Annotated in this window: 55 protein-coding genes and 2 pseudogenes (2 of these 57 only partly in view); 24 read left to right on the top strand and 33 right to left on the bottom strand. The window is 72.8% G+C overall.

The features are described from left to right. The 3 genes from IE316_RS20600 to IE316_RS20610 form a co-directional block, all read right to left on the bottom strand. A protein-coding gene (locus IE316_RS20600) for an ABC transporter permease (protein WP_190205905.1) crosses the window boundary here: on the bottom strand, window positions 1-832 show its 5' portion. It extends 626 nt beyond the left edge of the window; 832 of the gene's 1,458 nt are visible here — the first part of the coding sequence; its start codon is at window positions 830-832; the stop codon falls past the left edge of the window. A gap of 133 nt (window positions 833-965) precedes the next feature. Further along, a complete protein-coding gene (locus IE316_RS20605; RefSeq protein ID WP_190205906.1) occupies window positions 966-2,213 on the bottom strand; it encodes a L,D-transpeptidase in 1,248 nt (415 codons plus the stop codon). A 220-nt stretch (window positions 2,214-2,433) separates the two neighbouring features. Next, entirely contained in the window at window positions 2,434-2,739 is a 306-nt protein-coding gene (locus tag IE316_RS20610) for a hypothetical protein (protein ID WP_229910493.1), read from the bottom strand. 157 nt (window positions 2,740-2,896) lie between these two features. Between IE316_RS20610 and IE316_RS20615 the strand changes: the two genes are divergently transcribed. Beyond that, on the top strand, window positions 2,897-3,211 hold the full coding sequence (locus tag IE316_RS20615; RefSeq protein ID WP_190205908.1) for a hypothetical protein: 315 nt from the start codon (window positions 2,897-2,899) through the stop codon (window positions 3,209-3,211). 55 nt (window positions 3,212-3,266) lie between these two features. Here the strand turns inward: IE316_RS20615 and hutH are convergent, their stop codons facing one another. The 5 genes from hutH to IE316_RS20640 form a co-directional block, all read right to left on the bottom strand. After that, entirely contained in the window at window positions 3,267-4,805 is a 1,539-nt protein-coding gene (hutH, locus tag IE316_RS20620; protein ID WP_190206169.1) for a histidine ammonia-lyase, read from the bottom strand. Between the two features lie 64 nt (window positions 4,806-4,869). Beyond that, complete coding sequence (locus IE316_RS20625) at window positions 4,870-6,021, bottom strand: GGDEF domain-containing protein (RefSeq protein WP_190205909.1); 1,152 nt, start codon at window positions 6,019-6,021, stop codon at window positions 4,870-4,872. A gap of 89 nt (window positions 6,022-6,110) precedes the next feature. Further along, on the bottom strand, window positions 6,111-6,911 hold the full coding sequence (locus IE316_RS20630; protein ID WP_190205910.1) for an enoyl-CoA hydratase/isomerase family protein: 801 nt from the start codon (window positions 6,909-6,911) through the stop codon (window positions 6,111-6,113). An 89-nt stretch (window positions 6,912-7,000) separates the two neighbouring features. After that, window positions 7,001-8,122 (bottom strand): adenylate/guanylate cyclase domain-containing protein, encoded by a 1,122-nt coding sequence (locus IE316_RS20635; RefSeq protein WP_190205911.1) that lies wholly within the window; start codon window positions 8,120-8,122, stop codon window positions 7,001-7,003. A 144-nt stretch (window positions 8,123-8,266) separates the two neighbouring features. Then, window positions 8,267-9,133 (bottom strand): biotin--[acetyl-CoA-carboxylase] ligase, encoded by an 867-nt coding sequence (locus tag IE316_RS20640; RefSeq protein WP_190205912.1) that lies wholly within the window; start codon window positions 9,131-9,133, stop codon window positions 8,267-8,269. A 110-nt stretch (window positions 9,134-9,243) separates the two neighbouring features. Between IE316_RS20640 and IE316_RS20645 the strand changes: the two genes are divergently transcribed. The 4 genes from IE316_RS20645 (at window position 9,244) to IE316_RS20655 (ending at window position 11,948) form a co-directional block, all read left to right on the top strand. Continuing rightward, window positions 9,244-10,833: an acyl-CoA carboxylase subunit beta gene (locus tag IE316_RS20645; protein WP_190205913.1), complete on the top strand. Its 1,590-nt coding sequence runs from the start codon at window positions 9,244-9,246 to the stop codon at window positions 10,831-10,833. Window positions 10,834-10,842: 9 nt separating this feature from the next. Next, window positions 10,843-11,052, top strand: coding sequence for an acyl-CoA carboxylase subunit epsilon (locus IE316_RS20650; RefSeq protein ID WP_190205914.1), 210 nt, complete (start codon window positions 10,843-10,845; stop codon window positions 11,050-11,052). A gap of 113 nt (window positions 11,053-11,165) precedes the next feature. Beyond that, complete coding sequence (gene mmpB / locus IE316_RS35980; protein WP_268257648.1) at window positions 11,166-11,294, top strand: morphogenic membrane protein MmpB; 129 nt, start codon at window positions 11,166-11,168, stop codon at window positions 11,292-11,294. Between the two features lie 33 nt (window positions 11,295-11,327). Then, a complete protein-coding gene (locus IE316_RS20655; RefSeq protein WP_190205915.1) occupies window positions 11,328-11,948 on the top strand; it encodes a nucleoside triphosphate pyrophosphatase in 621 nt (206 codons plus the stop codon). Here the strand turns inward: IE316_RS20655 and IE316_RS20660 are convergent. Beyond that, on the bottom strand, window positions 11,917-12,378 hold the full coding sequence (locus IE316_RS20660) for a hypothetical protein (RefSeq protein ID WP_190206170.1): 462 nt from the start codon (window positions 12,376-12,378) through the stop codon (window positions 11,917-11,919). The two genes, IE316_RS20655 and IE316_RS20660, sit on opposite strands and share 32 nt — an antisense overlap. A gap of 364 nt (window positions 12,379-12,742) precedes the next feature. Between IE316_RS20660 and IE316_RS20665 the strand changes: the two genes are divergently transcribed. Continuing rightward, complete coding sequence (locus tag IE316_RS20665; RefSeq protein ID WP_190205916.1) at window positions 12,743-14,515, top strand: acetyl/propionyl/methylcrotonyl-CoA carboxylase subunit alpha; 1,773 nt, start codon at window positions 12,743-12,745, stop codon at window positions 14,513-14,515. Window positions 14,516-14,597: 82 nt separating this feature from the next. Here the strand turns inward: IE316_RS20665 and IE316_RS20670 are convergent, their stop codons facing one another. Both IE316_RS20670 and IE316_RS20675 read right to left on the bottom strand, forming a co-directional pair. Continuing rightward, window positions 14,598-15,575 carry a DeoR/GlpR family DNA-binding transcription regulator gene (locus IE316_RS20670; protein WP_190205917.1) on the bottom strand — a complete coding sequence of 326 codons (978 nt, stop codon included), beginning with the start codon at window positions 15,573-15,575 and terminating at the stop codon, window positions 14,598-14,600. 193 nt (window positions 15,576-15,768) lie between these two features. After that, window positions 15,769-17,217, bottom strand: coding sequence for an NAD(P)H-quinone dehydrogenase (locus IE316_RS20675; RefSeq protein ID WP_190205918.1), 1,449 nt, complete (start codon window positions 17,215-17,217; stop codon window positions 15,769-15,771). Between the two features lie 84 nt (window positions 17,218-17,301). Here IE316_RS20675 and IE316_RS20680 point away from each other — a divergent pair, with 84 nt between their 5' ends. Both IE316_RS20680 and IE316_RS20685 read left to right on the top strand, forming a co-directional pair. Continuing rightward, window positions 17,302-17,739: a gamma-glutamylcyclotransferase family protein gene (locus IE316_RS20680; protein ID WP_190205919.1), complete on the top strand. Its 438-nt coding sequence runs from the start codon at window positions 17,302-17,304 to the stop codon at window positions 17,737-17,739. 111 nt (window positions 17,740-17,850) lie between these two features. Further along, a complete protein-coding gene (locus tag IE316_RS20685; RefSeq protein ID WP_190205920.1) occupies window positions 17,851-18,675 on the top strand; it encodes a purine-nucleoside phosphorylase in 825 nt (274 codons plus the stop codon). Between the two features lie 78 nt (window positions 18,676-18,753). Here the strand turns inward: IE316_RS20685 and IE316_RS20690 are convergent, their stop codons facing one another. Next, entirely contained in the window at window positions 18,754-19,152 is a 399-nt protein-coding gene (locus tag IE316_RS20690) for a DUF6281 family protein (protein ID WP_190205921.1), read from the bottom strand. 253 nt (window positions 19,153-19,405) lie between these two features. Between IE316_RS20690 and IE316_RS20695 the strand changes: the two genes are divergently transcribed. Then, window positions 19,406-21,037 (top strand): phospho-sugar mutase, encoded by a 1,632-nt coding sequence (locus IE316_RS20695; RefSeq protein WP_190205922.1) that lies wholly within the window; start codon window positions 19,406-19,408, stop codon window positions 21,035-21,037. A 361-nt stretch (window positions 21,038-21,398) separates the two neighbouring features. On the opposite strand, the gene IE316_RS20700 is transcribed toward IE316_RS20695, so the two are convergent. Beyond that, window positions 21,399-22,103 carry a PH domain-containing protein gene (locus IE316_RS20700; protein ID WP_190205923.1) on the bottom strand — a complete coding sequence of 235 codons (705 nt, stop codon included), beginning with the start codon at window positions 22,101-22,103 and terminating at the stop codon, window positions 21,399-21,401. Window positions 22,104-22,194: 91 nt separating this feature from the next. Here IE316_RS20700 and deoC point away from each other — a divergent pair, with 91 nt between their 5' ends. From deoC to IE316_RS20715, 3 genes are read left to right on the top strand one after another with little or no spacing between them, the layout of a single operon-like run. Beyond that, on the top strand, window positions 22,195-23,154 hold the full coding sequence (gene deoC / locus IE316_RS20705; protein WP_190206171.1) for a deoxyribose-phosphate aldolase: 960 nt from the start codon (window positions 22,195-22,197) through the stop codon (window positions 23,152-23,154). Window positions 23,155-23,159: 5 nt separating this feature from the next. Beyond that, complete coding sequence (locus IE316_RS20710) at window positions 23,160-24,596, top strand: aldehyde dehydrogenase family protein (RefSeq protein WP_190205924.1); 1,437 nt, start codon at window positions 23,160-23,162, stop codon at window positions 24,594-24,596. Further along, window positions 24,589-25,479, top strand: a complete 891-nt coding sequence (locus IE316_RS20715; RefSeq protein ID WP_190205925.1) for an aldehyde dehydrogenase family protein — start codon at window positions 24,589-24,591, stop codon at window positions 25,477-25,479. The genes IE316_RS20710 and IE316_RS20715 overlap by 8 nt, the downstream gene beginning before the upstream one ends. Before the next feature lie 73 nt (window positions 25,480-25,552). On the opposite strand, the gene IE316_RS20720 is transcribed toward IE316_RS20715, so the two are convergent. Further along, window positions 25,553-25,993: a hypothetical protein gene (locus tag IE316_RS20720; RefSeq protein WP_190205926.1), complete on the bottom strand. Its 441-nt coding sequence runs from the start codon at window positions 25,991-25,993 to the stop codon at window positions 25,553-25,555. A gap of 179 nt (window positions 25,994-26,172) precedes the next feature. Here IE316_RS20720 and IE316_RS20725 point away from each other — a divergent pair, with 179 nt between their 5' ends. Next, window positions 26,173-26,775, top strand: coding sequence for a uridine kinase (locus IE316_RS20725; RefSeq protein ID WP_373311258.1), 603 nt, complete (start codon window positions 26,173-26,175; stop codon window positions 26,773-26,775). Between the two features lie 226 nt (window positions 26,776-27,001). Here the strand turns inward: IE316_RS20725 and IE316_RS20730 are convergent, their stop codons facing one another. Next, the gene (locus IE316_RS20730; RefSeq protein ID WP_190205928.1) at window positions 27,002-27,778 is read right to left on the bottom strand and encodes a SigE family RNA polymerase sigma factor; all 777 of its coding nucleotides are present in this window, start codon (window positions 27,776-27,778) and stop codon (window positions 27,002-27,004) included. Window positions 27,779-28,010: 232 nt separating this feature from the next. Here IE316_RS20730 and afsQ1 point away from each other — a divergent pair, with 232 nt between their 5' ends. From afsQ1 to IE316_RS20755, 5 genes are all read left to right on the top strand, one after another. Next, a complete protein-coding gene (afsQ1, locus tag IE316_RS20735) occupies window positions 28,011-28,688 on the top strand; it encodes a two-component system response regulator AfsQ1 (RefSeq protein WP_033272295.1) in 678 nt (225 codons plus the stop codon). Continuing rightward, window positions 28,685-30,292 (top strand): ATP-binding protein, encoded by a 1,608-nt coding sequence (locus IE316_RS20740; RefSeq protein ID WP_190205929.1) that lies wholly within the window; start codon window positions 28,685-28,687, stop codon window positions 30,290-30,292. Before afsQ1 ends, IE316_RS20740 begins: the two co-directional genes overlap by 4 nt. Next, entirely contained in the window at window positions 30,292-30,894 is a 603-nt protein-coding gene (locus tag IE316_RS20745) for a hypothetical protein (protein ID WP_190205930.1), read from the top strand. Before IE316_RS20740 ends, IE316_RS20745 begins: the two co-directional genes overlap by 1 nt. A 92-nt stretch (window positions 30,895-30,986) precedes the next feature. Continuing rightward, window positions 30,987-31,538, top strand: coding sequence for a VanZ family protein (locus tag IE316_RS20750; RefSeq protein WP_190205931.1), 552 nt, complete (start codon window positions 30,987-30,989; stop codon window positions 31,536-31,538). Window positions 31,539-31,629: 91 nt separating this feature from the next. Further along, entirely contained in the window at window positions 31,630-31,833 is a 204-nt protein-coding gene (locus IE316_RS20755; protein ID WP_190205932.1) for a PspC domain-containing protein, read from the top strand. Between the two features lie 89 nt (window positions 31,834-31,922). On the opposite strand, the gene IE316_RS20760 is transcribed toward IE316_RS20755, so the two are convergent. Beyond that, window positions 31,923-32,261, bottom strand: a complete 339-nt coding sequence (locus tag IE316_RS20760) for an ATP-binding protein (protein ID WP_190205933.1) — start codon at window positions 32,259-32,261, stop codon at window positions 31,923-31,925. Window positions 32,262-32,404: 143 nt separating this feature from the next. Further along, the gene (locus tag IE316_RS20765; RefSeq protein WP_190205934.1) at window positions 32,405-33,562 is read right to left on the bottom strand and encodes an adenosine deaminase; all 1,158 of its coding nucleotides are present in this window, start codon (window positions 33,560-33,562) and stop codon (window positions 32,405-32,407) included. A gap of 102 nt (window positions 33,563-33,664) precedes the next feature. Between IE316_RS20765 and IE316_RS20770 the strand changes: the two genes are divergently transcribed. After that, window positions 33,665-34,426 carry an alpha/beta fold hydrolase gene (locus tag IE316_RS20770; protein ID WP_190205935.1) on the top strand — a complete coding sequence of 254 codons (762 nt, stop codon included), beginning with the start codon at window positions 33,665-33,667 and terminating at the stop codon, window positions 34,424-34,426. Between the two features lie 21 nt (window positions 34,427-34,447). Here the strand turns inward: IE316_RS20770 and IE316_RS20775 are convergent, their stop codons facing one another. Beyond that, window positions 34,448-35,398 (bottom strand): LysR family transcriptional regulator, encoded by a 951-nt coding sequence (locus IE316_RS20775; protein WP_190205936.1) that lies wholly within the window; start codon window positions 35,396-35,398, stop codon window positions 34,448-34,450. A gap of 63 nt (window positions 35,399-35,461) precedes the next feature. Between IE316_RS20775 and IE316_RS20780 the strand changes: the two genes are divergently transcribed. Then, window positions 35,462-36,751, top strand: coding sequence for an MFS transporter (locus tag IE316_RS20780; RefSeq protein ID WP_190205937.1), 1,290 nt, complete (start codon window positions 35,462-35,464; stop codon window positions 36,749-36,751). Between the two features lie 120 nt (window positions 36,752-36,871). Beyond that, window positions 36,872-37,885: a sigma-70 family RNA polymerase sigma factor gene (locus tag IE316_RS20785; protein WP_190205938.1), complete on the top strand. Its 1,014-nt coding sequence runs from the start codon at window positions 36,872-36,874 to the stop codon at window positions 37,883-37,885. On the opposite strand, the gene IE316_RS20790 is transcribed toward IE316_RS20785, so the two are convergent. Beyond that, window positions 37,769-38,161, bottom strand: a complete 393-nt coding sequence (locus IE316_RS20790) for an STAS domain-containing protein (RefSeq protein ID WP_190205939.1) — start codon at window positions 38,159-38,161, stop codon at window positions 37,769-37,771. The two genes, IE316_RS20785 and IE316_RS20790, sit on opposite strands and share 117 nt — an antisense overlap. Before the next feature lie 113 nt (window positions 38,162-38,274). Between IE316_RS20790 and IE316_RS20795 the strand changes: the two are divergent. Next, window positions 38,275-38,604: pseudogene (locus tag IE316_RS20795) on the top strand (AEC family transporter); the annotation flags it as partial. A gap of 81 nt (window positions 38,605-38,685) precedes the next feature. Here the strand turns inward: IE316_RS20795 and IE316_RS20800 are convergent. From IE316_RS20800 to IE316_RS20840, 9 genes are all read right to left on the bottom strand, one after another. Continuing rightward, a complete protein-coding gene (locus tag IE316_RS20800; RefSeq protein ID WP_190205940.1) occupies window positions 38,686-39,249 on the bottom strand; it encodes a Uma2 family endonuclease in 564 nt (187 codons plus the stop codon). A 149-nt stretch (window positions 39,250-39,398) separates the two neighbouring features. Continuing rightward, window positions 39,399-40,682: a thymidine phosphorylase gene (locus IE316_RS20805; RefSeq protein WP_190205941.1), complete on the bottom strand. Its 1,284-nt coding sequence runs from the start codon at window positions 40,680-40,682 to the stop codon at window positions 39,399-39,401. Between the two features lie 12 nt (window positions 40,683-40,694). Continuing rightward, window positions 40,695-41,087: a cytidine deaminase gene (locus IE316_RS20810; protein ID WP_190205942.1), complete on the bottom strand. Its 393-nt coding sequence runs from the start codon at window positions 41,085-41,087 to the stop codon at window positions 40,695-40,697. After that, window positions 41,084-42,349 (bottom strand): ABC transporter permease, encoded by a 1,266-nt coding sequence (locus tag IE316_RS20815; RefSeq protein ID WP_190205943.1) that lies wholly within the window; start codon window positions 42,347-42,349, stop codon window positions 41,084-41,086. The genes IE316_RS20810 and IE316_RS20815 overlap by 4 nt, the downstream gene beginning before the upstream one ends. Beyond that, a complete protein-coding gene (locus IE316_RS20820) occupies window positions 42,346-43,470 on the bottom strand; it encodes an ABC transporter permease (protein ID WP_190205944.1) in 1,125 nt (374 codons plus the stop codon). The genes IE316_RS20815 and IE316_RS20820 overlap by 4 nt, the downstream gene beginning before the upstream one ends. After that, entirely contained in the window at window positions 43,470-45,017 is a 1,548-nt protein-coding gene (locus IE316_RS20825) for an ABC transporter ATP-binding protein (RefSeq protein WP_190206172.1), read from the bottom strand. The genes IE316_RS20820 and IE316_RS20825 overlap by 1 nt, the downstream gene beginning before the upstream one ends. Window positions 45,018-45,226: 209 nt before the next feature. Further along, a complete protein-coding gene (locus IE316_RS20830; RefSeq protein ID WP_190205945.1) occupies window positions 45,227-46,276 on the bottom strand; it encodes a BMP family lipoprotein in 1,050 nt (349 codons plus the stop codon). 257 nt (window positions 46,277-46,533) lie between these two features. Next, the gene (locus tag IE316_RS20835) at window positions 46,534-47,580 is read right to left on the bottom strand and encodes a BMP family lipoprotein (RefSeq protein ID WP_190205946.1); all 1,047 of its coding nucleotides are present in this window, start codon (window positions 47,578-47,580) and stop codon (window positions 46,534-46,536) included. A 187-nt stretch (window positions 47,581-47,767) separates the two neighbouring features. Then, window positions 47,768-49,000 carry a M20 family metallopeptidase gene (locus IE316_RS20840; protein WP_190205947.1) on the bottom strand — a complete coding sequence of 411 codons (1,233 nt, stop codon included), beginning with the start codon at window positions 48,998-49,000 and terminating at the stop codon, window positions 47,768-47,770. A gap of 317 nt (window positions 49,001-49,317) precedes the next feature. On the opposite strand from IE316_RS20840, the gene IE316_RS35985 reads away from it, so the two are divergent. Beyond that, window positions 49,318-52,050 (top strand): P-loop NTPase fold protein, encoded by a 2,733-nt coding sequence (locus IE316_RS35985; RefSeq protein WP_190205948.1) that lies wholly within the window; start codon window positions 49,318-49,320, stop codon window positions 52,048-52,050. 4 nt (window positions 52,051-52,054) lie between these two features. Here IE316_RS35985 and IE316_RS36405 read toward each other — a convergent pair whose 3' ends face one another. From IE316_RS36405 to IE316_RS20860, 3 genes are read right to left on the bottom strand one after another with little or no spacing between them, the layout of a single operon-like run. Beyond that, window positions 52,055-52,264: a DUF397 domain-containing protein gene (locus IE316_RS36405; RefSeq protein ID WP_190205949.1), complete on the bottom strand. Its 210-nt coding sequence runs from the start codon at window positions 52,262-52,264 to the stop codon at window positions 52,055-52,057. Between the two features lie 4 nt (window positions 52,265-52,268). Continuing rightward, the gene (locus IE316_RS20855) at window positions 52,269-52,484 is read right to left on the bottom strand and encodes a DUF397 domain-containing protein (protein WP_190205950.1); all 216 of its coding nucleotides are present in this window, start codon (window positions 52,482-52,484) and stop codon (window positions 52,269-52,271) included. After that, the gene (locus IE316_RS20860) at window positions 52,459-53,292 is read right to left on the bottom strand and encodes a helix-turn-helix domain-containing protein (RefSeq protein ID WP_190205951.1); all 834 of its coding nucleotides are present in this window, start codon (window positions 53,290-53,292) and stop codon (window positions 52,459-52,461) included. Before IE316_RS20860 ends, IE316_RS20855 begins: the two co-directional genes overlap by 26 nt. Window positions 53,293-53,383: 91 nt before the next feature. Here IE316_RS20860 and IE316_RS35610 point away from each other — a divergent pair. Further along, a pseudogene (locus IE316_RS35610) lies at window positions 53,384-53,710 on the top strand (ATP-binding protein); the annotation flags it as partial. An 87-nt stretch (window positions 53,711-53,797) separates the two neighbouring features. On the opposite strand, the gene IE316_RS35615 reads toward IE316_RS35610, so the two are convergent. Both IE316_RS35615 and IE316_RS20870 read right to left on the bottom strand, forming a co-directional pair. Continuing rightward, the gene (locus tag IE316_RS35615) at window positions 53,798-54,871 is read right to left on the bottom strand and encodes a hypothetical protein (RefSeq protein ID WP_229910496.1); all 1,074 of its coding nucleotides are present in this window, start codon (window positions 54,869-54,871) and stop codon (window positions 53,798-53,800) included. 44 nt (window positions 54,872-54,915) lie between these two features. Continuing rightward, on the bottom strand, window positions 54,916-54,932 hold the final stretch of the coding sequence (locus IE316_RS20870; RefSeq protein WP_190205952.1) for an N-acetylneuraminate synthase family protein. The gene runs 922 nt beyond the window's last position; the window shows 17 of its 939 coding nt (coding positions 923-939); its start codon lies beyond the right edge, outside the window — the gene reads right to left on this strand; it ends in the stop codon at window positions 54,916-54,918.

Below are 54,932 nucleotides of genomic sequence, written 5' to 3' on the forward strand. Positions count from 1 at the left end.
TGGCCTTGACGTAGATCGTGGTGACCTTGTTCTTGACGTCACCGAGGGTCTGGGCCTGCTTCAGCGGGAGGTAGAGGTCGGCGGCGGCGTCCCCGCTGTCGGCGGTGGCGATGCCGATGACCTTGTACTTGGTGCCCTTCACGGTGACCGTGGAGCCGGTCTTGAGCTTCTTCTCCTTGGCGTACGAGGAGTCGGCGACGGCGACCTTCGCGTCGGTCTCGGACGCCTTGAAGGCACGGCCACTGGTGATCTTGGAGGAGGTCAGCGGGCCGAGGTCGGGTTCGGTGACGTCGGTGCCGTAGACGGAGTAGCTGTTGACGTCGAAGCTGGCGCCGCCGCCCTGCACCTCGCCCTGCGGGGCGCCCTGGCCGCCGGGGCCGCCCTGGCCGCCCTCGCCGCCGCCCTGCTGGAGCCGGCCGCGGGTGAACTCGCCGCTGACCTTGAGGACTTGCAGGCTGAGACCGCCGACCGCGTCGGCCACGCCGTCCTGGTCGGAGACCTTGCCGACGGTCGAGGCGGCCAGCGTCTGGAAGCCCTGGACCATGACGCGGTCGCTGCTCTGCTCCTCGTCGGAGTCGCTGTCCTTGGCGTCGAACTGGAAGCGCGGGCGCTCGCCCTGGCCGGTGCCGCCGGCCGGCGCGGCCTTGGTGACCGTCATGTCGGTGCCGAGGCCGTACAGCGACTGCAGGACCTTGTCCTGGGCCTTGCCCATCCCGGAGGACACGGAGTCGACCACGATGACCAGCGCGATGCCCAGCGCGAGGCCGGAGGCGACGACGAGCGCCGCCTTTCTGCGGCGGCGCAGCTCGCGCCTCAGGTAGGTGAAGAACATGGCCGAAAACTAGGGACGCACCCTGATGACGCCATAAGCCCTGGATAAGAGCACGATGAGAAGATCGACAAGCGGAGAAGCCGCCCCCGCCCCGGGGGCGGACGACGGCTTCCGGACAGCGCGGGGGCCGGCGTCAGACGGCCGAACCCGCCTTCCACTGCGCCCAGTCCATGTTCCAGCCGTTGAGGCCGTTGTCCGGGGCGATGGTCTTGTCGCCGGTGTTCTTGACCACCACGACGTCACCGATGAGCGAGTGCTCGTAGAACCAGGCGGCCGGGGTGCTGGGGTCGTTGGCGCCCTTGGTGTCGGACAGGCCGACGCAGCCGTGGCTGGTGTTGACGCTGCCGAAGACGGACTTGGCGCCCCAGTAGTTGCCGTGGATGAAGGTGCCGGAGGTGCTCAGCCGCATGGCGTGCGGTACGTCCTTGATGTCGTACTCGCCTTCGCCGTCGTCGTCGGTGAAGCCGACCGTCGCGCCGTTCATCCGGGTCTCCTTGAACTTCTCGGAGATCACCATCTGGCCCTCGTAGGTCTTGTTCTCCGGGGAGCCGGCCGAGATCGGGATGGTCTTGACGGTCTTGCCGTCCTGCGTGACCTTCATCTGCTTGGTCTGCGCGTCGACGTAGCTGACCTGGTTGCGGCCGATCTTGAAGGTGACCGTCTTCTGCTGGACGCCGTAGACGCCCTTGGCTCCCTCGACCCCGTCGAGCGCGAGCTTGAGGGTGACGGTCGAGCCTTCCTTCCAGTAGTCCTCGGGGCGGCAGTCCATGCGGTTGGCGTTGAACCAGTGGCAGGCGACCTCCTGGCCGCTGCTGGAGCTGACCGTGATGCCCTTCTGGACGGCGGCCTTCTCGGTGATCGCCTTGTCGAAGTTGATCGAGACCGGCATGCCGACGCCGACCGTGGCACCGTCGTCCGGGGTGAAGGTGCCGATGAAGCTGTTGTCCGGGGAGACGGTGGTGAACGACGCGTTCTCGTGGGCGGCGCGGCCCTCGGAGTCCTTCGCGGTCGCCGCCAGCTTGTAGGTGGTGGCCCGCTCCAGTTGGACGCTGGGCTGCCAGCTCGTGCGGTCGGCGGATATCTCGCCCTTGACCTCGGTGCCGTCCGAGGTGGTCATCCTGACCTCGGTCAGTGTGCCCTTGGTGACCTTCACGGTGGCTGAGTTGTTGATGGAGGCGTTGGACGAGCCGTCCCCGGGAGTGATCTTGATCTGGGCCTCGGAGCTCTTCTCGGCCGCCGCCTTGTCGACCTGGGCCTGGGAGGACTCGCCACCGCCCCCGGCGCCGTCGTCGTCGCCGCCCGAACAGGCCGAGAGCACCAGCACCCCGCCGAGCAGTGCGGACGCGGCCACCAGGCCCTTGCGCCGCTTACTGTTCGTCATCACACGCTTCTCCATCGCTACTGATTCCCGAACCCGAGATTCCCCGTCAAGACGTTCAACGCTACGACCGGTTCGTCCCGTTCCACCTGGCCCTCAGGTGTGGGGCACACCACGTCCGCCACGGCTGGGCCGGCGGCACGGGTGTCGGTCAGTGCGCGGGGTGAGACGACGGAACCCCGGGTGGCGGTTGCCGCCCGGGTCACGATTTCCCCAAAGCGCGTCAACCCACCGTCGTTTCCTCGCCGTCTTCCCCGGCCACCGCGTCATCATCCTCGTCCAGGTCCCAGTCGGGCGAATCGGGGTCCAGGTCGACGCGTTCGGCGCTCCACGACGCCTGGCGCAGCTCCACCCCCGGCACCTCGCTGACCAGGTCGAACGGGTCGACGAGATGGGCGAGGGCCTCCGCGGTGTCCGCCGTGACGGCGCCTTCGGCGTGGGCCCGCTCGGCGTCCGGGAGGCCGCCCTCGGCGGCGATCCGGGCCAGCGCCGCGGCGGTGACCTCCTCCTCGTTCCCGACTTCCAGCACCAGGTCCACCCGAACCCGAACAAAGTGTGATGTCTCCGGAGTACTCATGACGGGAGCGTACGGCGGTCCGCTCCCGTGACTTTCCCGTGACCCGCGCCTTTCACTAACATCGCCCCACACGGCCAATTCGCCAGCGCCACAAGGGGATCGATATTCCGTGTCATCCGCTCGCCGTCCGTTGCTGACCGCCGCCGCAGCGGGCTCCCTGCTGTGTGCCCTGTGGTTCGTCCCGTCCGCCAACGCGACCTCCGAGACCCCGGCGAGAGACACCCCCTCCGCGGCCCCGTCTCCCCAGGTCACCGAGCAGGCCAGGCCCGCCGCCGCGGACCCGGCGGCGGCGGGCGGGGGCACCCGGCTGGCCGACACCGGCAGCTTCGACAGCACGCCGTACGTGGTCGGCGGCACGGTCTTCCTCTCCCTGGGGGCGGGCTTCGTGGCGTATTCGGTCCGCCGTGAACGGCTCGGTTTCTGACGGTTTTTCGAGGACTTTGCTCTTCTTGACGTTCTTTTGACCCGGCCGTCCGGCGTTACCGCAGCGGACCGGTGACCGTCTCCGCCGCCGCGACCAGCCGCCCGTCCCGGACGAACGCCTCCGCGGCGGCCAGGTCGGGTGCCAGGAACCGGTCCGGACCGGGGCCCTGGACCCCCGCCTTGCGCAGCGCCTCGACGACGGCCCGTGAGGCGGGCGCCGGGGTGAGGCCCTCGCGCAGCTCCAGGGCGCGGGTGGCGGCGTACAGCTCGACGGCGAGGACCCGGGTGAGGTTGTCGACCGCGGTGCGCAGCTTGCGCGCCGCCGACCAGCCCATGGAGACGTGGTCCTCCTGCATCGCCGAGGACGGGATGGAGTCCGCCGAGGCCGGTACGGCCAGCCGCTTCAGCTCACTGACCAGGGCCGCCTGGGTGTACTGGGCGATCATCAGGCCGGAGTCCACGCCGGCGTCGTCGGCGAGGAACGGCGGCAGGCCATGGCTGCGGTTCTTGTCCAGCAGCCGGTCGGTGCGGCGCTCGGCGATGGAGCCGAGGTCGGCGACGGCCACGGCGAGGAAGTCCAGCACGTAGGCGACCGGGGCGCCGTGGAAGTTCCCGTTGGACTCCACCCGCCCGTCGGGCAGCACCACCGGGTTGTCGACGGCCGCGGCGAGTTCCCGCTCGGCGACCAGCCGGGCGTGCGCGAGGGTGTCCCGGCCGGCGCCCGCGACCTGCGGGGCGCACCGCACCGAGTAGGCGTCCTGCACCCGGGGGGCGTCGTCCTGGTGGTGGCCGGTGAGCCCGGAGCCCGCCAGCACGGCGGCCATGTTGGCGGCGGACGCGGCCTGCCCGGGGTGCGGGCGGATGGCGTGCAGCTCGGGGGCGAGCACCTTGTCGGTGCCGAGCAGCGCCTCCAGGGTCAGGGCGGCGGTGATGTCGGCCGACGTGTAGAGGGCGTCGAGGTCGGCGAGGGCCATGAGCAGCATGCCCAGCATCCCGTCGGTGCCGTTGAGCAGGGCGAGGCCCTCCTTCTCGCGCAGCTCGACGGGGGCGATCCCGTGCTCGGCGAGCAGCTCGCGGGCGGGCCGCACGGTCCCGTCGGGGCCCTCGGCCTCGCCCTCGCCCATCAGCGTGAGGGCGCAGTGCGAGAGCGGCGCGAGGTCGCCGGAGCAGCCGAGCGAGCCGTACTCGTGCACGACCGGGGTGATCCCGGCGTTGAGCACCTCGGCCATGGTCCGCGCCACCTCCGGGCGGACGCCGGTGCGGCCGGAGCAGACGGTCTTCAGCCGCAGGAACATCAGCGCCCGCACGACCTCCCGCTCGACCCGGGGGCCCATCCCGGCGGCGTGCGAGCGGACGATGTTGCGCTGGAGCTGCGCGCGCAGCTCGGGGCTGATGTGCCGGGTCGCCAGGGCGCCGAAGCCGGTGCTCACGCCGTAGACCGGGTCGGGCTTGGCGGCCAGCGCGTCCACGATCTCGCGGGCCGCGGCCAGGGCCGTCAGCGCTTCCTCGGACAGCTCGACCCGGGCGCCGCCGCGCGCCACGGCGAGGACGTCGGACGCGGTGACCCCGGCCGTCCCCACCACCACAGTGTGCATATTCATATTCAGGAGCGTACGCAGTGAAATCACCGGTGTCACCCCCGGGTCCGGGCGGCGCCCCTTACGGCGCGTGCCGCCCCCGGAACCGCCGGCGCTCCCCGTCGCCGCCCTCTCCCGGCGGCTGGTCGGCCAGGCGTACGACGGGATCGTCGGGGCCCGCGCGGCCGGCCACCACCGGGCGGTCGGTGCCCTCGGCCTTGGCGCGGTACTGGGCGGCGTCCGCCAGCCGGAACAGCCGGCGCGCGGAGCGGACCGGCCCGATCGGGTCGGCGGTGGACGCCACCCCGCAGGCCACCCCGTCGCCCAGTTCCAGCTCCCCGGCCCGGCGGCACAGCTCCCGGGCGGCGCCGACCACGGCGTCGGCGGGCGGGCCCACCGCGAGCAGGCAGAACTCGTCGCCGCCGAGCCGCGCCGCGAGCGCGCCCGGCAGCATCGCGCCGCACAGCGAGAGCACCGAGCCGAATCGTTCCAGCAGGCGGTCGCCGGCGGCGTGCCCGTGGGTGTCGTTGACCCGCTTGAGGCCGTTGAGGTCGCAGACGACGAGGCTGACCGTCGCCCCCTCCCGGCGGTGCCGCTCCACGGCCTCGTCCAGCCGGGCGTCGACGGCACGGCGGTTGGCCAGGCCGGTCAGCGCGTCGGTGAAGGCCAGCCGCCGCACCTCCTCCAGTTGCTCGGTCTGGGCCAGCCCGGCGGCGACCACGGCGGCCAGGACGGTGGCGAAGTCGGCGTCGCCCCGGCCGAAGACGGGCTCGCCGGCCGGCCGGGCCACGTACAGCTCGCCCCAGGCGCGGCCGTGCAGCACGACCGGGGCGACGACACAGCAGCCGCGGCCCCGGCGGCGCAGCGCGGCGACGCGCTGGTGGACGTAGCCGGGCCGCCCGGCCGCGGGGCCCTCGGCGGTCTCGACCCAGGCGTCGGGCTCGCCGCCGCCGGCCCAGCGTTCGTGCAGGAACTCGGTGATCTCGGCGAACTGGTGCACCGGGTAGGACTCGTCGTCCGGGAACTCCTCCTCGCCCTCGGCCCGCTCCCCGACGTTCACCAGGACCCGCAGGCGGCCCAGCTCCCGCTCCCACACCGACAGGGCGGCGAAGCTGCCGCCCAGCGCGCGGCACGCGCCGAGCGCCGCCGCGCGCCACGCCTCGCGCGAACCGTGCGCCGCCGCCATGCCCTGCGCCAGCGCGACGACGGCCGCGAGGCGTGCATCCTCACCCATCACCCCAGGCTAGGGAGATTTCCCCCGAAAGCGGACATCGAGCGGGCGAACGGGGGCGGGGCGGGCGGACGTACCCAGAACCCCGGGACTCACTCCCCCGGCCACCGCGGCGCGCGCTTCTCGTTGAAGGCCGCGACGCCCTCCGCGCGGTCCCCGGAGAACGCCACCGCGCGCCAGGCCGCGTCCTCGACCTCCAGGCCGGCCCGCAGGTCCAGCCCCTGCCCGAGCCGCAGCGCCCGCTTGGCGGCGCGCAGGCCGACCGGGGAGTTGGCGGCGATCCGGTCGGCCAGGGCCAGCGCCTCGTCCCGGTCCCGGCCCTCGTCCACCAGGTGGTCGACCAGGCCCAGCTCGCGCGCCTCCCCGGCCGCCACCCGGCGGGCCGTGAACACCAGCTCGGCGGCGCGCGCGGCCCCCACCCGGCGGGGCAGCAACTGGGTACCGCCGCCCCCGGGGATCACCCCGACGGACACCTCGGGCAGCCCCACCACCGCGGTGCGGTCGGCCACGATCAGGTCGCAGGACAGGGCCAGCTCGAAGCCGCCGCCGAGGGCGAAGCCGTGCACCGCCGCGATCGCCGGCACCGGCAGCTCCAGTACGCCCGTGTACGCGGCCCGGGTCACCGGCCGCTGCCGCAGCAGCTCGGCGTCGCTGAGGGAGTTGCGTTCCTTCAGGTCCGCGCCGACGCAGAAGGCCCGCTCATGGGTGGAGGTCAGCACCACCGCGCGGACGGACGGGTCGGTGCCGAGCGCCGCGCAGGCCGCGGTGACGGACCGGGCCATCGCGGTCGAGACGGCGTTCATGGCCTTGGGCCGGTCCAGGACGAGTTCCGCCACGTGTCCCGCCCCGTGCCGCCGCACCAGCACGAACTCCCCGTACCGCTCCTCGCTCATGACACCCTCCCGGTTAACGCGGGTTAACGGCCAGTTCCGCCCCGATCATCGCAGCCCGGGACGGCCGGGAAAAGGCCGGGTGAGCGTGGTCAGGCGTCGGTGCCGCGCCGGGTGAGCAGCCAGGGTTCGACCACGCCGAGGCCGCGCACCGGGCGCTGCCACATCGGCTGGAGCGCGAAGCGGTACGCGGGCGGCTCCTCGCCCTCCTTCTCCGCGGCGGCGGCCTCCTCGGCGGCCGCGGCCTCGGAGGCGGGGGCGTCACCGGTGCGGATCAGCTCCTCCGCGAAGGCGGTGTCCACCAGCACGGCGTCCCGGGGCGCTATCGAGGTGAGCCGGGAGGCCAGGTTCACGGTGGTGCCGAAGACATCGCCCATCCGGGTGGTGACCGTGCCGAAGGCCATGCCGACCCGCAGTTCCGGCATGGTCTCGTCGCCCGCCATGGTCTCGATCAGCCGCAGGGCGATCTCGGCGGCCGTCCCGGCGTCGTCGGCGGCGTACAGCACCTCGTCGCCGAGGGTCTTGACCAGGCGCCCGCCGCGGGCGGCGATCAGGTCGGCGGCGGTGGTCTCGAAGGCTTCGACCAGCTCGCCCAGCTCCTCCTCCTCCATGCGGCGGGTCAGCCGGGTGAAGCCGACCAGGTCCGCGAAGCCGACCGCGAGCCGCCGGTCGACCATCTCCTCGTCGTCGGTGGCCTGCACCACCCGCCCGGCCGAGGCGGCGAGCTGGCGCCGCCAGACGTAGACGAGGAACTCCTCCAGCTCCGGCAGGAGCAGCTCGACGATCGGATACGTGACCTCGGTGCGGGTCATGCCGGGCTCGGGGGGCTCGGTCAGGCCCTCCAGGAAGGAGTCCATCTGCCACTCGGCCAGCCGGGCGGTGGTCTGCCCGGTGGACCGGGCCACCTGCACCGCCATGGCCTCGCTGAGCAGCCCCGCCTCCACCAGACCGGCCAGCCGCCGCAGCGCCAGTACGTCGGCCTCGGTGAGCGCCTTGGCCTGCCCGATGTCGGCGAAGCCCATGGCCCGCCAGAAGCGGGAGGCCAGCTCCATGGAGACCCCCGCGCTGCGGGCCGCCTGGAAGGGGGTGTAGCGGCGCTCGGCCCCGAGGATCAGCCCTTCGAGGCGCAGCGCGAGCGGGTCGTCGGCGGGGTCGGCGGGCTCGTCCACCCGGCCGTCCCCGTCCGCGCCGGAGCCCGTGTCGTCGACGGTCACGCCTGCTGCCCTTCCGATCTGCCGCGGTCAGGTATCGACCGGCCCCAACTTTACGTTAGCTGTGGGCCAGCTCACTTCCCCGAGCACCGTGCCGACCCCCTGACCGGACGCGGCGGACGATGCGCTGCCGCCCCCTGCCGCCCCCTAGGCCGGCCGCAGGTGGACGATGTCCCCGGCGCCGATCGGCTGCCGCACGCCCTCGGCGGTGGCCAGGACCAGGCGGCCGTCGCCGTCGACGGCCACCGCCTCGCCGGTCACGGCGCGGTCGCCCGGCAGTTCCGCCCGTACCGTCCGGCCCAGCGTCGCGCAGCCCGCCGCGTACGTCTCCTGCAGCCCGGACGGGCCCGGGTCGCCGTCCGCCGCGCGCCAGCGGCCGTACCACTGCTCCAGCGCGCGCAGCACCCCGCGCAGCAGCGTGTCCCGGTCGGTGCTGACCGCGCCGGCCAGCGCGAGGGAGCCGGCCGTCGGGACGGGCAGCTCGTCGGCGCGCAGGGTGACGTTGATGCCGACGCCGATCACCACGCCCGCGTCGCCGGCCCGCTCGGCGAGGATGCCGCCGGCCTTGCGCTCCGCGCCGCCCACGGTGACCAGCAGGTCGTTGGGCCACTTCAGGGCGGTGTCGACGCCGGCCGCGCGGGACAGGCCGGTGGCCACCGCGACCCCGGTGAGCAGCGGCAGCCAGCCCCAGCGGGCGACCGGGACCTCGCCGGGGGCGAGCAGCACGGAGAAGAACAGGCCCGAGCGGGGCGGCGCGGTCCACCGCCGGTCCAGGCGGCCCCGGGCGGCGGTCTGCTCCTCGGCGACGAGGACGACGCCCTCCCCGGCCCGGCCCTCGGCGGCCCGGCTCACCAGGTCGGAGTTGGTGGAGCCGGTCCGCTGCACCACCTCCACGTCCGTCCACAGCCCGCCCTGACGGACCAGGCCGCGCCTGAGCGCGGTGCCGTCGAGGGGCGGGCGGTCGAGGTCGGACCACCGGCTGCGGTCGCGGGCTGCGTCATCTCGGTCAGTCATGCAAGCCACCCTAGGTGTGGTAAACGCCGCACTGCCGATCGGTGAGGGCCCCACTACGCTGCGGATGAGTAACCGTCCCCCCTTCTGAGCAGGCAGGGAGCCGCATCCCGATGTCCGAACCGGAACAGCAGCAGCCTGACATCCACACGACCGCGGGCAAACTCGCGGACCTGCGGCGCCGTATCGAGGAAGCGACGCACGCCGGTTCGGATCGCGCCGTGGAGAAGCAGCACGCCAAGGGCAAGCTGACGGCCCGTGAGCGCATCGACCTCCTCCTGGACGAGGGGTCGTTCGTCGAGCTCGACGAGTTCGCCCGGCACCGCTCCACCCACTTCGGCCTGGACGCCAACCGCCCGTACGGCGACGGTGTGGTCACCGGTTACGGCACCGTCGACGGCCGTCCGGTCGCCGTGTTCTCCCAGGACTTCACCGTCTTCGGCGGCGCCCTCGGCGAGGTCTACGGCCACAAGATCGTCAAGGTGATGGACTTCGCGCTGAAGACCGGCTGCCCGGTCATCGGCATCAACGACTCCGGCGGCGCCCGCATCCAGGAGGGCGTCGCCTCGCTCGGCGCGTACGGCGAGATCTTCCGCCGCAACACCCACGCCTCCGGTGTGATTCCCCAGATCAGCCTGATCGTCGGCCCCTGCGCGGGCGGCGCGGTCTACTCCCCCGCGATCACCGACTTCACCGTGATGGTCGACCAGACCTCGCACATGTTCATCACCGGCCCCGATGTGATCCGGACGGTCACCGGCGAGGACGTCGGCTTCGAGGAACTGGGCGGCGCCCGCACCCACAACGCCGTCTCGGGCGTCGCCCACCACATGGCCGGCGACGAGAAGGACGCCTTCGAGTACGTCAAGCAGTTGCTGTCGTACCTGCCGTCCAACAACCTCTCCGAGCCGCCCGCCTTCCCCGAGGAGGCCGACCTCACCGTCACCGACGAGGACCGCGAGCTGGACACGGTCGTCCCGGACTCGGCCAACCAGCCCTACGACATGCACACGGTCGTGGAACACGTCCTGGACGACGGCGAGTTCTTCGAGACCCAGCCGCTGTACGCGCCGAACATCCTCACCGGCTTCGGCCGGGTGGAGGGCCGCCCGGTCGGGGTGGTCGCCAACCAGCCGATGCAGTTCGCCGGCTGCCTGGACATCACCGCCTCCGAGAAGGCCGCCCGCTTCGTGCGCACCTGCGACGCCTTCAACGTCCCCGTCCTCACCTTCGTGGACGTGCCCGGCTTCCTGCCCGGCGTCGGCCAGGAGCACGACGGCATCATCCGGCGCGGCGCCAAGCTGATCTACGCCTACGCGGAGGCGACCGTCCCCCTGATCACGGTGATCACCCGCAAGGCGTACGGCGGCGCCTACGACGTGATGGGCTCCAAGCACCTGGGCGCCGACCTCAACCTGGCCTGGCCCACCGCGCAGATCGCCGTGATGGGCGCCCAGGGCGCGGTCAACATCCTGCACCGCCGCACCATCGCCGACGCCGAGGACCCCGAGGCGACCCGGGCCCGGCTGATCCAGGAGTACGAGGACACCCTGCTCAACCCGTACGTCGCCGCCGAGCGCGGGTACGTGGACGCGGTGATCCTGCCCTCCGACACCCGGGCCCACATCGTGCGGGGGCTGCGTCAGTTGCGTACCAAGCGGGAATCCCTCCCTCCGAAGAAGCACGGCAACATCCCCCTGTAAGGAGCCGCTGTGACCATCAAGGTCGTCCGGGGCAACCCCACCCCCGAGGAGCTGGCCGCCGCCCTGGCAGTGGTCCGCGCCCGCGCCGCGGCGGCAGCCCCCGAACCGCCCGGCGCGGACCAGCCGAGGGACACATGGTCCGACCCGTCCCGCATAGCGCGGGCCCAGGTACCACGCCCTGGCCCGACAGCGTGGACCCGAACGTACTGGCCGACGTAGGACCGTCCCCCCCCAGGGGCGCGGGGAACCGCGCACAGAACCACAGAGAGGGGCCACCAATCTAGGTACCCCTACTCAGGCGCAGCCCCCACCCCAAGCCCCACGCTAGTGGCATGCTCTGGTCCGACCCCGAGAACGAGCCGCCGCAAGACCTGCGCGACACGCAGGACATGCTCCGGCGGCTCGGTCTCCTCATGGCCCTCGCCATGACCCTCGCCATGATCGTCATCGGCCTCAGGTGAGCGTCCGCCACCCCCGCGACTACCCTGATCCGCATGACTGCTCAGCCCCCCAGGCGACTCGTCCTCGCCTCCCAGTCCCCCGCCCGGCTAGGGCTGCTGCGCCAGGCCGGCTTCGCCCCCGAGGTGATCGTCAGCGGTGTCGACGAGGACGCCGTCACCGCCCCCACCCCGGCCGAGCTGGCCCTCGCCCTGGCCGAGGCCAAGGCGTCCGTGGTGGCCGCCCGGCCCGAGGTGCGCGGCGCGCTGGTGATCGGCTGCGACTCGGTGCTCGACCTGGACGGGCAGGCCCTGGGCAAGCCCGCCGACGCCGAGGAGGCCACCGCCCGCTGGAAGGCGATGCGCGGCCGGTCCGGCACCCTGCAGACCGGTCACTGCGTCTGGGACACCGCCTCCGGCCGGCACGTCTCGGCCACCGCCTCCACCGTCGTCCGCTTCGGCGAGCCCACCGACGAGGAGATCGCCGCGTACGTCGCCACCGGGGAACCCCTGTACGTCGCCGGGGCGTTCACGCTGGACGGGCGGTCGGCGCCGTTCATCGACGGCATCGACGGCGACCACGGCAATGTGATCGGCCTGAGCCTGCCGCTGCTGCGGCGGCTGCTGGCCGACCTGGGCGTGGGCATCACCGCGCTGTGGGCGCCGGCGGGGAGCTGACCGGCGGGCCGCCGGCCCCGGCCGCCCGGTCGCGGGGCTCCTCGGGCGGGTCGTACGTCATCAGCAGCAGCACGACGAGCCCGAGGACGCCCACCATCAGCAGGGTCACCGGCCAGCCCGCCAGGCCCCAGGCGAAGGCGCCGAGCAGCCCGTGCACCACGGCGGCGCTGACCAGCAGGATCTTTCCCAGCCCGGCGGGCGGGCGGTCGCGGATGGCGACCAGCAGGGCGACCAGGGCGCACAGGGCGAAGTAGAGCCCGAAGACCACTCCGCCGATCTTCGAGGACAGCGACATGGTGTCCGGGTCGAGGCCGGCCAGCGACATCCGCTGCCGGGCCACCACCACCCCGAGGAACCAGTTCAGCGCCGCGACGCCGAGCGCCTCGGCGAACAGCACGACCGCCACGGTCCACGCCACCGGTCTGCGCACCGGCCCCCACCCACTTTCGAGCACGACTGCGGTCACCCCGAGCAGGTCCTCGGCGACATGAACGCTACTCACCGGTAAACCGGGGGACAAGACTCCTGCGGACGGCAAAGAATCGTTGGGCCATTCGTAGGGACTCCACAAAGAAACCGAGTGGGGCGCAGCACGCTCTCACAGAGACCTTGGCCACACCCGGGGGCTAGGGTTTTCCGGAGGAGTCCTGCGTACCGCGGTGCGACAAGGACTTTCACGGGTCGAGCGGGCCTCGAATCACGCTCCGTGTGGGCAAGCTCACCATTGGGGACGGGTCGAAGTGCCGTGTCGGCAGTCCCTAAACTCGGCTTGTTTCAAGGAGGGAGCCTCAATCGTGCGCAAGGTGCTCATCGCCAATCGTGGCGAAATCGCTGTCCGCGTGGCCCGGGCGTGCCGGGACGCCGGGATCGCGAGCGTGGCCGTCTACGCCGACCCGGACCGGGACGCGCTCCATGTCCGCGCCGCGGATGAGGCGTTCGCCCTGGGCGGTGACACCCCGGGCACCAGCTACCTGGTCATCGAGAAGGTGCTGAAGGCGGCGCGCGAGTCCGGCGCGGACGCGGTCCACCCCGGCTACGGCTTCCTCTCGGAGAACGCCGAGTTCGCCCAGGCCGTCCTGGACGCCGGGCTGATCTGGATCGGCCCGCCGCCGCAGGCCATCCGCGACCTCGGTGACAAGGTCGCCGCCCGGCACATCGCCCAGCGGGCCGGCGCCCCCCTGGTGGCCGGCACCCCCGACCCGGTCTCGGGCGCGGACGAGGTCGTCGCGTTCGCCGAGGAGCACGGTCTGCCGATCGCCATCAAGGCGGCCTTCGGCGGCGGCGGCCGGGGCCTGAAGGTGGCCCGGACGCTGGAGGAGGTCCCGGAGCTGTACGACTCCGCGGTGCGCGAGGCGGTGGCCGCGTTCGGCCGCGGCGAGTGCTTCGTGGAGCGCTACCTCGACAAGCCCCGGCACGTGGAGACCCAGTGCCTGGCCGACACCCACGGCAACGTGGTCGTCGTCTCCACCCGTGACTGCTCCCTGCAGCGCCGCCACCAGAAGCTGGTCGAGGAGGCCCCCGCGCCGTTCCTCTCCGAGGCCCAGATGGCGGAGCTGTACCGCGCCTCCAAGGCGATCCTGAAGGAGGCCGGCTACGTCGGCGCCGGCACGGTGGAGTTCCTGGTCGGCGTGGACGGCACGATCTCCTTCCTGGAGGTCAACACCCGTCTGCAGGTGGAGCACCCGGTCACCGAGGAGGTCGCCGGCATCGACCTGGTCCGCGAGATGTTCCGCATCGCCGACGGCGAGGAACTCGGCTACGGCGACCCGGTGCTGCGCGGCCACTCCTTCGAGTTCCGCATCAACGGCGAGGACCCGGGCCGCAACTTCCTGCCCGCCCCCGGCACCGTCACCACCTTCGCCCCGCCGTCCGGCCCCGGCGTCCGCCTGGACGCGGGCGTGGAGTCGGGCTCGGTCATCGGCCCGGCCTGGGACTCGCTGCTGGCCAAGCTGATCGTCACCGGCCGCACCCGCAAGGAGGCGCTGGAGCGCGCCTCCCGCGCCCTGGAGGAGTTCACCGTCGAGGGCATGGCCACCGCCCTGCCCTTCCACCGCGCGGTCGTCAAGGACCCGGCGTTCGCCCCCGAGCTGACCGGCTCCACCGACCCGTTCACGGTCCACACCCGGTGGATCGAGACGGAGTTCGTCAACGAGATCAAGCCGTTCGCCGCCCCGGCCGACACCGACGCGGACGAGGAGACCGGCCGCGAGACGGTGGTCGTCGAGGTCGGCGGCAAGCGCCTGGAGGTCTCGCTGCCCTCCTCGCTGGGCATGTCGCTGGCCCGCACCGGCCTGGCCGCCGGGGCCAAGCCCAAGCGCCGCGCGGCCAAGAAGTCCGGCCCCGCCGCCTCCGGTGACACCCTCGCCTCCCCGATGCAGGGCACCATCGTGAAGATCGCCGTGGAGGAGGGCCAGGAGGTCAAGGAGGGCGACCTGATCGTCGTCCTGGAGGCGATGAAGATGGAGCAGCCCTTGAACGCCCACAAGGCGGGCACCGTCAAGGGCCTGTCCGCGGAGGTCGGCGCCTCCATCACCTCGGGCGCCGCGATCTGCGAGATCAAGGACTGACGTCCGGTACGACGCCGCCGAGGCGCCCGGCGGACCGGGAGACCGGTTCCGTACGGGCGCTTCGTCGTCCCCGGCGGCGCCCTCAGCGGCGGCGCAGGTCGGCCACCCGGGCCCGCTGCTCCGCCGCGGCGGCGCCCTGCTCACCGAGGGCCGTGGCCGCCCGGAACCCCGTCCCGGCGCCGGGGCCCTGACGGCGCGGCCCGGGGAGCGCCACGTCCCGGCGCTGCCGGGCCGGTCCGGCCTCACCCCCCGCGCTGCCCGGGCCCGGTGCTCCCCCCGGCGTACCGGCCACCGCGATCTGCACGCCCTGGTCGGCGAGGGCCTGCAGTTCGGTGCCCGCCCGGTCGTCGTGGGCGGGGGGTTCGTCGGTGACCAGCCGGGTGATGACGTCCGTCGGCACGGTCTGGAACATGGTGTCGGTGCCGAGCTTGGTGTGGTCGGCGAGGACCACGACCTCGGCGGCAGCCTGCACCAGCGCCCGGTCGACGGAGGCGGAGAGCATGTTGGAGGTGGACAGGCCCCGCTCGGCGGTCAGGCCGCTGCCCGACAGGAACGCCTTGGACACCCGCAGCCCTTGCAGGGACTGCTCGGCCCCGCTGCCGACGAGGGCGTAGTTGGAGCCCCGCAGGGTGCCGCCGGTCATCACCACCTCGACCCGGTTGGCGTGCGCCAGGGCCTGGGCCACCAGCAGCGAGTTGGTGACGACGGTCAGGCCGGGCACCCGCGCGAGCCGGCGGGCCAGCTCCTGGGTGGTGGTGCCCGCCCCGACCACGATGGCCTCGCCCTCGGCGACGAGGCCCGCGGCGAGATCGGCGATGGCCGTCTTCTCGGCGGTCGCGAGATGGGATTTCTGCGGAAAGCCGGACTCCCGCGTGAAGCCGCCCGGCAGTACCGCACCGCCGTGCCGGCGGTCAAGGAGTCCTTCTGCCTCCAGTGCGCGCACGTCCCGCCGTACGGTCACTTCGGAGGTCTGGACGACGCGGGCGAGTTCACGGAGCGACACGGCCCCGTTCGCTCGCACCATTTCGAGGATCAATTGGCGACGTTCTGCAGCGAACACGAAACTGACAGTAACGCGGCTGACCGTCTGCTTTCAGCAGTTTGCGCCGAATAACAGAAGTTGTTCGCAGCGGCCACCGAGAAGTGGTATAGGGCCTAGTCCGCCCGACTATGCCGCCCGCACCCCCGGCGACTCCCCGTCACCGGCGGGGAGCCGCTTCCGGCCGCCGGGACCCGGCCGTGTCCTCGGCCGGTCAGCCCTCGGCGCCGGTCTTGCGGGTGTGCAGTTGCCGCGCCACCTCGGCGATCGACCCCGAGAGGGAGGGGTAGACGGTGAAGGCGTTCGCGATCTGTTCGACCGTCAGATTGTTGTCGACCGCGATCGAGATGGGGTGGATGAGTTCCGAGGCGCGCGGCGCGACGACCACCCCGCCGACCACGATCCCGGTGCCCGGCCGGCAGAAGATCTTGACGAAGCCGTCCCGGATGCCCTGCATCTTGGCGCGCGGGTTGCGCAGCAGCGGCAGCTTGACCACGCGGGCGTCGATCTTCCCCGCGTCCACGTCGGACTGCGAGTACCCCACCGTGGCGATCTCGGGGTCGGTGAAGACGTTGGACGAGACGGTCTTGAGGTCCAGCGGGGTGACCGCGTCGCCCAGGAAGTGGTACATGGCGATCCGGCCCTGCATGGCGGCGACGGACGCCAGCGCGAAGACGCCGGTCACGTCACCGGCGGCGTACACGCCCGGCGCCGAGGTGCGGGAGACCTTGTCGGTCTTGATGTGCCCGGAGTCCTTGAGCCGGACGCCGGCCTCCTCCAGGCCCATCCCCTCGGTGTTGGGGATGGCGCCGACCGCCATCAGGCAGTGCGACCCGGTGATCACGCGCCCGTCGGCGAGGGTGACCTCGACCCGGTCGCCGACCCGCTTGGCGGACTGGGCGCGGGAGCGGGCCATCACGTTCATCCCGCGGCGCCGGAAGACGTCCTCCAGCACGGCGGCGGCGTCCGGGTCCTCGCCGGGCAGCACTCGGTCCCGGGACGACACCAGGGTGACTCGGGAGCCCAGCGCCTGGTAGGCGCCGGCGAACTCGGCGCCGGTGACGCCGGACCCGACCACGATCAGTTCCTCGGGCAGCTCGTCGAGGTCGTAGACCTGGGTCCAGTTCAGGATGCGCTCGCCGTCGGGGCGGGCGTCGGGCAGCTCGCGGGGGTGCCCGCCGGTCGCGATGAGCACGGCGTCGGCGGTGAGCGTCTCCTCGGTGCCGTCGGCGGCCCGGACCACGACCTTGCGGGAGCCGTCCAGCGCCTGCATGCCCTCCAGCCGGCCGCGCCCGCGCATCACCCGGGCGCCGGCCCGGGTCACGGAGGCGGTGATGTCGTGCGACTGGGCCAGCGCGAGGCGCTTCACCCGGCGGTTGACCTTGCCGAGGTCCACGCCGACCACCCGGGCGGACTGCTCCATCGGCGGGGTGTCGTCGGCGACGATGATGCCCAGCTCCTCGTAGGAGGAGTCGAAGGTGGTCATCACCTCGGCCGTGGCGATCAGGGTCTTCGACGGCACGCAGTCGGTGAGCACCGACGCCCCGCCCAGACCGTCGCAGTCGACGACGGTCACCTCCGCGCCGAGCTGCGCGGCGACCAGCGCCGCTTCGTATCCGCCGGGTCCGCCACCGATGATCACGATCCGAGTCACGTACTCCATTGTCCCGTACGCCCCGCCGGACGGCCGCCCCGGGGGCCCGGCCGATACGCCCCCGTGATCCGGCGGAAGCCGTACCCTTCCCCCATGTCGCTCTACGCCGCGTACGCCGGCAACCTCGACGCGCGGCTGATGTCCCGCCGCGCCCCCCACTCGCCGCTGCGCGCCACCGGCTGGCTCAACGGGTGGCGGCTGACCTTCGGGGGCGAGCAGATGGGCTGGGAGGGCGCGCTGGCGACGCTCGTGGAGGACCCGCTCTGCCAGGTCTTCGTCGCGCTGTACGACATCGCCCCGCCGGACGAGGACGCCCTGGACCGCTGGGAGGGCGCGGGCCTGGACATCTACCGCCGCACCCGGGTACGGGCGCACACCCTGGACGGCGAGGAGGGCGCCTGGACCTACGTCCTCAACGCCTACGAGGGCGGCCTGCCCTCCGCCCGCTACCTCGGCGAGATCGCCGACGCGGCGGAGTCCGCGGGCGCCCCCCACGACTATGTGATGGAGCTGCGCAAACGGCCCTGCTGAGGCCGGCCGGCCCGGTACGCAAGGCCCGGTCGGAAACAAGGGGGCAACGATCAGGACGCCGTTGGCTCCATCATCTACGCGCGTAGGCCGGGAGCGGTTACCCTCATCCGCGTGAACGCATCTCTTCTTCCGGACGACATCCAGGGCGACCCCTACGCCGCCGCCGACGCCGCCGCGGCCCGCCTGCGCGAACTGACCGGCGCCGACACCCACGACGTCGCCCTCGTGATGGGCTCCGGCTGGGCGCCGGCCGTGGACGCGCTCGGCACCCCCGAGGCCGAGCTGCAGGTCACCGACCTGCCCGGGTTCCCGCAGCCGGTGGTCGCGGGCCACGGCGGCAAGGTCCGCTCGTACCGGCTCGGCGACCGCCGCGCGCTGGTCTTCCTCGGCCGCACCCACTACTACGAGGGCCACGGCGTCGCCGCCGTCGCGCACGGCGTGCGCACCGCCGTCGCCGCCGGGGCGAAGACGGTCATCCTCACCAACGGGTGCGGGGGGCTGCGCGAGGGGATGCGTCCCGGCCAGCCGGTGCTGATCAGCGACCACATCAACCTCACCGCGACCTCGCCGATCGTCGGCGCGAACTTCGTGGACCTGACCGACCTGTACTCGCCGCGGCTGCGGGCGCTGTGCAAGGAGGTCGACCCGTCGCTGGAGGAGGGCGTCTACGCCCAGTTCCCCGGCCCGCACTACGAGACGCCGGCGGAGATCCGGATGGCCCGGGTCATCGGCGCGGACCTGGTGGGCATGTCCACGGTGCTGGAGGCCATCGCGGCCCGGGAGGCGGGGGCGGAGGTGCTGGGCATCTCCCTGGTGACCAACCTCGCGGCGGGGATGACGGGCGAGCCCCTCAACCACGAGGAAGTACTCCAGGCCGGCCGGGACTCGGCGGCCCGGATGGGCTCGCTGCTGGCTCAGGTGCTGGGGCGGCTGTAGGCACCGTCGAGGACCGGTCGCCGCGCTCTCGCCGGATCGGACCTGTTGCGGGGTGCCGGTGGCACCCCGCAACCGGCGTCAGGAGCCCTTGATCAGCTTCTTGACCTCGGGCGGGAGATCGCCCTCCAGGGACTGGACGACGAGGAGGACGTCCTCCGGTGCGTCGTCCACCGCGATGGCGACGCGCGGGTCGACCCCTTCGATCGCGTAGGCGACCGTCGAGTCCGGCGAGGCATGGCCGTCACCCGGTGAGTCGTCACATCCCGGCAGGACGGCTGGTCCCAGTTTCCTCCCGGCCTCGAACTCGGCATGGGCCACGTCCGAGTACATCCGCCCGTCGTACTCGACCCGGAACTCGCAGGACGCCTCGGACTCTCCGTCGCCCGACGTCGCGCAGGCGGTGGACACGAGGACGGTGACCACCGCCACCAGTGCCCGCGAGATGGTGTTCCGTCCGACCGGGAACACGGCCTTCACCTTGGTGCCTCCTCCGAGAGCGTGGAGCGTCGGCTCCGGGTCAGTGGATGCCGCGGAGGCCGAGGACGTCACCCGTGCCGAGGGTCCTCGCCCTCGTCGGACAACCGTAGATGTCCTTCGGTCCGAGAACATGCCCAGCGCGGGACAGCGTTACGGTTGGGGGCCCGCTGGGCCCCCGGCCTGCGCGATCCAGCCGACCGGCCCGGTGGAACGCGCACCGCCCCGCACCGAAGAGAAACGAGAGGTTGCCCCCGTGCACGCCGATGTCATCGCCACCGCCAAAACCTGGCTGGCCGAGGACCCCGATCCGGAGACCCGTGCCGAGCTGGCCGGGCTCATCGACGCCGGTGACGTCACCGAACTCACCGCCCGCTTCTCCGGCACCCTGCAGTTCGGCACCGCCGGCCTGCGCGGTGAACTCGGCGCCGGTCCGATGCGGATGAACCGCGCGGTCGTCATCCGCGCCGCCGCCGGGCTCGCCGCGTACCTGAGGAAGCAGGGCCACGAGGACGGTCTGGTCGTCATCGGCTACGACGCCCGGCACAAGTCGGCCGACTTCGCCCGGGACACCGCCGCCGTGCTCACCGGTGCCGGTCTGCGCGCCGCCGTGCTGCCGCGCCCGCTGCCGACCCCCGTCCTCGCCTTCGCCGTCCGGCACCTCGGCGCCGTCGCGGGCGTGGAGGTGACCGCCAGTCACAACCCGCCGCGCGACAACGGCTACAAGGTGTACCTCGGCGACGGCTCCCAGATCGTGCCCCCGGCGGACACCGGCATCGCCGCCGGGATCGACGCCGTCCGGTCCCTGGCGGACGTACCCCGTCCGGACGGCGGCTGGGAGGTGCTCGGCGACGAGGTGCTGGACGCCTACCTCGCCCGTACGGACGCGGTCCTCGCGCCGGGCTCCGCGCGGACCGCCCGGACCGTCTACACGGCGATGCACGGCGTCGGCAAGGACGTCCTGCTCGCCGCCTTCGCCCGGGCCGGCTTCCCCGCGCCCGTGCTCGTCGCCGCGCAGGCCGAGCCCGACCCGGACTTCCCCACGGTCGCCTTCCCCAACCCGGAGGAGCCGGGGGCGATGGACCTCGCCTTCGCCACCGCCCGGGAGGCCGGCCCCGACCTGGTGATCGCCAACGACCCCGACGCCGACCGCCTCGCGGTGGCCGTCCGGGACGGCGCCGACTGGCGGATGCTGCGCGGCGACGAGGTCGGCGCGCTGCTCGCCGCGCACCTGGTCCGGCGCGGGGCGCGCGGCACGTTCGCCGAGTCGATCGTCTCCTCCTCGCTGCTCGGCCGGATCGCCGAGCGGGCCGGCCTGCGGCACACCGAGACCCTCACCGGGTTCAAGTGGATCGCCCGCGCGGAGGGCCTGCGCTACGGCTACGAGGAGGCCCTCGGCTACTGCGTCGACCCCGACGGCGTACGGGACAAGGACGGCATCACCGCCGCGCTGCTCGTCACCGAGCTGGCCTCGGAGCTGAAGGAGGAGGGCCGGACCCTGCTCGACCTGCTCGACGACCTCGCGGTGGAGCACGGGCTGCACGCCACCGACCAGTTGGCGGTGCGGGTCGCGGACCTGTCGCTGATCACGGACGCGATGCGCGGGCTGCGTGAGCGGCCGCCGGGCGCGCTGGCGGGCCTGCCGGTGACTCGGGCCGAGGACCTGACGCACGGCGCCGGGGGGCTGCCGCCCACGGACGGGCTGCGCTACACGCTCGACGGCGCCCGGGTCGTCGTCCGCCCCAGCGGCACGGAGCCCAAGCTGAAGTGCTACCTGGAGGTCGTCGTCCCCGTCGCCTCCCGCGCCGGTCTGCCCGCGGCGCGGGCCACCGCGACGGACCGCCTGACCCGCATCAAGCAGGACCTCTCGGCCGCCCTCGGCCTCTGACCCGGACCCGGGTCACCGGTGGGCCGGGCAGCCTCCTCGACGGGGGCCGCCCGGCCCACCGGGAAACCGGGATCCGGCCGCCTCGGCGAGTCCGCCCCGCCGGGGACCCGAGCCCGGCCCACCTCAGCGAACCCGGCCCGCCGGAGACCCGAGCCCCGGCCCGCCTCGGCGAATCCGCCCCACCGAAAACCGCAACCCGGCCCACCTCAGCGAACCCGCCCCACCGAAGACCGCAACCCGGCCCGCCGAGGACCTGAGCCCCGGCCCACCTCAGCGAACCCGGCCCGCCGGGGACCCGAGCCCCGGCCCACCTCGGCGAGCCCGACCCGCCGGGAACCGCGGCCCGGCCGCGCCCGCCCGGTCACCCCAGCGCCAGCAACACCGCCAGCAGCACCGCCCCCGTCACCGCCGGGGCGATGACCTCGTACGCCCAGCGCACGGTCACCTCGCCCTGGGCGGTCGGCTCGCTCTCCCGGGCCTCGCGCAGCGCCCGCAGCTCGTCCATGATCCGGTCGGTCTCCGCCCGCACCGGCCCGTCGTCGGCCGCCAGGGCCGCCGCCCGGTCAGCACCGGCCGCGCCCAGCGGGCCACCGCCCCCGCGCCCGCCGAACAGGCCCCCGCGCGGGGCCTCGCCCGCCGCCCGCCGGGTCTCCTGCCGCGCCGCCTTCTTGCGGGCCCGCAGCGACACCGGCACCGCCCACAACTGGTACTTGGCGCCGGAGTCGGCGACCACCTCGTTGGAGTAACCGGAGCGCAGCGAGGCCACCCGGCCCCAGGGCAGCACGACGACCCGCAGCGGGTTGCGCACCCGCAGCCGGTCCTCACCGGCGAACACGGCCGGCCGCACGGTGTAGGCGACCACCACCGGCACCACCAGCAGCAGCGTGGCCAGCGCCAGCCAGGGCGTGCGGCCCTCGCCGGCGACGACCGCGTCGATGCCGAGCCAGCCGGCGATGGCGAGCAGCAGCACGCCGCCGGCGATGCCCGCGGGCGAGCGGTAGGCGCGGTCCCTGGTCTGCGGGACCGAGGGCGGCGGCGGTGGTGACGGATGTTCCGGGGTGGTCATGCTGCCGATTGTGCCCGACGGCTCGGACAGTGCCCCGGGGAGCCGGGGGGTGTACAGCCGCTACGCGCGTAGATATGCTCGTCTGGTGACCATGCCCACTCATACTCCCGCCGCGAGCCCGGTGCCGGACGTCACCGCGTCCGAGAGCACGCTGCGCCGCTTCCTGCACGGGCTGCCCGGTGTCGACGCGGTCGGCCTGGAGGCCCGGGCCGCCGCGCTCGGCACCCGTTCCATCAAGACGACCGCGAAGGCGTACGCGCTCGACCTGGCCATCTCGATGGTCGACCTGACCACCCTGGAGGGCGCGGACACCCCGGGCAAGGTCCGGGCGCTGGGCGCCAAGGCGGTCCGCCCCGACCCGGCCGACCGCACCGCGCCGGCCACGGCCGCGGTCTGCGTCTACCCGGACATGGTGCCCGTCGCCAAGGAGGCCGTCGCCGGTTCCGGCGTGAAGGTCGCCTCGGTGGCCACCGCCTTCCCGGCGGGCCGCGCCTCCCTCGCCGTGAAGCTCGCCGACGTGCGCGAGGCGGTCGCGGCGGGCGCCGACGAGGTCGACATGGTCATCGACCGGGGGGCGTTCCTGGCGGGGAAGTACCTCAAGGTGTACGAGGAGATCGCCGCGGTGAAGGAGGCGTGCGGCACCGACGCGCGCCTGAAGGTCATCTTCGAGACCGGCGAGCTGTCGACGTACGACAACATCCGCCGCGCCAGTTGGCTCGGCATGCTGGCCGGCGCCGACTTCATCAAGACCTCCACCGGCAAGGTCGCGGTCAACGCCACACCGGCCAACACCCTGCTCATGCTGGAGGCGGTCCGCGACTTCCGCGCCCAGACCGGCATCCAGGTGGGCGTGAAGCCGGCCGGCGGCATCCGCACGGCCAAGGACGCGCTGAAGTTCCTGGTGCTGGTCAACGAGACGGCCGGCGCGGACTGGCTGGACAGCCACTGGTTCCGCTTCGGCGCCTCCTCGCTGCTGAACGATCTGCTGATGCAGCGTCAGAAGCTGGCCACCGGCCGCTACTCCGGCCCCGACTACGTGACGGTGGACTGATCCCCATGGCATCCGCATTCGAGTACGCACCGGCGCCCGAGTCCCGCGCGGTCGTCGACATCGCCCCGTCCTACGGGCTGTTCATCGACGGCGAGTTCACCGAGGCGGCCGACGGCAAGGTCTTCAAGACCGTCTCCCCCTCGTCCGAGGAGGTCCTCTCCGAGGTCGCCGAGGCCACCGAGGCGGACGTGGACCGTGCCGTCGCCGCCGCCCGCAAGGCGTTCGAGACCTGGTCCGCGCTGCCCGGCGCCGAGCGCGCCAAGTACCTCTTCCGGATCGCCCGCATCGTGCAGGAGCGCAGCCGGGAGCTGGCCGTGCTGGAGACCCTGGACAACGGCAAGCCGATCAAGGAGACCCGGGACGCCGACCTGCCCCTGGTCGCCGCGCACTTCTTCTACTACGCGGGCTGGGCCGACAAGCTGGAGCACGCGGGCTTCGGGCCGGCCCCCCGCCCGCTGGGCGTGGCCGGCCAGGTCATCCCGTGGAACTTCCCGCTGCTGATGCTGGCGTGGAAGATCGCCCCGGCGCTGGCGACCGGCAACACGGTGGTGCTGAAGCCCGCCGAGACCACCCCGCTGTCCGCCCTGTTCTTCGCGGACATCTGCCGCCAGGCCGGGCTGCCGAAGGGCGTCGTCAACATCGTCACGGGCGACGGCCGCACCGGCGCCGCCCTGGTCGCCCACCCGGGCGTGGACAAGGTCGCCTTCACCGGCTCCACGGCCGTCGGCAAGGAGATCGCCCGCACCCTCGCCGGGACCCGCAAGAAGCTCACCCTGGAGCTGGGCGGCAAGGGCGCCAACATCGTCTTCGACGACGCCCCGATCGACCAGGCCGTCGAGGGCATCGTCAGCGGCATCTTCTTCAACCAGGGCCAGGTCTGCTGCGCGGGCTCGCGGCTGCTGGTGCAGGAGTCGATCCACGACGAGCTGCTCGACCGGCTCAAGCGCCGCCTGACCACCCTGCGGCTGGGCGACCCGCTGGACAAGAACACGGACATCGGCGCGATCAACTCCGCCGAGCAACTGGCCCGGATCACCGCGCTGGCCGACCAGGGCGAGGCGGAGGGCGCCGAGCGCTGGTCGGCGCCCTGCGAACTGCCGTCGGCCGGTTACTGGTTCGCCCCGACGCTGTTCACCGGCGTCACCCAGGCGCACACCATCGCCCGCGACGAGATCTTCGGCCCGGTCCTGTCGGTGCTGACCTTCCGCACCCCGGACGAGGCGGTCGCCAAGGCCAACAACACGCCGTACGGCCTGTCCGCGGGCATCTGGACGGAGAAGGGCTCGCGCATCCTGGCGGTCGCGAACAAGCTCCGCGCGGGCGTGATCTGGTCCAACACGTTCAACAAGTTCGATCCGACGTCGCCGTTCGGCGGCTACAAGGAGTCGGGCTTCGGCCGCGAGGGCGGCCGCCACGGCCTGGAGGCGTACCTCGATGTCTGACGCACGACTGTCCGTACTGAAGACCTACAAGCTGTACGTCGGCGGGAAGTTCCCGCGTTCCGAGAGCGGCCGGGTGTACGAGGTGACGGACGTGAAGGGCGACTGGCTGGCCAACGCGCCGCTCTCCTCCCGCAAGGACGCCCGGGACGCGGTGGTCGCCGCCCGCAAGGCGTTCGGCGGCTGGTCGGGCGCCACGGCGTACAACCGCGGCCAGGTCCTGTACCGGGTCGCGGAGATGCTGGAGGGCCGCCGGGCGCAGTTCGTCCACGAGGTGGCCGGTGCCGAGGGGCTGTCGAAGTCCAAGGCGGCCGCGGTCGTGGACGCGACGATCGACCGCTGGGTCTGGTACGCGGGCTGGACCGACAAGATCGCCCAGGTGGTGGGCGGCGCCAACCCGGTCGCGGGCCCCTACTTCAACCTCTCCTCCCCCGAGCCGACGGGCGTGGTCGCGGTGCTGGCCCCCCAGGAGTCCTCGTTCCTCGGCCTGGTCTCGGTGCTGGCCCCGGTCGTCGCCACGGGCAACACGGCGGTCGTGGTGGCCTCGGAGAGGTCCCCGCTGCCCGCCCTGTCGCTCGCCGAGGTGCTCGCCACCTCCGACGTCCCCGGCGGGGTGGTCAACATCCTCTCCGGCCGTACGGCGGAGATCGCGGCGCCGCTGGCCGCGCACCAGGACGTCAACGCGATCGACCTGGCGGGCGCCGACGAGGCGCTGGCGAAGGAGCTGGAGACCGCCGCGGCGGACAACCTCAAGCGGGTCGTGCGTCCACAGCCTGTGGACGACTGGTCGGCGACCCCGGGCCTGGAGCGTCTGACGGCGTTCCTGGAGACCAAGACGGTCTGGCACCCGACGGGCGCGCTGGGCGCCGCCGGTTCGTCGTACTGACCCGGCCGGGCCCGCCGCCCGGCCCGGGCCGGGCCTCCCCCGCCGTCCGGGGAGGCGCGGCCCGCCTCGCCGTTCAGCCCCGGGTGGCCTTGTCCACCAGCTCGGTCGCGCGCCCCGCGACCGGGATCGTCCCGACGGACTCGGCCTGCGCGACCGGCCCGGTCAGGGCCGTCGACGTCAGCGGCGGGAGGTCGGCCACCTGGGTGCCGACGCCGTTGTCGAGCGGGTCGACGCCGGTGCCGGCCAGCGGGTTGGGCCGCAGCCCGGCGACCGGCCCGGCGGCGTGACCGACCGAGCCGGCGACCGCCCGCAGACCGGCCTCCGCGTCGGTCTCCCCGAGCAGCGGGGCCTCGCCGGACGACGAGGACGGGGACGCGGACGAAGGTGCGGGCGGGGGCAGGGGCACGGTCGCGGACGCGGTCGCCGCGCCCGCGCCGAGGGCGGCCCCGGCGGTGGCGAGGACGGCCAGGGCGCGCCGGACGGTCGGGGTGCGGGGGGACGCGTGTCGGGCCATCGCTGCCGCCTCGGGCCGGGAAGTACCCTGCGGGCACTTCGGAGGGTAATCGGATTGGCGCACAGCGTAGGGGAGATGTGACGCGCGCGGCAAAGCCGGACCGGGGGGTCGTCGCCCGTACGAGGGATGCCGCACACTGGTGTCCCGTGACCTCCCATCCGTCGACATCCACGCGAGTCGTGCTGCTCTGCGGCCCTTCCGGCTCCGGCAAGTCCCTCCTCGCCGCCCGCTCCGGTCTGCCGGTGCTGCGGCTCGACGACTTCTACAAGGAGGGCACCGATCCGACGCTGCCCCTGGTGGCCGGGAGCACGGACATCGACTGGGACCACCCGGGCTCGTGGGACGCGGAGACGGCCGTCGCCGCGATCGTGGAGCTGTGCCGCACGGGCCGTACCCGCGTGCCGGTGTACGACATCGCGCTGAGCGCCCGCACCGGGCGGGAGACGGTCGACATCGGGCGGACCCCGCTGTTCATCGCGGAGGGCGTCTTCGCCGCCGAGATCGTCGCCCGCTGCCGGGAGCTGGGCGTGCTCGCCGACGCGCTCTGCCTGAGCCGCGGCCCGCTGACCACGTTCCGCCGGCGTTTCCTGCGGGATCTGCGGGAGGGCCGCAAGTCGGTGCCGTTCCTGCTGCGCCGGGGCTGGCGGCTGATGCGGCAGGAGCGGTCGATCGTCGCCCGTCAGACGGCCCTGGGCGCCCATGCCTGCGACCGGGACGAGGCGATGGGCCGGCTGGCCGCCGCCGCGGCGGGCCGGCGCGCACCGAGCCGTACAGCGGCCTGAGGACACAGCAGAAGCGGGACTGGACGGACCCCCCGGCCCTCCAGTCCCGCTTCCTTCCTGCTCCCCCGTGCTTCCCCCGTATCCCCCGTATCCCCCGGTTTTCCCCCGTTCTCCTTGCGTTCCCCCGTGTCCCCCGTGTCCCCCGTGGTGTTTCCTCTGTGAGTAAGAGCCCGGTACCCACCCCCTGATACACCCGGGCTCCGACTTTTTTTCTTTCCCCCTGCCTTCAGGCGACCAGTTCGCCGAAGGCGTCCTCCCGGTCACGGCCGAAGCTGAGGACCTCGTCCTCGCGCAGGCGGCGCAGCGACCGCCAGATGCTGGACTTCACCGTGCCGACGCTGATGTCGAGGATGTCCGCGATCTCCGGGTCCGTGCGGCCCTCGTAGTAGCGCAGGACCAGCATGGTGCGCTGGAGTTCGGGCAGCTTGGCCAGCGCCTGCCACAGGACCGCGCGCAGTTCGGTGCCGCGCATCGCGTCCGTGTCGCCGGGCGTCTCCGGCAGTTCCTCGGTCGGGTACTCGTTGAGCTTGCGCCGCCGCCAGGCGCTGATGTGCAGGTTGGTCATGGTCCGGCGGAGGTAGCCGCCGACCGCCGCCTTGTCGCTGATCCGGTCCCACGCCCGGTAGGTCGAGAACAGCGCGCTCTGCAGCAGGTCCTCGGCCTCGAAGCGGTCCCCGGTCAGGTGGTAGGCGGTGGCGTACAGGGAGGCGCGGCGCTCCTGGACGTAGGCGGTGAACTCCGCCTCGGTCAGCGCGCGACGCTCCCCCTCGGCCTCCCCGTACGCGGCTCCCCCGTGCGTCTCCCCCCCACGGGCGTCGATCACCGTCATGTACCCGGTGTGCTGACGCCCGGTGCCGCGGGCGCATCCCCGTCCTCCCCCGCGCTCGAACGCGCTCGCGCGGGGAGTGCCCCCCTCGGCACCGGTCCGCTCCGGTCCCCGGCCCTGCACGTCGTGCAGACGCGTGACCACTGCGCTGGTGCTGTTGCCGTGCAGCTTGTTCATCTCGCGCCCCCCGTCGTGGAGTTCTGGTGTCCGGCTCGCTGTGTCCCCCGTGCGGAAGATCCTGCCGGGGTCACTTCATCGCCGTGTCCGCCGACTGTCACAGCACTGTCACAACGGCCTGTCACAGGGGCAACACCGTTTCTCCTCATGGTCAGGCGGTAAGGGGGCCCGGGTCCGGCCCTCGGGGACCCACCGGTCGAACCGTGCCCCCTCCATGGGCCAGAATGAGCCCGTGCCTTCCCTGTTGCTGATCGAGGACGACGACGCCATCCGTACGGCCCTGGAGCTGTCCCTGACGCGCCAGGGACACCGGGTGGCCACCGCTGCCAGCGGTGAGGACGGTCTGAAGCTGCTGCGCGAGCAGCGCCCGGACCTGATCGTGCTGGACGTGATGCTGCCCGGCATCGACGGTTTCGAGGTGTGCCGGCGCATCCGGCGCACCGACCAGTTGCCGATCATCCTGCTGACCGCGCGGAGCGACGACATCGACGTGGTGGTCGGGCTGGAGTCCGGTGCCGACGACTACGTGGTCAAACCGGTGCAGGGGCGGGTCCTCGACGCCCGGATCCGGGCCGTACTGCGGCGCGGGGAGCGGGAGTCCAGCGACTCGGCGACCTTCGGCAGCCTGGTCATCGACCGCTCCGCGATGACCGTCACCAAGAACGGCGAGGACCTCCAGCTCACCCCGACCGAGCTGCGGCTGCTGCTGGAGCTGAGCCGGCGGCCCGGTCAGGCGCTGTCCCGGCAGCAGTTGCTGCGGCTGGTGTGGGAGCACGACTACCTGGGCGACTCGCGGCTGGTGGACGCCTGTGTGCAGCGGCTGCGCGCCAAGGTCGAGGACGTGCCGTCCTCCCCGACGCTGATCCGTACCGTGCGGGGCGTGGGCTACCGGCTGGACCCGCCTCAGTGACCGAAGAACGTCCGGGGGGCCCGCGCGCCTGGTCCGCGGCGCGCAAGGGGGTCCGGTCGCGGCTGCGCCTGACCAGTCTGCGGCTCAGGCTGGTCGTCGTCTTCGGGCTGGTGGCGCTCACCGCCGCCGTGTCCGCGTCCGGCATCGCGTACTGGCTCAACCGCGAGGCCGTGCTCACCCGTGCCCAGGACGCGGTGCTGCGGGACTTCGCGCAGGAGATGCAGAACCGGGCGGGCGCGCTGCCCGAGCACCCCACGCAGGACGAGTTGCAGCACACGGCCGGGCAGATGGCCAACAGCAGCCAGCGGTTCGGTGTGCTGCTGGTCGCCCGGGACGCCGGCGGGCGGACGGTGTACGGCAGTTCGGGCGGGCTGGCCGGCTTCGAGCTGGCGGACGTGCCGGAGTCGCTGCGCACCGCCGTGAACAAGCAGCAGAAGGTCACCTCGGCCAACAAGTCGCCCTACCACCTGTACTGGCAGCGGATCGTCGAGGACGACACCCCGTACCTGGTGGCCGGGACCCGGGTGATCGGCGGCGGGCCGACCGGGTACCTGCTGAAGTCGCTGGAGCCGGAGGCCAAGGACCTGGGCTCGCTGGCCTGGTCGCTGGGGATCGCCTCGGGGCTGGCGCTGATCGGCTCCGCGCTGCTCGCGCAGGCCCTGGCGACCACCGTGCTGAAGCCGGTGCACCGGCTGGGGACCGCCGCCCGCCGGCTCGGCGAGGGCAAGCTGGACACCCGGCTGCGGGTCTCCGGCACCGACGAACTGGCCGATCTGTCCCGGACGTTCAACGCCGCCGCGGAGGCGCTGGAGAAGCGGGTCGCGGACATGGCGGCCAAGGAGCAGGCGTCCAGGCGGTTCGTCGCCGACATGAGCCATGAGCTGCGTACGCCGCTGACGGCGATCACCGCCGTCACGGAGGTGCTGGAGGAGGAGCTGGACGCCGAGGGCGGCACCATCGACCCGATGATCGAGCCCGCCGTCCGGCTGGTGGTCAGCGAGACCCGGCGGCTGAACGACCTGGTGGAGAACCTGATGGAGGTCACCCGCTTCGACGCGGGCACCGCCCGTCTCGTCGTCGACGACGTGGACGTGGCCGACCAGATCACCGCCTGCATCGACGCCCGTGCCTGGCTGGACGCGGTGGAACTGGACGCCGAGCGCGGCATCCACGTCGCCCTGGACCCGCGCCGCCTGGACGTGATCCTCGCCAACCTGATCGGCAACGCCCTCAAGCACGGCGGGTCGCCGGTGCGGGTGTCGGTGCGGGAGACCGAGGACGCGGTGCTGATCGCGGTGCGCGACCACGGGCCGGGCATCCCCGAGGACGTCCTGCCGCACGTCTTCGACCGCTTCTACAAGGCGAGCGCCTCCCGGCCGCGCTCCGAGGGCAGCGGGCTCGGGCTCTCCATCGCCCTGGAGAACGCGCACATCCACGGCGGCCACATCACCGCGGCCAACTCGCCGGACGGCGGCGCGGTGTTCACGCTGTGCCTGCCGCGGGACGCCTCGGCCCCGGCGGAGCCGGAGTCCCGCGACCCGGACGGCCCCGGTGGCCGGGCGGGCGACGGGAGCACGGGCAAGGACGCGAAGGGACGGGCCTGATGACCGTACGCCGCCTGCTGGCGCTTCCCGTGCTCGGCCTGCTGCTCGCCGGATGCGGCATCCGGGCCACCGAGGTGCCGACGGACTACGGCCCGGCGCCGTCCCGGGTGCGCTGCTCGCCGGCCGGGCCGGACGCGGCGGACCGGTCCGCGCCGGGCATGGCGGTCCAGGTCTTCCTGCTCTGCGGCTCCTCGCTGATGTCGGTGGACCGCACGGTACGGGTGCCGGACGGCACCGCCGACTCCGCGCGGCGGGTGCTGGTCGCGCAGGGGCTGCTGGACCGGTTGGCGGCGCCGCCGTCGGCCGCCGAGAAGGAGGCCGGGTACACCACCGACGTCCGCGCGGGCACCACGGTGTCCGGGGCGCGCCCCGGCGACCCGGAGGACACCCTGCGGCTGAGCACCGCCCCGGACGAACTGACCTCGTACGCCCTGGCCCAGATCGTCTGTACGTTCTCGGACTCGGCGGCGGCCGAGGGCGACGGTTCCGTGGTGCTGGGCGGGCCGGGCGGGCCGGAGCCGCGCCGGTACACCTGCACCGACGAGGTCCGCGCCCGGCCGGGCAGCAACGAGCCGCCGTCCAGCGCGGTCGCCGGGGACTGACCGGGCCGCCCGGCGGGGGCCTGTGGCGCAGGACTCACCCGTGCGGGCGGGCGGGCGGAACCGCGCGCACCGGACACCGCGTCTTGGGTGGCGTGCAGCGTCTAGGCTCCATCGGCGGCAGCGCCGCGATCCGCATCCGGGTGACGGGAGGTGTCCTCCTGGTCGCGTATCTCGCGTTCGTCGCCTGGCTCACGCTGCGTCCCCTGGACGTCCCCTGGGTGATGCCCGCCAATCTGCATCCCCTCGACGGCATCCGGGCCGACCTCGCCCTGGGCTGGCCGGGGGCGGCCCGCTGCATCGGCGAGAAGCTGGCGCTGCTGGCGCCGCTGGGCGTGCTGCTGCCGACGGCGCACGGGCGGACGGCGGTCTCGCCGCTGGCGTCGCTGCTGCGGGTGACGGCCGTGGGCGCCCTGCTGTCGCTGGGCATCGAACTGCTCCAGACCGGGGTGCCCGGACAGGTCGTGGACGTGGACTCGCTGCTGCTGAACACCACCGGGGTGGCCCTGGCGCACCTCGCCGTGGTGCCCGCCGGGCGGGCCTGGCTCCGCCGCAGGTGCGAGCCGGACGGGCCCGGTGACCTCCGTCAGGAGGAGCCGGCTCAGGGTCGGACCCCGACGATTCCCAGGGTCGGCATCGCCCCGTAGAGCGACGCTTCGCCCCGTTCGTCCCCTCTAGCGTGGAAGCAGATGAGGCGACCGACGGGGACGCCTCGGACCCGCTCGCGAAGGAGCCGCCATGTCCCGCCTTGCCCGCCCCACCGACGGCCGCATGATCGGCGGAGTGTGCGCCGCGCTGGCCCGGCGCTTCGGCACCTCCGCGACGACGATGCGGGTGATCTTCCTGGTCTCGTGTCTGCTGCCCGGCCCGCAGTTCCTGCTCTACCTGGCGCTGTGGGTGCTCTTCCCCTCGGAGGGCAAGGCGGCCCGCACGGCCTGGTAGCGCCCGTTCACATCTCCCTCTGATACGCCGCTGGGGCGCGCCCGGTACGAAACCGGGCGCGCCCCAGCGGCACGTCTGACGGGCGGGGCTCAGCCGAGCGGCAGCGCCTTCAGCGGCAGGGCCTGGGTGGGCAGACCCTGGGCCGGCAGGCCGCCGAGCAGGCCGGTGATCGGCTTGAGCGCGCCGAGGCCGGGCTGTTCGGCGGCCTTCCCCTTGCCCTTGCTCTTGCCCTTGGCGGCGTGCTGGTCGCCGTCGACGGCCGGCAGCGTGCGGGCGGTGTGCTCGGTGGGGAGCGCCTTGGTGACCCCGCCCAGCGCCTGGGCGGGCCCCGGGAGGCTCGGCGCCGCCTGAGCGGCACCGGCGCCCGCGGCGGCGATGGCGGCACCGAGAGCGGCGGCGCCGAGGGTCTTGGCAGCAGACTGCTTCATGAAATGCGTCCTCGAAGGGGATGTCGGGGAAATGAAATGGAGCGGCCCCCGACCGTAAACACCCGAGGTCCGCCACCGCAAACATCGAAATGCGTGCGAATGGCGGACAGCCGCTCGCCGCACCCCTGCTCCCCCGGCGGAAGTCAGTCCCCGGTCACGGAAGAATCCCTGGTCGGAGTGGTGTGCTGGAACAGCCATTCGGACTTGAGCTCGGCATATCCGGGCTTGATCACGTCATTGATCATGGCCAGTCGTTCATCGAAAGGAATGAACGCTGATTTCATCGCATTGACGGAGAACCATTGCATGTCGTCGAGCGTGTAACCGAAGGCGTCGACAAGGTGCTCGAATTCCCGGCTCATACTGGTGTGCGACATGAGCCGGTTGTCGGTGTTCACGGTGGCCCGGAAGTGCAGCTCGCGCAGCAGCCCGATCGGGTGCTCGGCGTACGAGTCCGCCGCCCCGGTCTGGAGGTTGGAACTGGGGCACAGCTCCAGCGGGATGCGCTTGTCCCGTACGTAGGAGGCGAGCCGCCCCAGGACGACGGTGCCGTCCTCCCGCACCTGGATGTCGTCGATGATCCGCACCCCGTGCCCGAGCCGGTCGGCGCCGCACCACTGCAGGGCCTGCCAGATCGACGGCAGCCCGAACGCCTCGCCCGCGTGGATGGTGAAGTGGTTGTTCTCCCGCTTCAGGTACTCGAAGGCGTCCAGGTGCCGGGTGGGCGGGTAGCCGGCCTCGGCGCCCGCGATGTCGAAGCCGACCACGCCCCGGTCGCGGTAGCGGTTGGCGAGTTCGGCGATCTCCAGGGCGCGGGCGGCGTGCCGCATCGCGGTGAGCAGCGCGCCGACCCGGATCCGGTGGCCGTTTCCCCGGGCCCGCCGCTCCCCTTCCCGGAACCCCTCGTCGACCGCCTCGACGACCTGCTCCAGGGTGAGCCCCTGTTCGAGGTGCTGCTCGGGCGCGTACCGCACCTCGGCGTAGACCACGCCGTCCGCGGCGAGGTCCTCGGCGCACTCGGCGGCGACCCGGACCAGGGCGTCCCGGGTCTGCATCACGCCGACGGTGTGGGAGAAGGTCTCCAGGTACCGCTCCAGGGACCCGGAGTCGGCGGCCCGACGGAACCAGACGCCGAGCTTCTCCGGGTCGGTCTCGGGCAGTCCCGAGTAGCCCGTCTCGCGGGCCAGTTCGACGACGGTGCCGGGCCGCAGCCCCCCATCGAGATGGTCGTGCAGCAGAACCTTGGGCGCCCGGCGGATCTGGTCCGGCGTCGGGGACTTCGCGGTGGTCTGGCTCGTCATCTTCGCACTCTAACTCCTACGCGCGTAGATCACTCTTGCCGAAATGTAACGGTGACCGCCGCGAAGGGTTTCGTCCACCCGCGCTTCTGACACTGTTCTGTCATGGCACAGCAAGCGACACCGGTGCGTACGGCACGGCTGGGACGGGCGTTCGGGACGGAGCCGTCGGCGGTGGGCGGGGTGGTCCTGCTGCTCCCGGGCGGTGACGAGGTCTCCGAACGGAGGCCGTCCCCGCTGCTGGCGACCGCCTCCGTGCTCGCGCTCGGGCGGAAGCTGGCGCGGGCCGGGCGGGACGAGGGGCTCGCGGCCCATGTGGTGCACTACCGCTACCGGGGCTGGAACGGCGGCGCGGCGCATCCCGCGCGGGACGCCGGCTGGGCCGCCGACGAGGTGCGGCGGCGCTACGGCGACGTCCCGGTCTGCCTCGCCGGGCTCGGCATGGGCGGCCGGGCGGCGCTGCGGGCGGCCGGGCACGAGGCGGTCACCTCGGTGCTGGCGATCGCCCCGTGGCTGCCCGCGGAGGACATGGCCGCGCCCCCCGAACCGGTGAAGCAGCTCGCCGGGCGGCAGGTGCTGATCGTGCACGGCACCAACGACGGGCGCAGCGATCCGGAGCTGTCCTTCCGGCTGGCGGCGCGGGCGAAGAAGGCGAACCGGGACGTGTGCCGGTTCGAGGTGCACTCGGACGGGCACGGGCTGCGGCACTACCGGGACGAGGTGGCGGCGCTGGCGGCGGACTTCGTGCTGGGCTCGCTCTTCGGGCGGGCGTTCTCCCGGCCGGTGGTGGACGCGCTGGCGGCTCCGCCGCCGCTGGGGCTGCGGATGCCGCTGGCGGCGGGGTTCGGGGGGACGCTGCGGCGCTGACGCCCTTGGCGGCCGGGCCGTTCAGGGCAGCAGGTTGCCCCGCCGCGACAGCAGGAACCGCTTGAACGCGGCGACCGGGGGCGTGTCCGTACGCCCCGCCAGCCAGGCCACGCCGATCTCCCGGACCGCCCGCGGGGCGGTCACCGTCAGCTCCACCACTCCGGGCCGGGGGACGGTGGGCGGCGGCAGCAGGGCCACCCCCAGCCCGGCCGCGACCAGGCCGCGCAGCGTCTCCGCCTCCTCGCCCTCGAAGGCCACCCGGGGGCGGAAACCGGCCTCCTTGCACAGGTCGTCCGTGATGCGGCGCAGCCCGTAACCGGGTTCCAGGGTCACGAAGTTCTCGTCGGCGGCCTCGGCGAGGCGGATGCGGCGGCGGCCGGCCAGCCGGTGGTCGGCGGGGACGACCAGACGGAGCTTCTGCTCGTCCAGGCGCCGGGCGACCAGGTCGGGGGCGTCCGGGACGGGCGAGGTGAGGCAGAGGTCGAGTTCGCCGGCCCGCAGGCGTTCGAGCATGGCCTCGCCGTAGTTCTGCACGAGGCTGAAGCGGACCCGGGGGTGGTCGGCGCGGAAGGCGTGCAGCAGGCCGGGGACGGTCTCGGCGCCCATGGTGTGCAGGAACCCGAAGGCGACCTTGCCGGTGGTGCGGTCGGCGTCGGCCCGGACCTCGTCGGCGGCCCGTTCGATCTCGGCGAGGGCGCGTTCCACGGAGGCGAGGAAGGTCCGGCCGGCGGGGGTGAGGGAGAGGGTGCGGCCGTGCCGGGCGAACAGGTCGACGCCCAGGTCCTGTTCGAGGCGGACCAGGGCGCGGGAGAGGGTGGACTGGGGGACGTTCATCTCCTGCGCGGCGCGGGTGACGTGCTCGGTGCGGGCGACGCCGGCGAAGTGCGCGAGGCGCGGCGCGAGCAGCGCGACGATGTCTTCTGTGTCACTGGTTCGTGACAGCCGCGCCGGTGAGCTGGGTTGATGCACCATGGGAACGATTATGACCGGTCCGTGCATTGGACGGATGAGTCAGGGGATTCGTACGGTCGTGGCATGACTCCCGCCGATACCGGGGCGCCCACCGCCGTGGGCGCCGCCGCCTCCGATGCCCCTGAAGTCCCCGACACGGCCGACGCGCGGGTGGCCCCCGGCGGTCCCGGGTACCGCCGGATGAGCTTCGCGCTGTTCCTCGCGGGCGTGGCGACCTTCGCGCTGCTGTACTCGACGCAGGCCCTGCTGCCGCTGATCTCCGGCGACCTGGGCGTGACGGCGGGCGACGCGAGCTGGACGGTGGCCGCCGCGACCGGTGGCCTGGCCCTGTTCGTGCTGCCGATGAGCGCCCTGTCGGAGCGGTACGGGCGGCGTACGGTCATGACGGCGTCGCTGGCGGTGGCGGTGACCGTGGGGCTGCTGGTGCCGTTCGCGCCCTCGCTGCCGGTGCTGGTGGCGCTGCGCGCGGTGCAGGGCGCGGCGCTGGCCGGGCTGCCGGCCTCGGCGACCGCCTACCTCGCGGAGGAGGTCACCCCGAAGGCGCTGGTCACCGCGATCGGCCTGTTCGTGGCGGGCAACAGCGTCGGCGGGATGAGCGGCCGGGTCATCACCGGCTGGGTCGCGCAGGAGTGGGGCTGGCGGGTGGCCGTCGGGGTGATCGGCGTGGTCGCGGTGGGCTGCGCGGTGGCGTTCCGGCTGCTGCTGCCGAGGCCGCGGCACTTCACGCCCGGGTCGCTGCGCCCCCGGGTGCTCGCCCGGACCGTCCGCGCCCACCTGGCCGACCCGCTGCTGCGCCGCCTGTACGCGATCGGCGCGCTGTTCATGACGGTGTTCGGCGGCGTCTACACGGTGATCGGCTACCGGCTGACCGGGGCCCCGTTCGCCCTGCCGCAGGGCATCGTCGGCTCCATCTTCCTGGTGTACCTGGTGGGCACGGTCTCCGCGTCCACGGCCGGACGGCTGGTCGGGCAACTGGGGCGGCGCGGGGCGCTGTACCTGGCGGGCGGCACCACGGCGGCCGGGCTGCTGCTGTCGCTGGCGGACTCGCTGCCGCTGGTGCTGCTGGGCCTGGTGCTGATCACGGCCGGGTTCTTCGCGGGGCACGCGGTGGCCTCCTCGGCGGTCAGCCGGACCGCCACGCACGGCCGGGCGCAGGCGTCGGCGCTGTACCAGTCGGCGTACTACATCGGCTCCAGCGCCGGCAGCACGGTCGGCGCGACCGCCTTCCACGCCGGGGGCTGGGGCGGGACCGTCGGGGTCGGGCTGCTGGCGGTGCTGGGCGTCGTGTCGATCACGCTGCTGGGCACCCGGGCCGCCCGCCGGGGGGCCGCGGCGGCCTCCGTACCGGCCTGAGCACCCCCTCCCATCTGCGCGTCCACCCGGTTGCCGGGCCGTTGTCAGTGCGCTGCGGTAGCTTCCGAAGTGCGAGGCGCGACCACGCGCGCGACCGACGGCCACAGGGGTGGGTGGACGATGACGGACGGCACGGCGACGGCGGAGCTGGACTCCGCGCTGGAGAAGCACCGGGTCGAGCTGACCGGGTACTGCTACCGGATGCTCGGCTCCTCCTTCGAGGCCGAGGACGCGGTGCAGGACACCCTGGTCCGCGCCTGGCGGAGCTACGAGAAGTTCGAGGGCCGGTCCAGTCTGCGCTCCTGGCTCTACCGCATCGCGACCAACGTCTGCCTGGACATGCTCTCGGCGGGCAACAAGCGGGCCCGGCCGATGGACCTGACCGAGTCGACACCGCTGGCCCAGGCCGCCCTCTCCCCCCGTCCGGACCACACCTGGCTGGAACCGATGCCCGACGCCCGCGTGCTGCCCACCACCGAGGACCCGGCGGAGGCCGCGATCGCCAAGGAGTCGGTGCGGCTCGCCTTCATGGCCGCCCTCCAGCAACTGCCGCCCCGGCAGCGGGCGGTGCTGATCCTGCGCGAGGTGCTGGCCTGGCGGGCCAGCGAGGTCGCCGAGCTGCTGGGCACCTCGGTGGCGTCGGTGAACAGCGCCCTGCAGCGGGCCCGCGCCACCCTCGCCGAGCGCGCGGACCAGGACCGGGCCGGGGCGGTCTCGGACCCGCTGGACGAACAGCAGCAAAGACTCCTGGAGCGGTACGTCGCGGCCTTCGAGGGCTACGACATGACGGCCCTGACCGCGCTGCTGCACGAGGACGCGGTCATGACGATGCCGCCGTTCGACCTGTGGCTGGCCGGAGCCTCGGACATCACCGGGTTCATGACGACGCTCGGCGCGTCCTGCGCGGGCTCCCGGCTGCTGCCCACCCGGGCCAACGGGCTGCCGGCCTTCGCGCACTACAAGCCGGACCCGGAGGCGGGCGGCTTCACGCCCTGGGCGATCCAGGTGCTGGAGATCTCAGCCGGCCGGATCACCGGATTCCACTGCTTCCTCGACACCAAGCGGTGGTTCCCGCTTTTCGGGCTGCCGCTCCACCTCGATGGGGAGCCCGACCAGGTCGAGGAGGGCGCGTAGGGCGGGCCCGGGGGCGCGCAGCCGGATCAGGCCGCCGGCCCGCCGGGCGGTGAGCTGGAGCCTGGCCAGCAGCTCGACCGTCTCCAGCCCCGGCGGTCCCGGTCCCAGCCCGCCGGCGTCGCAGATCACGACCCCGGTCCCGGTCCTCTCCAGCAGCCCGCGCAGCTCGTCGCAGAGCCGGGGCGTCTCCTCTCGGGAGACACGCCCCGGCAGCACGAGTACGGCGGGTGTCACGGCATCCACGTCCGGTAGACCGGGCGCGGGCGCGGAACTCATCGTCCCGGACGGAATTGACCTGCGCGGGCCCCGCGCCCGAGGGTTTGCTGCATGTGCCACGCATCTCCTCCCGCCGTGCCGTCCGACGCCGTTCCCGCCGCCCGGGAGGTGCCGTGCAGGGGGTGCTGACCGGCTTCGCGGTGATCGCCGTCGTCATCGGCGTGGGCTTTCTGCTCGGCCGGGGCGGTCACCTCGGGGAGCACGGGCGGGAGGTGCTGACCCGGCTCGCCTTCCACGTGGCCTTCGCCGTCGCCGCGACCGGGCTGCGGGTGCCCGCCCCGGTCCTGGACCCGTTGACGCTGATCGGCAACATGTCCGTACCCGCCGTCCTGCCGGCCTTCGGCATCTCGCTGTGCGGGAGCAGCATGCCGCCGCGGGGCGCGGACCGCGGGCCGGTGCTGCTCGCGGTCGCCCTGAAGGCGGTGGGCCAGCCCGCGGTGGCCCGGGACGCCGTCCTGGTGTCGACGGTGGTGGCGGTGCTGGGCTGAGTCGGCCGTCGCCGGGGCGGGTGCCGGCTGCGGTGGCTACTGCCGGGTGAGTCCGGCCGGGTCGATCGAGACGGGGAACGGGACGTCCAGCCGGGTCGTCGTGCCCGCGAGAGCGGTGGTCCGCTCCACGTACCGGCCGCCTTCCAGGTCGTACGCGACGAGCATGGGGGCGGGGTCGAACTCCAGGCGCCAGAAGTGCGGGATGGCGGCCCCCGCGTACAGCATGGGCTTGACCTTGCGGTCCATCATGCTGTTGCCCGGAGAGACGAGTTCGACCACGAGCCGCACGCCTTCGGCGTCCACGCTGACGCCGTCCGTGGCGGTGGCGCCGGCGTCGGTCACCACGAGATCGGGGACCACCAGGCCGGACGGCAGGATGACGTTGACGGTCTCCAGGATCTCTACCGGCGCGCCGACGGCCTGGGCAGCCGCTTCCAGGGCGACGTGCAGACGATACGAGGCCCGCTGGTGCCGGATGCCCGGCGCGGGGGACATCACGAGGGACTCCCCCAGCAGCTCATAGCGAGTCGTGCGGTCCTCGGGCAGGGACAGGACGTCGGCGACGGTCCAAGGCCCGTTGTGATCACAGGCAAGGCTCATGCCCTCTCACCTCCCTGTCCGACCTCCAGGCCCCGGTGGGGCCTCGCTGGGCGCTACTCGACCAGCATACGGACGCTCCCACGACAGCACACCGAACGGGACCGGCGCGGGTCCACCGGTCCCGTTCGTCCGATCGGGTGATCGGCGGCTCAGGCGATGCGCTCCAGGACCACCGGCGAGGCGCTGTACTCCGTGCCCGGGGCGGCGATGTCGTACGAGCCCGCCACCGCCTCCAGGGCGTATGCGAAGCGCTCCGGCGTGTCCGTGTGCAGGGTCAGCAGGGGCTGGCCCGCGGTGACCTCGTCGCCGGGCTTGGCGTGCAGTTCGACGCCGGCCGCCGCCTGCACCGGGTCCTCCTTGCGGGCCCGGCCCGCGCCCAGGCGCCAGGCGGCGACGCCGATGCCGTAGGCGTCCAGCCGGGTCAGGACGCCGGTGGCGTCCGCCGTCACCACGTGCTGTTCCCTCGACGTGGGCAGGGGCGCGTCCGGGTCGCCGCCCTGGGCGGCGATCATGCGGCGCCAGACGTCCATCGCGGAGCCGTCGGCCAGCGCCTTGGCCGGGTCGGCGTCGGTCAGGCCCGCCGCGTCGAGCATCTCGCGGGCCAGCGCGAGGGTCAGCTCCACCACGTCCGCCGGGCCGCCACCGGCGAGGACCTCGACGGACTCGCGGACCTCCAGGGCGTTGCCCGCGGTCAGGCCGAGCGGGGTGGACATGTCGGTGAGCAGCGCGACCGTCTTCACGCCGTGGTCGGTGCCGAGGCCGACCATCGTGGACGCCAGTTCGCGGGCGTCCTCCACCGTCTTCATGAAGGCGCCGCTGCCCGCCTTCACGTCCAGCACCAGGGAACCGGTGCCCTCCGCGATCTTCTTGGACATGATCGAGGAGGCGATCAGCGGGATCGCCTCGACCGTGCCGGTCACGTCGCGCAGCGCGTACAGCTTCTTGTCGGCCGGGGCCAGGCCGTCACCGGCCGCGCAGATCACCGCGCCGGTGGTGTCCAGGACCTCCAGCATCTCCGCGTTGGAGAGCAGCGCCCGCCAGCCGGGGATGGACTCCAGCTTGTCCAGGGTGCCACCGGTGTGGCCGAGGCCCCGGCCGCTGAGCTGCGGGACCGCGGCCCCGCAGGCCGCGACCAGGGGCGCCAGCGGCAGGGTGATCTTGTCGCCGACGCCGCCCGTGGAGTGCTTGTCGGCGGTCGGGCGGGACAGCGCGGAGAAGTCCATCCGCTCGCCGGAGGCGATCATCGCGGCGGTCCAGCGGGCGATCTCCCGGCGGTTCATGCCGTTGAGCAGGATGGCCATCGCCAGCGCCGACATCTGCTCGTCGGCCACCTCCGCGCGGGTGTACGCGTCGATGACCCAGTCGATCTGCTCGTCGCTGAGTTCGCCGCGGTCCCGCTTGGTGCGGATGACGGAGATGACGTCCATGGCCATGACGGGCGTTCCTTACTTGGTGAGGTGGTCGGGGCCGAAAGCCTGCGGGAGCATCCGGGACAGCGGCAGGATGCCCTCCGGGGTCTCCAGGAGCAGGTCCGGGCCGCCGAACTCGTACAGCAACTGCCGGCAGCGGCCGCACGGGACGAGGATCTCGCCCCGGCCGTCGACGCAGGTGAAGTGGGTCAGCCGGCCGCCGCCGGTGGCCTGCAACTGGGAGACCAGGCCGCACTCGGCGCACAGGCCCAGGCCGTAGCTGGCGTTCTCCACGTTGCAGCCGGTGACCGTGCGGCCGTCGTCCACCAGGGCGGCGACCCCGACCGGGTAGCCGGAGTAGGGGGCGTACGCCCGGGACATCGCGTCCCGGGCCGCCGCGCGCAGCGACTCCCAGTCGGCGCCGCTCACTTGCCCTGCCCCTTCCGGTACGGCATGCCGTCCGCCTTCGGCATCCGCAGCCGCTGCGCGGAGAGCGCGAGGACGATCAGGGTGATGACGTACGGCGTGGCGGAGACGACCTGGTTGGGGACCTCGTTGGTGCCCGCGTACCAGGCGAACACCAGCGCGCCGACGACCAGGGTGATCACGGCCTTGACGTACTTCCTGCGGACCGCCAGCCAGATCGCGCCCGCCAGCAGCAGCAGCGCGCCGAGCAGCAGCAGGGCGTGCACGTTGGCCGAGCCGCCGCGCAGGTTGAGGCTGTCGGTGTAGCCGAACAGGCCGGCGCCGATGGCGAGGCCGCCCGGCATCCAGTTGCCGAAGATCATCGCCGCGAGGCCGATGTAGCCGCGGCCGCTGGTCTGGCCCTCCAGGTAGAAGGGGTTGGCGACGATGGACAGGAAGGCGCCGCCGAGCCCGGCGAGCCCGCCGGAGATGATCACCGCGAGGTACTTGTACTTGTAGACGTTGACGCCGAGGGACTCGGCGGCGACCGGGTTCTCGCCGCAGGAGCGCAGCCGCAGGCCGAACGGGGTGCGCCACAGGATCCACCAGGTCGCGGGGATCAGGGCGACGGCGATCAGGGTGAGCCAGGAGACGTCGGTGACCAGGCCGCCGAGGAGTCCGGCGATGTCCGAGACGAGGAACCAGCCGTGCTCGTTGAGGGACTTCAGTCCGTCGGACAGCCCGGGGACGGTGAAGTGGCCGAGGGAGTCGACCGGCGGGGACTGCTTGGCGGAGCCGCCCTGGTGGCCCTCGAAGGCGAGCGGCGCGAGGTAGCGGGTGGCGCCGAGGGCGAGGATGTTGAGGGCGACGCCGGAGACGATGTGGTTGACGTTGAAGGTGACCGTCACGATGGCGTGCAGCAGACCGCCGAGCGCGCCGCCGGCGATCCCGACCAGGACGCCGATCCAGGGGCCCCACTGGAAGCCGGCCCAGGCACCGAACCAGGTGCCGAGGATCAGCATGCCCTCCAGGCCGATGTTGACCACGCCCGCCCGCTCGGCCCACAGGCCGCCCAGGCCCGCCAGGCCGATCGGCACGGCGAGCTGGAGGGCGGTGGACATCTGGCTGACGTTGGTGATGCCGTCGGCGCCGGTGATGATGCGGACCAGCGAGGTCAGCGCCAGGGCTCCGGCGATGACCAGGAGCAGCACCGGCACGGACATGCGGCGGCCGGCGGGCGCCGCGGGCTGCAGCGTGGGCTGGTTGAGGTCGGTCGCGGTGGTCATCGGCCGGCCACCTCCTTCGTGGTGTTGTCGGTGGCGCCCAGGACGTGACCGGCGGCCAGTTCGGCGCCGACCCGGCGCTGCTGGCGGCGCAGGCCCCACTCGCGGACGGCCTCGTAGGAGACGACCACGGAGAGGACGATCAGGCCCTGCATGATGACCGCGATCTCCTTGTCGTAGCCGTGGAAGTCCAGCTCGGGGCTGGCCTTGTCGAGCCAGGCCCACAGCAGGGCGGCGAAGGCGATGCCGACGGGGCTGTTGCGGCCGAGCAGGGCGATGCCGATGCCGAGGAAGCCGATGCCGGTGGGGAAGTTGAGGCTGTAGGTGTGGGTGTCGCCGAGCAGGATGGGCAGGCCCGCGAGTCCGGCGAGGCCGCCGGAGATCAGCATGGCGGTGAGGACCATCCGCTTGGGGTCGACGCCGCTGGCCGCGGCGGCGGTCTCGGAGGCACCGGAGGCGCGCAGGTCGAAGCCGAAGCGGGTGCGGTTGAGGACGACCCAGTAGCCGATGCCGAGCAGCACCGCGAGGATCACCAGGCCGTAGACCTCGCCGGCCGCGCCCATGTCGATGCCGGGGACCCAGCCGGAGTCGTGCATCTCGCCGGTGGTGTTGTTGTTGCCGACCTTGACGCCGAACACGTCGGGCAGCCACAGGTAGCCGATGACGGCGGTGGCGATGGAGTTCAGCATGATCGTGGCGACCACCTCGCTGACCCCGCGGGTGATCTTCAGGACGCCGGCGATGCCGGACCAGAAGGCACCGGTGAGGACGGCGGTGAGCAGCAGCAGCGGGATCTGGAGGACCGCGGGGAGGTTCGCGTGGACGCCGACGATCGCGGCCATCATGGCGGCGAGCTGGTACTGGCCGTCGACGCCGATGTTGAACAGGTTCATCCGGAAGCCGATGGCGACCGCCAGGGCGGCGATGTAGTACATCGACGCCTGGTTGACGATCAGGACCTGGATGTCGGAGAACCCGGCCTGCTCGAACATCAGGGCGAACGGTTCGACGGGGTTCTTGCCCGAGGCGATCAGGACGATCGCGCTGAGCACGAAGGCCACGGCGAGCGCGATGACCGGTCCGGCCACCGCGAGGAGCACGCGCTCCTTGTCGAACTTCTTCATCAGCGGGCCTCGTCTTCCCCGGGCTCGTCGTTTTCTTCGTGCTCCAGGTGGCCGGTGGCCGCGCCCGTCATCGCCGAGCCCAGTTCCTCCGGGGTGATGGCGGCCGGGTCGGCGTCCGCGACCAGCCGGCCGTCGTAGATCACCCGCAGGGTGTCGGACAGGCCGATCAGCTCGTCCAGGTCGGCGGAGATCAGCAGCACGGCCAGGCCCTCGCGGCGGGCCTCGCGGATGTGGTCCCAGATCGCGGCCTGGGCGCCCACGTCCACGCCCCGGGTGGGGTGGGCGGCGATCAGGAAGCGCGGCCGGTGGCTCATCTCCCGGCCGACGATCAGCTTCTGCTGGTTGCCGCCGGACAGGGAGGCGGCGGTGACGTCGATGCCGGGGGTGCGCACGTCGTAGGTCTCGACGATCCGGCGGGTGTCCTCCTGGGCCGCCTTCGGGTTCAGCCAGACGCCCTTGGCGTTGGGCCGCTCGGTGACATGGCCGAGGATGCGGTTCTCCCACAGGGGAGCCTCCAGCAGCAGGCCGTGGCGGTGGCGGTCCTCGGGGATGTAGCCGACGCCCTGCTCCCGGCGCTTGCGGGTGGACCAGGCGGTGATCTCCTCGTCGGCCAGGCGGATGGTGCCGGAGTCGGCGTGCCGCAGGCCGATGAGCGCGTCGACCAGTTCGGTCTGGCCGTTGCCCTCGACGCCCGCGATGCCGAGCACCTCGCCGGCGTGGATGGTGAAGCTGACGTCGTCCAGCAGCGCCTTGCCGCCGGGCGCGGCCAGGCGGAGCTTCTCCACGGTGAGGACCGGGCGGTCGGTGACCGTGGACTCGGCCGTCTCGGGGGTGGGCAGTTCGCTGCCGACCATCATCTCGGCCAACTGGCGGGGGGTGGTCCGGGACGGGACGGCGGTGCCGACCGTGGTGCCGCGCCGGATGACGGTGATGTCGTCGGCGACGGAGAGGACCTCGCCCAGCTTGTGCGAGATGAAGATGACGGACAGGCCCTCCGACTTCAGCTCGCGCAGGTTGGCGAAGAGGGCGTCCACCTCCTGCGGCACCAGGACGGCCGTCGGCTCGTCCAGGATCAGGGTGCGGGCACCGCGGTAGAGGACCTTGAGGATCTCCACGCGCTGGCGGGCGGCCACGCCCAGCTCCTCGACCAGCAGGTCGGGGCGGACGTCGAGGCCGTAGCGCTCGGAGATCTCCTTGATCTTGCGGCGGGCCCTGCCGCCGATGCCGTACAGCTTCTCGCTGCCGAGGACCACGTTCTCCAGGACCGTGAGGTTGTCGGCGAGCATGAAGTGCTGGTGGACCATGCCGATACCGCGGGCGATGGCGTCGGCCGGGGACGAGAAGGAGACCTGCTCGCCGTCGATCGCGATGGTGCCCTCGTCCGGCTTCTGCATGCCGTAGAGGATCTTCATCAGGGTCGACTTGCCGGCGCCGTTCTCGCCGACCAGGGCGTGCACGGTGCCCTTGCGGACGGTGAGGTGGATGTCGTGGTTGGCCACGACGCCGGGGAAGCGCTTGGTGATCCCGGCGAGTTCGACGGCGGTCACCGAACCGTTGACCGCCGCTCCGGCCGGAGGGCTGCTGGACGCGTTGATGGCGCACACTCCTGGGGACGGGGGCCGTCTACGCGCGTAGCGCCCCTACGGCATCGAAAGCGGTGGCGCACCTGCTCGGACGGGGCACGGGAAGACGTCCTCCCCGTGCCCCGCCGAGCGTCCGCGCGACCGCGCTTGCACGCCGACCGGCAACTGCCCGGTCAGCTCGACTTGACCTTGATCTCGCCGCTGACGATCTTCTCCTTGGCCGTGTTCAGGGCTTCCTGGAGGGCGGTGTCGTCCGCGAACTTCGGGTTGGAGTTCGACAGGCTCACCTCGCCGCTCTTCAGATCGCCCCGAACGATACCGGTCTCCGGCTTGCCGTCCTCGACCGACTTCGCCAGGTTGTAGACCGCCTTGGCCACGTCCTTCATCGCCGAGGTCAGGATCGAGTCCTTGTACTTGGCGAGGGCTTCCTGCTGGTACTGGTCGGAGTCGACGCCGATCGCCCAGACCTTGTTGGCGGCGGCGGCCTCGATCACGCCCTGACCGGACAGGCCGGCCGCCGCGTAGACCACGTCGGCCTTCTTCTCGATCTGGCCCTCGGCGGCCGTCTTGCCCTTGTCGGGGCTGGAGAAGCCGCCCTCCTCGGCGGTCTGCGTCAGGTACTGCGGGATCACCTTGACCTTGGGGTCGGTGTCCTTCACGCCCTGCTCGTAGCCGGCCTGGAACTTGTGGATCAGCGGGTTGTCCACACCGCCGACGAAGCCGACGACCTTGGTCTTGGTGCTCTTGGCGGCGGCGACACCGGCCAGGTAGGACGCCTCCTCCTCGGAGAAGACCAGGTCGGCGACGTTCTTCGCCTCGATGGTGGAGTCGTCGACGATGCCGAAGGTGGTGTCGGGGAACTTCTCCGCGGCGCCCTTCACGGCGGCGGCGTACGCGTAGCCCACGCCGACGATCGGGTTGTAGCCCTGCTTGGCCAGGGACTCCAGGCGCTGCTGCTTGTCGGCGTCGGTCTCACCGTCGGTCGGCTCGATGTCCGCCGTCTCGTACGTGAACTCCTTCTTCGCCTGCTCCAGGCCGGCGAAGGCGGCGTCGTTGAACGACTGGTCGCCCTTGCCGCCGACGTCGTACGCGATCGCGAGGCCCTTGTCACCCTTGGACTCGGAGGAGTCGGAAGAGGTCGAGGTACCACCGCAGGCGGCGAGGGCGAGGGCCAGGGAGGCGGTCGCTGCGCCTGCGACCGTGATCCGGGAAATCCGGCGCATGTGTGGTGCTCCTGTCGTACAAGCGCCGGACGGTTCGGCTTCGGCGCTGGCTTCGCCGCAGATTAACGCGCGTAGACCTGCCTGAAAACCCCTTCTGTCCACCTTGTTATCCCCCTGTGGCCAAGGTGTCGCGGGACACGGCCGGACCCTTGCCGGGTGCGAACGGGGGGTGGCTGAGGGTGACGCGGGGCCGGGTACGGCGAAGCGGGCGGGGGCCGGTGCGCCCGCCCGCTTCGTACCGGTATCGTCCGTGCGGTCTACGGCTCGCTGCGCACCTTGATCGAGCCGTCGATGATCCCTGCCTTGGCCTTGGCCACGGCGTCCTTCAGGCCGGCCACCTCGGCGTACTTCGGGTTGCTGTCGGACAGGCCGACACCGTCGGACTTCAGGTCGAAGGTGTGGGTGCCGCTCAGCGGCTTGCCGTCCTCCACCGACTTGGCCAGGGCGTACACCGCGCCGTCGATGTCCTTCAGGGCGGAGGTGAGGATGTGGTCCTTGTATTTGGCGAGGGCCTCCTGCCGGTACTGGTCGGAGTCGACGCCGATCGCCCAGACCCCGGCGGTCGCGGCGGCCTCGATCACGCCCTGCCCGGACAGCCCGGCCGCCTGGTACACGACATCGGCCTTCTTCTCGATCTGCCCCTCGGCGGCGGCCTTGCCCTTGTCGGGGCTGGAGAAGCCGCCCTCCTCCGCGGTCTGCGTCAGGTACTGCGGGATCACCTTCACCTTGGGGTCGGTGTCCTTCACGCCCTGCTCGTAGCCGGCCTGGAACTTGTGGATCAGCGGTACGTCCACACCGCCGACGAAGCCGACGACCTTGGTCTTGGTGGCCTTGGCGGCGGCGACACCGGCCAGGTAGGACGCCTCGTTCTCGGCGAAGACGAGGGAGGCGACGTTCTTGCCCTCGACGACGGAGTCCACGATGCCGAAGGTGGTGTCCGGGTACTTCGCGGCGACGGCCTTCATCGCCGGGCCGTAGGCGAAGCCGACGCCGATGACCGGGTCGTAGCCCTGCTTGGCCAGCGAGGCCAGACGCTGCTCCTTGTCGGCGTCCGTCTCGCCCTCGGTCGGCTCGATGTCCTGCGTCTGGTAACCGAACTCCTTCTTCGCCTGCTCCAGGCCCGCGAACGCGGCGTCGTTGAAGGACTGGTCGCCGCGCCCGCCGATGTCGTAGGCGAGGGCGAGGCCCTTGTCCCCGCCGTCGTCGCCGCCGTCCTCGCTGCTGGTGCCGCCGCAGGCGGTGGCGGCGAGGGCGAGCGACGCGGCCCCCACCGCGACGCGGGTCAGTTTCGAAATCCGACGCATCTGACGTTCCCCATTCTCCAAAACCCCGCAGCGGGCGCCCGGTTCGGCGCACATTAACGCGCGTAGAAACTCCTGGGAACGGGGTTCCGCGGGGCCGTTACCCATTCGTGCCGCTGGCCGGTTACGGCCCGGTGAACCACCGTGGTGAAGGGGGCGGAAAGGGGTGTTGGGGGCACCCCCCGGGGGGTCAGCGGGCGGTGTCCAGGAGGGCGGCGGCGGTGAAGAGTTCCACGCCGACGGTGATGGCGTGCTCGTCCACGTCGAAGTCGCCCTGGTGCAGGTCGCGGACGGTGCGCTCGCCGGGCGGGCGGACGCCGAGCCGGGCCATGGCACCGGGCACCCGCTCCAGGTACCAGGAGAAGTCCTCGCCGCCGAGGCTCTGTTCGGTGCCCTCCACCGCGTCGGCGCCGCGCCGGGCGGTCATCGCCTCGCGGAGCAGGTCGGTGCTGGTCGCCTCGTTGACGACGGGCGGGACGCCGCGGACGTAGGTGATCTCCGACTTGGCGCGGTGCAGGTTGGCCACCTCGTCGATGGCGGCGACCACGATGTCCGGGGCCTGCCGCCAGGCGTCGAGGTCGAGGCAGCGCACGGTTCCGGCGAGTTCGGCGTGCTGCGGGATGACGTTGGGGGCGTGGCCGGACTCGATCCGGCCCCAGGTGATCGCCAGTCCGCTGCGGGAGTCGACGCGCCGGCCGACCAGCGCGGGCACGTCGGTGACGACCCGGGCGGTGGCGGTGACCAGGTCGGTGGTCAGGTGGGGGCGGGCGGTGTGGCCGCCGGGGCCGCCGAGGGCGATCTCCATGCGGTCGCAGGCGGAGGTGATGGGACCCTCCCGCAGCCCGATCCGCCCGGCGTCCACCCGGGGGTCGCAGTGCAGCGCGAGGATGCGCCGCACCCCCTCCAGCGCGCCGTCGTCGATGGCGTCGGTGGCGCCGCCGGGCAGCACCTCCTCGGCGGGCTGGAACACCAGCCGCACCGGGCGCGGCAGCAGGCCCCGCTCGTGCAGGGCGGCGAGCACCAGGCCGGCGCCGAGCAGCACGGTGGTGTGGACGTCGTGCCCGCAGGCGTGGGCGCGGTCGGGCACGGTCGAGCGGTAGGCGCACTCGCTCTTGGTGTCCGGGATGGGCAGGGCGTCGATGTCGGCCCGCAGGGCGAGCATCGAGGCGCCGCCGCCGGACTCCCCCGGGTCGGCGCCGATGTCACACAGGAGCCCGGTCCCCGCGGAGAGCACCCGGGGCTTGAGCCCCGCCCGCTCCAGCCGCTCCTTGATCGCGGCGGTGGTGCGGAACTCCTGGTTGCCCAGCTCGGGGTGCATGTGGAGGTCGCGGCGGAACTCCACCAGCTCCTCGCGCAGCGCCTGCGGCAGCGTGCCGGGCAGCGCGGTCTCCCCGGGGGCGGCGGCTTCGGACTCCAGTGACATCAGTGGCTTCACCCTCTGAAGGGTAGGACGCCCGGACGGCCGACTGTCCTGAGATAAACAAAACTTCAGCCCGTCAGGCGAAGAACATTACGGCCGCCGGACGCATACGCGTCGGGACACCTGGGTAAGCTCGCGTCCTTCCACACGAGCGCGAGCGGCACGCCGCACAGCGCCCGCCCACCCCACACGCATACCACGGATCACCGCGCCTACGCGCTCGGCGTCCAAGTGTCGGGCAGGTCAGCGGGGGCTTTCGCGGGCTGCCGGGTGGGTAAGGGAGGCACGCAAGGGGGGCGCTCCCGGGGGCGGTGACCGGCATGGGGGACGGCGACGCGGCGGCGGACTCCGCCATGTCCGAGACGGTCCGGGGGGCTCGGGCGGTCGCGGCGGACCCGGTGGCCCCGTGGACGTTCCGCCGCGACCGGGACATCTACCACCAGCAACTGCTCCATTGGCTCTCGACGCGTGAGATACGGGAGCTGATCGGGCCCGCGGACGGTGACCGGGCCCTGCGCGTCGAAGCGCTGATGCTGGAGCCCGACTTCGTATTGAGGTCGCTGGGAAGCGCCCGCGCGGCCTATGACGACCTCGGCGGCCGGGCCCGGTCGCTGCGCGCGGCGCTGGACCGCCTCGCGCGAGAGGCCCGCTGGGTGGACGCGGACCGGCGGCGGCTGGCGTGGGTCGCCCTGGGGCTGCTCTGCTTGCTGCTCGCGTGGATCTGGCCGCCCGGGGCGGCGGTCGCCGTCTCGCTGACGGTCGCGGCCATGGCGGTCGCCCGGGGTGTGCGGTCCCCGGGGCAGGTCTGGCGGACGGTGGACGCCTCGGTGCGGGCGCTGTGGTGGTGGACGCAGTACGCGCAGGCGCGTCGGCGATGGCGACAGGCGGTGGTCCTGGCGCCTGTTCCGGACATCCTGCACCAGGTCGCGCGGGCGGCGTTCCGGTTGGAGGCGGAGATCCCGGTCCGTGCGCTGGACACCGCGGGACTGCGGGCCGCGGCCGACCGCGGCTACCTGGTCGCCACCCGGGCGGCCCGGGAACTGCGGCGCAAGATGGGGCTGATGGACGCCGGCACCATCGCGCTGTGCGGGCCGCGCGGCGTCGGCAAGACCACCCTCCTGGAAAGCGCCATGGAGGAGGCGGCCCTGTCCGTGCACACCCACACGCCGGCCCGGTACGCCCCGCACGACTTCCTGCTCGCCCTGTTCACCGGTGTCTGCGAGACCTACCTCTCGGTACGCGGGTTCCCCGTCCCGTCCTTCCGCCGCCTGGGCTGGTTCGGGCGGCCCGCCCGCTGGGCCCGCGGCACGCTGGGGCGGACGCTCCTGCGGCTTCTCTTCGCCGTCCCGGCGGCCGTCCTCCTCGTCCTCGGTCTCAGGGCCGGGGCGGCCGATCTGGGTGAGCTGTACGGCCGCCCCGCCGAGGAGCGCCTGCGGGAGCTGGGGGACTTCGCCGTTCGGGACGCCCGCCTCGTGTGGCACGGCGACCGCGTCGGCGCCGCGCTGGCCGTGGCGCTGCTGGGTCTCGCCTGGTGGCGTCTGGGGCGCGTCCGGTGGGCCGCCAGGGCGGCCGGACTCCTGTGGCGCGGTGTCTGCACGGTGCTGGGCGCCGCGCTCGTCGTCGTCCCCTTCGGCACGCTGCTGACCGACCCGGACGTCTATGCCCTCCTCGGCGTCATGGAGTCGGGCAACGACGGACTGTCCGACGCGGTGCGGGTCATGGCCGCGTACGGCGTTCTCACGGCCGTCGTCACGTTCCTCGACGGCCGGGCCGCCCGAGGTGATGATCTGTGGACGTGGTGGCGGAAGGGGGCACCGCACGTCCTGGCCCTGGTGGTCGCATGGATGCTGCTCCGGGACGAGACCTGCCGCGCGGTGGTCACCGACGACGGTAATCCCGGCAGACTGGCCACGCTGCTGGCCGGTCTGATGCTGCTGCGGATGTCCGACTGGCGTCCGAGGGGCGCGACGCCACCCTTGGTAAAGCGGTGCCGCGACCAACTGCTGCACCTGCGCACCGTGCAGTCGAGGGCGGCCACCTGGAGTACGGCGGTCCCGGCGGCGGGCATCGGCGTGCAGGTCGGCACCTCGCTGTCGACCGTGCCACCGAACTTCCCCGAGCTGGTCGACGATTTCCGTGACCTGCTGGGACGCGTCGCCCGGGAGGTCCACGACCGCGGCGGCCGCGTCGTGGTCGCCGTGGACGAACTCGACCGGCTCGGTGACGGGGCCACGGTGCTGGCCTTCCTGAACGAGATCAAGGCCGTCTTCGGTGTCCCGTACGTGCACTATCTGGTGTCCGTCGCGGACGACGTGGGGGCCGCCTTCGTGCGGCGCGGCCTTCCGCACCGTGACGCGGCCGACTCGACACTGGACGACATCGTCAGTGTCCAGCCGTGCCTGCCGGACGAGTCCGGGGCGCTGCTCACCCGGCGGCTGCCCGGGCTCACCGAGACCCACGTCCACCTGGTGCACGCGCTGGCCGGCGGGGTCCCCCGGGACCTGATCCGCTACGGCCGCCGGCTCGTCGACCTGCACCTCGACAGCACCGGCGACCTTCCCCGGCACGCCCGTACGCTGATCCTCGAAGAACTGGCCGAGGCGGTCTCCGGCTTCCGGATGCTGCTCTCCCAGGAGCCCTGGCCGCAGGGCGGCGGCGCGGTGCTCGGCGCCTTCCGCGACCTGGCGGTGCAGTTGCGGCGCCCCGCCGCGTCGGCGTCGGCCGAACTCGACGCGGCGCTGCGGACCTTCGCCTTCGAGGGACGCGTCACCTCGCGGGAGGTGCACCTCGCCGTGCCGGACGCCGCGCAGCAACTGATCCTGGAGGCGTCCGCGTTCTCCTACTTCTGCCTCACCCTGCTCGACGTCTTCGCGGCCCCCGGCTTCACCACACGCGCCGCGGCGGCCCGGGACCACGGCCCCGACGGCGACCCGGCCCTGCTGGCGGAGGCCCACGAGGAACTGACCGTCTCCCCCGACAGCGCCCGGCTCCTCCTCACCCGGATCAGAACGGCCTGGCAGCTTCCGGTACCGGACCCCTCCGGGGAGGGCTGAACCGTCATCGGTCCCGGGAGGCGGTCCAGGCGAGGAAGGCGGTGAAGGCGGCGGGAGTGAGCGTCAGTACGGGGCCCGTCGTGTTCTTGGAGTCCCGTACGGCCACGCCCACCCGGTGGGGAGGCATGGCGATCTCGACGCAGTTCCCGCCCTGGTCGCTGCTGTACGTGGACCTACGCCACTGGGGCCCCGTCCGGATCGCGTCGGTTTTCATGGGCTCACGCGCCGCCCGTCCGCGCGGAGGCCCTTCCGGAAGTGGTCCAGGCGAGGAAGGCGGTGAAAGCCGCGGGAGTGAGCGTCAGTACGGGACCCGTCGGCACCTTGGAGTCCCGTACGGCCACGCCGGCCCGGTGAGGAGGCGTGGCGACCTCGACACACTCTCCGCCCTGGTCGCTGCTGTAGCTGGACTTACGCCACTCGGCATTGGTCGGCATAGCGTTCCTCCATCACCTGGCGGATCAGTTCCGCCGAGTCCTTCAGGGAGAGCGCGGCGGCCCGGAGGTGATCGTAACGGAGTGAACAGCCCTTGACCGAGTCCGGGTTGGCGGTCGAATGGCCGCTCCCGTACCTCTCCGTGTAGAGGATGGCCGGGTCGCTCGCGAAGCGGAAGAGGCTGAAGGAACCGGTCAGCCCCGGGTGGGCCCCGACGGAGAACGGCAGCACCTGCACGTTGATCCGAGGGTTCTGCTCGAAGGACAGCAGATGGGCCAGTTGGCCACGCATGGTTTCCCGGCCGCCGATCTCCTGGAGCAGGGCCGCCTCGCTGATCACCGACCAGAAGACGGGTGGGTCGGCCTTCTCGAAGAGACGCTGGCGCGCGAGCCGCACGGCGGTGCGGTCGTCGAGGTCGGTGCGGTCGAAGGCTCCGAGCACAGCACGTACGTAGGCGGGAGTCTGAAGCAGGCCGTGGACCATGTGCGTCTGGAAGGCGCAGATCTCGACGGCCCGCGCCTCCAACTCGGCCATCTGTTGGAACCACGCCGGTAACCGGCTCCGCATCACCAGGGCGACCAGCCGCGACAGGGCCCCGCCCGTGCCCAGGGCCGCGTCCACGCGTTCGCTGAACTCCGAGGTCGGCAGTTTGCGGGCCGTCTCGATCTGTCCGATGAGTGAGCCGGTGTAGTTGACGATCTCGCCGAGCTGCTTCTGAGTCAGTCCGGCGGCCTCGCGGTACCGGCGCAGCTCGAAGCCGTAGTAGTCGAGCGGTGAGGCGCCGGGATCGAGGACGTTGATGTGGGTCACGCACAGCCCCCTTCACGCGACTCGGCCCACACGGGGACCGGTTGCATTCGGTCCGTAGCGCACAGTAGTCGTCCGGCGTCACGCTCGTCCCGTGAACGATTACTTTCCCCCGGCGCTCCCGTCCCAGTACACGCTGTGCCTCACCGTCGGTGCGCACGCGGCCCGGCACGTCCGGCGGATCGTCCGGTCGTACCTGGCCGTCTGGGAGCTGGCCGAGTGGAGCGACGCGGTCGAGCTGGGCGTGACCGAGCTGCTGTCCAACGTCGTACGGCACGTACCGGACCGCCGGTGCACCCTGCTGTTGCTGCGGCGGCCGGGTGGTGTGCGGGTGGAGGTGGCGGACGGCAGTCCCCGGTGTCCCGAGCGGGCCGACGCGGTACCGGAGGACGCGGAGGGCGGCCGGGGGCTGGTGCTGCTGGCGGCCCTGGCCGACCGGTGGGGGGTCGGGCCGGGGCCGGGGGACGGCAAGACGGTGTGGTTCGAGTGCGGTGGGAGCGAGGACGCGTCAGGTCCCCGGCACCGTCAGCAACCGTTCCACTCCGCGGGCCGAGTCGGTGACGCCGGAGAGGAAGCCGGAGGCGCGGGGGGAGGCGGTGCGGGTGAGCCAGGCGGGGTCGATGTCGCAGACGGCGACCGTGACCTCGGTGCCGGCCAGGGCGAGGGGGAGGGTGTGCACGACCGTGGAGGGGAAGCTGAGGATGGTGCGGCCGACCGGGCCGCGGCGGGCGATCAGTTCCAGGGGCAGGTCGGGGCGGACGATCTCCAGGCCGGTCTCGACGGCGAGCCGGTGGAGTTTCTCGGAGCTCTCCCGGCGGTGGGCGAAGTAGCGGGTGGCGCCGTGGGCCTTGGCGAGGGTGCGCACGGCGTCCAGGTAGCGGTCGGCGTCCACGACGCCGGTCTCCACCAGGGAGGTGCCCACCATGTCGGCGCCCTTGGTGATGCGGGGCGGGCCGAAGCGGGACCGGGTCCAGGCGAAGTCGTGGGCGGTGACGGTGACGCCGTCGGGGACCTCGGCGATGGGCATGGAGGAGAAGATCTCGACCTGGCGGCCCCGGGCGCCCCGGGAGGGGGTGAGGCGGCGGCGGGCCGACGAGGAGACCGGGGCGAAGAGGAGGTCGCGGGCGCCGGGGCGGCTGCCCTTGCGGTGCCAGCGGACCAGGCGTTCGCCCCGGGCGAGCTGTCCGACGAACTCCATCGTGGCGGTGCCGTCGTCCACGACGACCAGTTCCCGGGCCCGGGTGATGGTCAGCAGCAGTTGGACGTAGCGGGAGAAGGGGTCGCCCATGACGATGCGGCGGGCGCGGCGGAGCAGCGCCGCCAGGCCCCCGACGGTGCGGAACGGGGCCGAGGTCCCGCCGCGCGCCTCTTCCCAGCGGACTTCGTGCCCGTCCTCGCGGGCCAGCTCCGACATGCGGCGGAGCTGGCCCCGGGTCATCGGGTCCACGGGGGACAGCACGACGAGGGTGAGCCCCGTCCAGGGAGCACGGGTGTGCGCCCACTCCAGTACGTTCAGAAGCTGTACCGGGCTCTCGACGAAGGCGAGAGTGTGGGGGCCGGGCTTCCCGGCGCGAGGGCTCATCGGCGTACGACCGTCCCGTCGTGGGGTGGTGGGGTGGGGTGGGGTCAGACCGTGACGGGCT

Origin of the sequence: Streptomyces fumanus (assembly GCF_014655295.1) — a bacterium.
Classification (GTDB): domain Bacteria; phylum Actinomycetota; class Actinomycetes; order Streptomycetales; family Streptomycetaceae; genus Streptomyces; species Streptomyces fumanus.

What these genes read in the sequence shown, in the direction of transcription:
- IE316_RS20605 (WP_190205906.1), bottom strand. Translation starts at nt 2,213, where the DNA reads ATGACGAACAGTAAGCGGCGCAAGGGCCTGGTGGCCGCGTCCGCACTG.
- hutH (WP_190206169.1), bottom strand. Translation starts at nt 4,805, where the DNA reads ATGCACACTGTGGTGGTGGGGACGGCCGGGGTCACCGCGTCCGACGTC.
- IE316_RS20625 (WP_190205909.1), bottom strand. Translation starts at nt 6,021, where the DNA reads ATGGGTGAGGATGCACGCCTCGCGGCCGTCGTCGCGCTGGCGCAGGGC.
- IE316_RS20630 (WP_190205910.1), bottom strand. Translation starts at nt 6,911, where the DNA reads ATGAGCGAGGAGCGGTACGGGGAGTTCGTGCTGGTGCGGCGGCACGGG.
- IE316_RS20640 (WP_190205912.1), bottom strand. Translation starts at nt 9,133, where the DNA reads ATGACTGACCGAGATGACGCAGCCCGCGACCGCAGCCGGTGGTCCGAC.
- IE316_RS20645 (WP_190205913.1), top strand. Translation starts at nt 9,244, where the DNA reads ATGTCCGAACCGGAACAGCAGCAGCCTGACATCCACACGACCGCGGGC.
- mmpB (WP_268257648.1), top strand. Translation starts at nt 11,166, where the DNA reads ATGCTCTGGTCCGACCCCGAGAACGAGCCGCCGCAAGACCTGCGCGAC.
- IE316_RS20655 (WP_190205915.1), top strand. Translation starts at nt 11,328, where the DNA reads ATGACTGCTCAGCCCCCCAGGCGACTCGTCCTCGCCTCCCAGTCCCCC.
- IE316_RS20675 (WP_190205918.1), bottom strand. Translation starts at nt 17,217, where the DNA reads ATGGAGTACGTGACTCGGATCGTGATCATCGGTGGCGGACCCGGCGGA.
- IE316_RS20680 (WP_190205919.1), top strand. Translation starts at nt 17,302, where the DNA reads ATGTCGCTCTACGCCGCGTACGCCGGCAACCTCGACGCGCGGCTGATG.
- IE316_RS20700 (WP_190205923.1), bottom strand. Translation starts at nt 22,103, where the DNA reads ATGACCACCCCGGAACATCCGTCACCACCGCCGCCGCCCTCGGTCCCG.
- deoC (WP_190206171.1), top strand. Translation starts at nt 22,195, where the DNA reads ATGCCCACTCATACTCCCGCCGCGAGCCCGGTGCCGGACGTCACCGCG.
- IE316_RS20710 (WP_190205924.1), top strand. Translation starts at nt 23,160, where the DNA reads ATGGCATCCGCATTCGAGTACGCACCGGCGCCCGAGTCCCGCGCGGTC.
- IE316_RS20715 (WP_190205925.1), top strand. Translation starts at nt 24,589, where the DNA reads ATGTCTGACGCACGACTGTCCGTACTGAAGACCTACAAGCTGTACGTC.
- IE316_RS20720 (WP_190205926.1), bottom strand. Translation starts at nt 25,993, where the DNA reads ATGGCCCGACACGCGTCCCCCCGCACCCCGACCGTCCGGCGCGCCCTG.
- IE316_RS20730 (WP_190205928.1), bottom strand. Translation starts at nt 27,778, where the DNA reads ATGAACAAGCTGCACGGCAACAGCACCAGCGCAGTGGTCACGCGTCTG.
- IE316_RS20745 (WP_190205930.1), top strand. Translation starts at nt 30,292, where the DNA reads ATGACCGTACGCCGCCTGCTGGCGCTTCCCGTGCTCGGCCTGCTGCTC.
- IE316_RS20755 (WP_190205932.1), top strand. Translation starts at nt 31,630, where the DNA reads ATGTCCCGCCTTGCCCGCCCCACCGACGGCCGCATGATCGGCGGAGTG.
- IE316_RS20760 (WP_190205933.1), bottom strand. Translation starts at nt 32,261, where the DNA reads ATGAAGCAGTCTGCTGCCAAGACCCTCGGCGCCGCCGCTCTCGGTGCC.
- IE316_RS20765 (WP_190205934.1), bottom strand. Translation starts at nt 33,562, where the DNA reads ATGACGAGCCAGACCACCGCGAAGTCCCCGACGCCGGACCAGATCCGC.
- IE316_RS20770 (WP_190205935.1), top strand. Translation starts at nt 33,665, where the DNA reads ATGGCACAGCAAGCGACACCGGTGCGTACGGCACGGCTGGGACGGGCG.
- IE316_RS20775 (WP_190205936.1), bottom strand. Translation starts at nt 35,398, where the DNA reads ATGGTGCATCAACCCAGCTCACCGGCGCGGCTGTCACGAACCAGTGAC.
- IE316_RS20780 (WP_190205937.1), top strand. Translation starts at nt 35,462, where the DNA reads ATGACTCCCGCCGATACCGGGGCGCCCACCGCCGTGGGCGCCGCCGCC.
- IE316_RS20785 (WP_190205938.1), top strand. Translation starts at nt 36,872, where the DNA reads ATGACGGACGGCACGGCGACGGCGGAGCTGGACTCCGCGCTGGAGAAG.
- IE316_RS20790 (WP_190205939.1), bottom strand. Translation starts at nt 38,161, where the DNA reads ATGAGTTCCGCGCCCGCGCCCGGTCTACCGGACGTGGATGCCGTGACA.
- IE316_RS20800 (WP_190205940.1), bottom strand. Translation starts at nt 39,249, where the DNA reads ATGAGCCTTGCCTGTGATCACAACGGGCCTTGGACCGTCGCCGACGTC.
- IE316_RS20805 (WP_190205941.1), bottom strand. Translation starts at nt 40,682, where the DNA reads ATGGCCATGGACGTCATCTCCGTCATCCGCACCAAGCGGGACCGCGGC.
- IE316_RS20815 (WP_190205943.1), bottom strand. Translation starts at nt 42,349, where the DNA reads ATGACCACCGCGACCGACCTCAACCAGCCCACGCTGCAGCCCGCGGCG.
- IE316_RS20820 (WP_190205944.1), bottom strand. Translation starts at nt 43,470, where the DNA reads ATGAAGAAGTTCGACAAGGAGCGCGTGCTCCTCGCGGTGGCCGGACCG.
- IE316_RS20830 (WP_190205945.1), bottom strand. Translation starts at nt 46,276, where the DNA reads ATGCGCCGGATTTCCCGGATCACGGTCGCAGGCGCAGCGACCGCCTCC.
- IE316_RS20835 (WP_190205946.1), bottom strand. Translation starts at nt 47,580, where the DNA reads ATGCGTCGGATTTCGAAACTGACCCGCGTCGCGGTGGGGGCCGCGTCG.
- IE316_RS20840 (WP_190205947.1), bottom strand. Translation starts at nt 49,000, where the DNA reads ATGTCACTGGAGTCCGAAGCCGCCGCCCCCGGGGAGACCGCGCTGCCC.
- IE316_RS35985 (WP_190205948.1), top strand. Translation starts at nt 49,318, where the DNA reads ATGGGGGACGGCGACGCGGCGGCGGACTCCGCCATGTCCGAGACGGTC.
- IE316_RS36405 (WP_190205949.1), bottom strand. Translation starts at nt 52,264, where the DNA reads ATGAAAACCGACGCGATCCGGACGGGGCCCCAGTGGCGTAGGTCCACG.
- IE316_RS20855 (WP_190205950.1), bottom strand. Translation starts at nt 52,484, where the DNA reads ATGCCGACCAATGCCGAGTGGCGTAAGTCCAGCTACAGCAGCGACCAG.
- IE316_RS35615 (WP_229910496.1), bottom strand. Translation starts at nt 54,871, where the DNA reads ATGAGCCCTCGCGCCGGGAAGCCCGGCCCCCACACTCTCGCCTTCGTC.